The sequence below is a fragment of the Methyloceanibacter superfactus genome (assembly GCF_001723305.1).
GTDB lineage: Bacteria > Pseudomonadota > Alphaproteobacteria > Rhizobiales > Methyloligellaceae > Methyloceanibacter > Methyloceanibacter superfactus.
The window spans coordinates 1-42543 of sequence record NZ_LPWF01000007.1; the positions used below are offsets into that span (position 1 = coordinate 1).

At 65.3% G+C, this 42543-nt stretch carries 42 protein-coding genes and 2 pseudogenes; 24 read left to right on the forward strand and 20 right to left on the reverse strand.

Features of this window, described 5'->3' with window-relative positions:
- The first annotated feature begins 402 nt into the window (after positions 1–402).
- Positions 403–834, forward strand: coding sequence for a nuclear transport factor 2 family protein (locus tag AUC69_RS02760; RefSeq protein WP_204377247.1), 432 nt, complete (start codon positions 403–405; stop codon positions 832–834).
- Between the two features lie 104 nt (positions 835–938).
- On the forward strand, positions 939–1382 hold the full coding sequence (locus tag AUC69_RS15920) for an NUDIX domain-containing protein (protein WP_244500055.1): 444 nt from the start codon (positions 939–941) through the stop codon (positions 1380–1382).
- Here AUC69_RS15920 and wrbA read toward each other — a convergent pair.
- Entirely contained in the window at positions 1351–1968 is a 618-nt protein-coding gene (gene wrbA, locus AUC69_RS02770; protein ID WP_069440810.1) for an NAD(P)H:quinone oxidoreductase, read from the reverse strand. The genes AUC69_RS15920 and wrbA overlap by 32 nt on opposite strands.
- A gap of 387 nt (positions 1969–2355) precedes the next feature.
- On the opposite strand from wrbA, the gene AUC69_RS02775 reads away from it, so the two are divergent.
- Positions 2356–2853 carry a GNAT family N-acetyltransferase gene (locus tag AUC69_RS02775; protein WP_069440844.1) on the forward strand — a complete coding sequence of 166 codons (498 nt, stop codon included), beginning with the start codon at positions 2356–2358 and terminating at the stop codon, positions 2851–2853.
- Between the two features lie 18 nt (positions 2854–2871).
- Here AUC69_RS02775 and AUC69_RS02780 read toward each other — a convergent pair whose 3' ends face one another.
- The 4 genes from AUC69_RS02780 to AUC69_RS02795 are packed head-to-tail and all read right to left on the reverse strand — an operon-like array spanning position 2872 to position 9779.
- Positions 2872–4965, reverse strand: a complete 2094-nt coding sequence (locus AUC69_RS02780) for a hypothetical protein (protein ID WP_069440811.1) — start codon at positions 4963–4965, stop codon at positions 2872–2874.
- Between the two features lie 3 nt (positions 4966–4968).
- Positions 4969–7824, reverse strand: a complete 2856-nt coding sequence (locus AUC69_RS02785) for a DUF4159 domain-containing protein (protein ID WP_244500056.1) — start codon at positions 7822–7824, stop codon at positions 4969–4971.
- The gene (locus tag AUC69_RS02790; RefSeq protein WP_069440812.1) at positions 7821–8774 is read right to left on the reverse strand and encodes a DUF58 domain-containing protein; all 954 of its coding nucleotides are present in this window, start codon (positions 8772–8774) and stop codon (positions 7821–7823) included. Before AUC69_RS02790 ends, AUC69_RS02785 begins: the two co-directional genes overlap by 4 nt.
- 6 nt (positions 8775–8780) lie before the next feature.
- The gene (locus tag AUC69_RS02795) at positions 8781–9779 is read right to left on the reverse strand and encodes an AAA family ATPase (RefSeq protein ID WP_069440813.1); all 999 of its coding nucleotides are present in this window, start codon (positions 9777–9779) and stop codon (positions 8781–8783) included.
- A gap of 236 nt (positions 9780–10015) precedes the next feature.
- On the opposite strand from AUC69_RS02795, the gene AUC69_RS02800 reads away from it, so the two are divergent.
- The 3 genes from AUC69_RS02800 (at position 10016) to AUC69_RS02810 (ending at position 12103) form a co-directional block, all read left to right on the forward strand.
- Positions 10016–10501 (forward strand): DUF1285 domain-containing protein, encoded by a 486-nt coding sequence (locus AUC69_RS02800; protein ID WP_244500057.1) that lies wholly within the window; start codon positions 10016–10018, stop codon positions 10499–10501.
- Between the two features lie 73 nt (positions 10502–10574).
- On the forward strand, positions 10575–10835 hold the full coding sequence (locus AUC69_RS02805) for a DUF6111 family protein (RefSeq protein WP_069440814.1): 261 nt from the start codon (positions 10575–10577) through the stop codon (positions 10833–10835).
- Positions 10836–10849: 14 nt separating this feature from the next.
- The gene (locus AUC69_RS02810) at positions 10850–12103 is read left to right on the forward strand and encodes a CCA tRNA nucleotidyltransferase (RefSeq protein ID WP_069440815.1); all 1254 of its coding nucleotides are present in this window, start codon (positions 10850–10852) and stop codon (positions 12101–12103) included.
- Here AUC69_RS02810 and AUC69_RS02815 read toward each other — a convergent pair.
- From AUC69_RS02815 to AUC69_RS02825, 3 genes are all read right to left on the reverse strand, one after another.
- Positions 12100–12933 carry a DUF72 domain-containing protein gene (locus AUC69_RS02815; RefSeq protein ID WP_069440816.1) on the reverse strand — a complete coding sequence of 278 codons (834 nt, stop codon included), beginning with the start codon at positions 12931–12933 and terminating at the stop codon, positions 12100–12102. The two genes, AUC69_RS02810 and AUC69_RS02815, sit on opposite strands and share 4 nt — an antisense overlap.
- Positions 12934–13051: 118 nt before the next feature.
- A complete protein-coding gene (groL, locus tag AUC69_RS02820) occupies positions 13052–14695 on the reverse strand; it encodes a chaperonin GroEL (RefSeq protein ID WP_069440817.1) in 1644 nt (547 codons plus the stop codon).
- 120 nt (positions 14696–14815) lie between these two features.
- The gene (locus tag AUC69_RS02825) at positions 14816–15139 is read right to left on the reverse strand and encodes a co-chaperone GroES (protein ID WP_069440818.1); all 324 of its coding nucleotides are present in this window, start codon (positions 15137–15139) and stop codon (positions 14816–14818) included.
- 240 nt (positions 15140–15379) lie between these two features.
- On the opposite strand from AUC69_RS02825, the gene AUC69_RS02830 reads away from it, so the two are divergent.
- Positions 15380–15661 (forward strand): usg protein, encoded by a 282-nt coding sequence (locus AUC69_RS02830; protein ID WP_069440819.1) that lies wholly within the window; start codon positions 15380–15382, stop codon positions 15659–15661.
- 76 nt (positions 15662–15737) lie between these two features.
- The gene (locus AUC69_RS02835) at positions 15738–16226 is read left to right on the forward strand and encodes a DM13 domain-containing protein (RefSeq protein ID WP_069440820.1); all 489 of its coding nucleotides are present in this window, start codon (positions 15738–15740) and stop codon (positions 16224–16226) included.
- A gap of 34 nt (positions 16227–16260) precedes the next feature.
- Here the strand turns inward: AUC69_RS02835 and AUC69_RS02840 are convergent, their stop codons facing one another.
- The 3 genes from AUC69_RS02840 to AUC69_RS02850 all read right to left on the reverse strand — a co-directional run bounded on the left by AUC69_RS02840 (position 16261) and on the right by AUC69_RS02850 (position 18388).
- Entirely contained in the window at positions 16261–17202 is a 942-nt protein-coding gene (locus AUC69_RS02840; RefSeq protein WP_069440821.1) for a fatty acid desaturase family protein, read from the reverse strand.
- 319 nt (positions 17203–17521) lie between these two features.
- Positions 17522–17932, reverse strand: a complete 411-nt coding sequence (locus tag AUC69_RS02845; protein ID WP_069440822.1) for a BA14K family protein — start codon at positions 17930–17932, stop codon at positions 17522–17524.
- Positions 17933–18172: 240 nt separating this feature from the next.
- Complete coding sequence (locus tag AUC69_RS02850) at positions 18173–18388, reverse strand: cold-shock protein (protein WP_069440823.1); 216 nt, start codon at positions 18386–18388, stop codon at positions 18173–18175.
- 343 nt (positions 18389–18731) lie between these two features.
- On the opposite strand from AUC69_RS02850, the gene AUC69_RS17260 reads away from it, so the two are divergent.
- Entirely contained in the window at positions 18732–18893 is a 162-nt protein-coding gene (locus AUC69_RS17260; protein WP_158007989.1) for a hypothetical protein, read from the forward strand.
- A gap of 6 nt (positions 18894–18899) precedes the next feature.
- On the opposite strand, the gene hemF is transcribed toward AUC69_RS17260, so the two are convergent.
- Positions 18900–19808: an oxygen-dependent coproporphyrinogen oxidase gene (gene hemF, locus AUC69_RS02860; RefSeq protein ID WP_069440846.1), complete on the reverse strand. Its 909-nt coding sequence runs from the start codon at positions 19806–19808 to the stop codon at positions 18900–18902.
- Positions 19809–20185: 377 nt separating this feature from the next.
- Between hemF and petA the strand changes: the two are divergent.
- From petA to AUC69_RS02880, 4 genes and pseudogenes are all read left to right on the forward strand, one after another.
- Positions 20186–20772: pseudogene (gene petA, locus AUC69_RS02865) on the forward strand (ubiquinol-cytochrome c reductase iron-sulfur subunit).
- Between the two features lie 8 nt (positions 20773–20780).
- A complete protein-coding gene (locus tag AUC69_RS02870; RefSeq protein WP_069440825.1) occupies positions 20781–22877 on the forward strand; it encodes a cytochrome c1 in 2097 nt (698 codons plus the stop codon).
- 8 nt (positions 22878–22885) lie between these two features.
- Positions 22886–23440 carry a hypothetical protein gene (locus AUC69_RS02875; protein ID WP_069440826.1) on the forward strand — a complete coding sequence of 185 codons (555 nt, stop codon included), beginning with the start codon at positions 22886–22888 and terminating at the stop codon, positions 23438–23440.
- 20 nt (positions 23441–23460) lie between these two features.
- Positions 23461–24336, forward strand: coding sequence for an S-methyl-5'-thioadenosine phosphorylase (locus tag AUC69_RS02880; protein WP_069440827.1), 876 nt, complete (start codon positions 23461–23463; stop codon positions 24334–24336).
- A gap of 95 nt (positions 24337–24431) precedes the next feature.
- Here AUC69_RS02880 and AUC69_RS18910 read toward each other — a convergent pair whose 3' ends face one another.
- A complete protein-coding gene (locus AUC69_RS18910; protein WP_280136609.1) occupies positions 24432–24563 on the reverse strand; it encodes a hypothetical protein in 132 nt (43 codons plus the stop codon).
- A gap of 124 nt (positions 24564–24687) precedes the next feature.
- On the opposite strand from AUC69_RS18910, the gene AUC69_RS02885 reads away from it, so the two are divergent.
- The 5 genes and pseudogenes from AUC69_RS02885 to AUC69_RS02900 all read left to right on the forward strand — a co-directional run bounded on the left by AUC69_RS02885 (position 24688) and on the right by AUC69_RS02900 (position 28788).
- Positions 24688–25233: an adenine phosphoribosyltransferase gene (locus tag AUC69_RS02885; protein ID WP_069440828.1), complete on the forward strand. Its 546-nt coding sequence runs from the start codon at positions 24688–24690 to the stop codon at positions 25231–25233.
- A gap of 60 nt (positions 25234–25293) precedes the next feature.
- Positions 25294–26381: pseudogene (gene mtnA / locus AUC69_RS02890) on the forward strand (S-methyl-5-thioribose-1-phosphate isomerase); the annotation flags it as partial.
- A 62-nt stretch (positions 26382–26443) separates the two neighbouring features.
- Positions 26444–27721, forward strand: a complete 1278-nt coding sequence (locus AUC69_RS02895; protein ID WP_069440830.1) for an MgtC/SapB family protein — start codon at positions 26444–26446, stop codon at positions 27719–27721.
- Positions 27722–27794: 73 nt separating this feature from the next.
- Positions 27795–28016, forward strand: coding sequence for a hypothetical protein (locus tag AUC69_RS17830; protein WP_204377248.1), 222 nt, complete (start codon positions 27795–27797; stop codon positions 28014–28016).
- A 64-nt stretch (positions 28017–28080) separates the two neighbouring features.
- Entirely contained in the window at positions 28081–28788 is a 708-nt protein-coding gene (locus AUC69_RS02900; protein WP_204377249.1) for a Vgb family protein, read from the forward strand.
- Positions 28789–28812: 24 nt separating this feature from the next.
- Here the strand turns inward: AUC69_RS02900 and AUC69_RS02905 are convergent, their stop codons facing one another.
- The gene (locus AUC69_RS02905; RefSeq protein WP_069440831.1) at positions 28813–29136 is read right to left on the reverse strand and encodes a hypothetical protein; all 324 of its coding nucleotides are present in this window, start codon (positions 29134–29136) and stop codon (positions 28813–28815) included.
- A gap of 586 nt (positions 29137–29722) precedes the next feature.
- On the opposite strand from AUC69_RS02905, the gene AUC69_RS02915 reads away from it, so the two are divergent.
- From AUC69_RS02915 to AUC69_RS02930, 4 genes are all read left to right on the forward strand, one after another.
- Positions 29723–31768, forward strand: a complete 2046-nt coding sequence (locus tag AUC69_RS02915; RefSeq protein ID WP_069440833.1) for a bifunctional aldolase/short-chain dehydrogenase — start codon at positions 29723–29725, stop codon at positions 31766–31768.
- Between the two features lie 175 nt (positions 31769–31943).
- Complete coding sequence (locus AUC69_RS16840; RefSeq protein WP_069440834.1) at positions 31944–32783, forward strand: methyl-accepting chemotaxis domain-containing protein; 840 nt, start codon at positions 31944–31946, stop codon at positions 32781–32783.
- Positions 32765–33184 (forward strand): methyl-accepting chemotaxis protein, encoded by a 420-nt coding sequence (locus AUC69_RS16845; RefSeq protein ID WP_069440835.1) that lies wholly within the window; start codon positions 32765–32767, stop codon positions 33182–33184. The genes AUC69_RS16840 and AUC69_RS16845 overlap by 19 nt, the downstream gene beginning before the upstream one ends.
- A gap of 118 nt (positions 33185–33302) precedes the next feature.
- Entirely contained in the window at positions 33303–34058 is a 756-nt protein-coding gene (locus AUC69_RS02930; RefSeq protein WP_069440836.1) for a DUF502 domain-containing protein, read from the forward strand.
- A 2-nt stretch (positions 34059–34060) separates the two neighbouring features.
- Here the strand turns inward: AUC69_RS02930 and ychF are convergent, their stop codons facing one another.
- The 4 genes from ychF to AUC69_RS02950 form a co-directional block, all read right to left on the reverse strand.
- On the reverse strand, positions 34061–35158 hold the full coding sequence (gene ychF / locus AUC69_RS02935; RefSeq protein WP_069440837.1) for a redox-regulated ATPase YchF: 1098 nt from the start codon (positions 35156–35158) through the stop codon (positions 34061–34063).
- 14 nt (positions 35159–35172) lie between these two features.
- The gene (pth, locus tag AUC69_RS02940; protein WP_069440838.1) at positions 35173–35883 is read right to left on the reverse strand and encodes an aminoacyl-tRNA hydrolase; all 711 of its coding nucleotides are present in this window, start codon (positions 35881–35883) and stop codon (positions 35173–35175) included.
- A 60-nt stretch (positions 35884–35943) separates the two neighbouring features.
- Entirely contained in the window at positions 35944–36636 is a 693-nt protein-coding gene (locus tag AUC69_RS02945; RefSeq protein WP_069440839.1) for a 50S ribosomal protein L25/general stress protein Ctc, read from the reverse strand.
- 131 nt (positions 36637–36767) lie between these two features.
- Complete coding sequence (locus tag AUC69_RS02950; protein ID WP_069440840.1) at positions 36768–37835, reverse strand: 2-dehydropantoate 2-reductase; 1068 nt, start codon at positions 37833–37835, stop codon at positions 36768–36770.
- A 147-nt stretch (positions 37836–37982) separates the two neighbouring features.
- On the opposite strand from AUC69_RS02950, the gene AUC69_RS02955 reads away from it, so the two are divergent.
- Positions 37983–39221, forward strand: coding sequence for an alpha-hydroxy acid oxidase (locus tag AUC69_RS02955; RefSeq protein ID WP_244500058.1), 1239 nt, complete (start codon positions 37983–37985; stop codon positions 39219–39221).
- Here AUC69_RS02955 and AUC69_RS02960 read toward each other — a convergent pair.
- The gene (locus AUC69_RS02960; protein ID WP_069440841.1) at positions 39218–39652 is read right to left on the reverse strand and encodes a GlcG/HbpS family heme-binding protein; all 435 of its coding nucleotides are present in this window, start codon (positions 39650–39652) and stop codon (positions 39218–39220) included. The genes AUC69_RS02955 and AUC69_RS02960 overlap by 4 nt on opposite strands.
- A gap of 193 nt (positions 39653–39845) precedes the next feature.
- On the opposite strand from AUC69_RS02960, the gene AUC69_RS02965 reads away from it, so the two are divergent.
- The gene (locus tag AUC69_RS02965; protein ID WP_069440842.1) at positions 39846–41027 is read left to right on the forward strand and encodes a thioredoxin domain-containing protein; all 1182 of its coding nucleotides are present in this window, start codon (positions 39846–39848) and stop codon (positions 41025–41027) included.
- A 7-nt stretch (positions 41028–41034) separates the two neighbouring features.
- Here AUC69_RS02965 and AUC69_RS02970 read toward each other — a convergent pair whose 3' ends face one another.
- Positions 41035–41967 carry a ribose-phosphate pyrophosphokinase gene (locus AUC69_RS02970; RefSeq protein WP_069440843.1) on the reverse strand — a complete coding sequence of 311 codons (933 nt, stop codon included), beginning with the start codon at positions 41965–41967 and terminating at the stop codon, positions 41035–41037.
- Positions 41968–42543 lie beyond the last annotated feature (576 nt).

Consider the following 42543-nt stretch of genomic DNA (forward strand, 5'->3'; position numbering starts at 1 on the left):
AAGCCGTGCGGAAGGGGGCTGTAAAACCATCGCCGGATGCGGGGCGCCGAGAGGCTGCCCTATCACTGCAGTAGGATCGCAGGCTCTCCGGTGCCCCGCAGTCCTTTAGGCGCTCAAGCAGCGCGACGCGCGGTAGCGCAAAGAACTCAAGGCGCTCAAGCAGCGCGACGCGCGGTAGCGCAGACAAAAGCTCTTGGACAGACCAGGCGCGAAAGCGTCGGGCAACGACCCCGTGCGCGCGGGCCAGAGATTTGCCGCTGTTTGGACGAGCGAGGTCGTGGGAAGATGCCGGTGATGACTCGAAAATGGATTTTTGTTTTGGGGCTTGCGCTCTGTCTGTCCGTCCCCGGGCCGGCTTTGTCGCAAAGCGGCGTCGAGATCCCAGCCGGGCAGACGGGCGGTGTGGCCATGCCCGGCGCCGAGAAGATCGTGCTGCTCGTGCGCAACAGCCTCGTCACCCTCAACGATGCGCTGCAGACGGGGAATTTCACCGTGCTGCGCGACATGGCGGCGCCGGGGTTCCGGGAGGCGAACAGTGCGGCGAAGCTCTCGCAGATCTTCGCAAGCCTCGCCGCGCAAGATATCGATCTCTCCGCCGTCGCCGTGATCGTGCCCCAGCTTTCGCAGGCACCGGGGCTCGATCTGGAGAAGAACATGCTGCATCTGAAAGGCTATTTCCCCGGGAAGCCGGTGCAGATCAATTTCGAGCTGCTCTATCAGGCGGTCAATGGACGCTGGCGCCTGTTCGGCATCTCCGTGCAGCCGGGGATGCCGCAAGCCGCCGCGCCGCGCGCGGAAGCATCGGGCTCGACTGCAGCAAAGAAGAAAAACTAGACCGGCGTAAGGAGGCACCGCTGAACCCTAAGCCATCACGCAGCCCGCGCGTCTCCCGCCTCGTCACGGCGATGCTACGGCCCTTCTGGCGTCTGCGCCGGGGCATGACGCTCGGTTCGCAAGGGGTCGTCATCGACGCGGAGGATCGCGTGCTCCTGGTGCGGCACAGCTACCGGCCGGGCTGGTTCTTCCCCGGCGGCGGGGTCGAATGGGGCGAGACGCTGGAGGAGGCGCTGGCGCGCGAGCTTGAGGAGGAGGTGGGCGTGACCCTGACCGGGCCGCCCGTGCTGCACGGCATGTATTCCAACGGCACGAATTTTCCCGGCGACCACATCGCGCTCTATCTCATCCGGGAGTGGACGCGGCGTGAGGCTACCGCCAAAGGGGCGAGATCGCCGAGGCCGAGATGTTCGCGCCGGACGACGTGCCGGCGACGACAGATCCCGGCACGCGCAAACGTCTCACCGAGATTTTCGGGCGGGCGCCGCTCAGTCCCAAATGGTGATGCGGGGCTGTCTACTCGCCGCCGCCGGCGAGCTTCTTGGTGATCTTGGCGACGTGGTGGCCCTGGAAGCTGGCGAGGTTCAGCTCCTTCTGGGACGGCGAACGGGAGCCGTCGGGCGCGGCGATGGTGCCGGCGCCGTAGGGCGAGCCGCCCTTGACCTCGCTGATGTCGGGCAGGTCCGGCGCGGAATAGGGCAGGCCGACGATGACCATGCCGTGATGGATCATGGTCCAGTGCACCGAGACGATGGTGGTCTCGTTGCCGCCGCCGGTCGAGGTCGAGGTGAACACGCTGCCGACCTTGCCGATCAGGGCGCCGCCGACCCACAAGGGTCCGGTCTGGTCGAAGAAGTGGCGCATCTGCGCCGACATGTTGCCGAAGCGGGTAGGGGTGCCGACGATGATGCCGTCATACTCGCCGAGCTCTTGCGGGTCGGCGATGTCGGCGGGCTGCTCCACCTTCATGCCGGCGGCGCGCATGATGTCCTCGGGCATCAGCTCGGGCACGCGCTTGACGGTGACCTGCACGCCGTCGACGGCGCGGACGCCGTGGGCCATGGCATAAGCCAAGGTCTCGGTGTGCCCGTAGGACGAATGATAAAGAACGAGCAGTTGCGCCGTGTCCGCCATGAAATGCCCCGCTTGCCTCATCCGGGGCGTGGTTTCACGGCCCCTCCGCGCTCGTCTTTAGTTTAGCAGATTCAATACTGTGACGAGAGGCGATAACACATACTGAACTTGAGCGGGTTCGTAAACGTGTCGAAATGGACGAGGTCCGGGAGGTGAAGAGCGCCGGACCCTGAGATTGCTTTACCGGGGCCGTGCTCCGTGATAAGGCACCGCCCGTTATGTGCACGAGGATCGAAATTTCGACGCTTCCCCGACGACGAGCGGGCGCCCGCCTTGCGCGGACTGCCTAAGCCTCGTCGCCGTCACCTCGTCTTTCTCCATTGAAGATCGCGTTTGGTGCCCGCGGACGAGGGGTCTCCCTCGATCAGCCATCTCGGTGCTAACGCCATGACGACCTTTGATATCCGTCTCGAAACCGCCGACGCCGCGCCGGCGCTGTCACAATTGTCGGCGCAAGCCTTCGGGCCGGGCCGCTTCGCCCGCACCGCCTACCGGGTGCGCGAGGGCGTCCCGCCGGTGCCCGCGCTCAGCCTGACCGGTTGGCTCGACCTGTCCGTCGGCGGCATCGCTTCACCGCCATCAGCATCGGGGCCGCGGAGGGCGGCGGCCTTGTTGGGCCCGCTCGTGGTCGATCCTGAGGTCAAGGGCAAGGGCTACGGCAAGGCGCTGGTCAGCGAGGGGCTGGCGCGGGCCCGCGACGAAGGTTTCGGTCTCGTGCTGCTGGTGGGCGACATGCCCTATTATGGTCGGTTCGGCTTTACGCCGGTGCCGCCCGGCAAGTTCACCCTACCGGGGCCGGTCGATCCGGCGCGATTGCTGGCGGTCGAGCTTCGGCCTGGTGCGATCGAGGGCGCGGGCGGTCCGGTCAAGGCGCATGCCCGCTAGTGGCAGGACGGGGGCCGGTCAGTGGCCTTCGCGGTACCAGGTGGCGGCCAGTAGGCCGAGCAGCAGGGCCAGTGCCAGGAAGCCGGTGAACAGCGGAAACAGGCGTACGCCCTTGACGTGATAGGCCTCGCGCTTGTGCAGGCCGAGCCAATCGCCGCCATGCATCACATGGCCGCTGCGCATCATCACTAGGCGCGGGAGGGACGCTGCCTCGCCGTCCTTGCGGCCGAGCCAGAAGGCGCCGCCGCCGGTCTCCTCGAGAATCGGCGCGAGGGTCTCATCGGTCGCGGTCACCGCGGCGAGCTCGCGGGTGTTGGCGTTGCCCACGGTGACGATGCTCGCCAGCTGACCCGAGGCCACGCGGTAGACGCCTTGCTCCTCGACGGCCATGACCTTGCGCCATAGCCCGCCGCTCGCCCCTTGTCCGAGCGTGACCATTTCCTTTTTGCCGGACGGCGTGGTCACGGCGACCGGCTCGACCTCGTCCTCGATCGAGCGGCGCTCGATGATGAGGGTCTGGCCTTTGCTCGTGGCCTTCAGGGTCTCTTCTTCGAGCTCCGGCTCCTTCATCAGCCAATGGGCGAGCCGGCGCAGAAGATCGGTGTAAGGGCCGCCGCCATCGAAGCCGCGCGCCCACAGCCAGGCGTGGTCGGACAACAGCAGCGCCACGCGGCCCTTGCCGCGCTCGCCGATGACGAGGAGCGGCTTGTCGTCCGCGCCCTTCATCAGCACCTCGCCCTGTTGCGGGCTGACGTCGACGATCCGGAACCAGCGGCCCCAAGAGGGCTCGCCATTGGCGCCGTTATGGGCGCCCGGAAGGTCGCTGGTGACGGGATGCTTGCCGCCGAGATCGGTCAGCGCCGGTTTGAAGGGCTCCTCGAGGACACGGCCCGACGGCACGGCGGGCAGGATCTGGCCAAGCGGCGTGCGGTAGAGGCTGAGGGCGGAGGCGTAGTCGTCGCCGGCGGAGACGAGCACCGCGCCGCCGCGCTCCACGTAGCGGGCGACATTCTCGAGATAGAGCAACGGCAGCACGCCCCGGCGCTGATAGCGGTCGAAGATGATCAGGTCGAACTGATCGAGCTTCTCCTGGAACAGCTCGCGGGTGGGGAAAGCGATCAGCGAGAGCTGATTGATGGGCGTGCCGTCCTGCTTCTCGGGCGGACGCAGGATGGTAAAATGCACGAGGTCGACCGAGGCGTCCGACTTCAGCATGTTGCGCCAAGTGCGCTCGCCGGTATGGGGCTCGCCCGAGACAAGCAGCACGCGCAGGTTCTCGCGCACGCCCTCGACGGTGAGCACGGCGCGATTGTTGATGGTGGTGAGCTCGCCGGGTGCGGACTCCGCTTCGATCTCGACAATGTTGGGACCGGCGTGAACCATCGCCACGGGAATCTCGACCGTCTCGCCAATCCGTACGGTCTTCTGCGTCGGTGCCTGGCCTTGATGGGTGACGGTGAGCGTCACGGTGCCGGCCGTGTCGGGGCGCGTCTCGGTGACCTTGGCCTCGACCGGCTGGGTGCTGCCGACAATGCCGAAGCGCGGCGCGCTCAACACTTCGAGCCGGCGGTCGAATTCATCCTTCTTGCCGGTGATGAGCGCATGCACGGGCGCGTCGAAGCCGAGTGCCGCGGCGGTGGCCGGCACGTCATGCACCTCGCCTTCGGTGATCATCACCACGCCGGCGAGGCGGTCGGGCGGCACATCCGCCAAGGCTTGGCCGAGATCGGTGAACAGCATGGTGCCGTCACGCTCGTTGTCGGCGGAGGTCGAGGTCGAGCGCACGAAACGCACGTCGAGATCGGGGATCGCCTTGAGGCGCTCCTCCAGACCTTTGCGCACCGCCTCGGTACGTTCGGTGCGGCCGGCGATCGCCTGGCTTTGGCTGTCGTCGACCACGACGGTGACGATGTCGTTGAGCGGCTCGCGGTCTTCCTGCTTCAGATGCGGGTTGGCCATGGCCAGCATGAGCATGACGAAGGCGAGCAGGCGCAGGGCCGCGCCGCGGCGCGCGCGCCAGAACAGCAGCGCGAGCAGGCCCGCGCCAATGGCGGCGATGATCCACAGGACCGGCCAGGGCACGAAGGGGATGAACTCGACGGACCAGCTCATGGCTTACTGCCCCAATCGCTCGAGCAAGGCGGGAACGTGCACCTGATCGGCCTTATAGTTGCCGGTGAGCGCATACATCACGAGGTTGACGCCAGCACGGAAGGCCATCTCCCGCTGCACTTCGCCGCCGGGCACGACGGGAAAGATCGGCCGGTTCGCCGCATCGAGCGCCCAGGCCGAGGCGAGGTCGTTCGAGGTGATGACGAGAGAGCTCACGCCGTCGGTGCGGCGGGAGCGCTCGCTGCGCTCGGCCTCGTCGGCGGGCTCGGCCTCGACCCACAGCGAGCCGCCGTCCCAGCGGCCGGGAAAGCTCCGCATCAGATAGAAGGACTTGGTGAGGACGTGGTTCTCGGGCACCGGCTCGAGCGGCGGCAGGTCGAGCTGGCCGATCAGGCGGGTGAGCGCCTTGCCCTGGCTGCCGCCATAGGCCACGCTCTCCTGGTCGCGCGTATCGAAGATGATCATGCCGCCTTGCTTCATATAGGCGTCGACCTTGGCGAGAGTCTTGTCGGACAGCGGCTCGGCATCCTCGCGCACGGGCCAATACAGCACCGGGAAGAAGGATAGCTCGTCGCTGTCGATGTCGACGCCCATCGGATCGCCGGGCTCGAGCGCGGTGCGGGCGCGCAAGACCTTGCTCAAACCCGACAGTCCTTCCTCGCTGGTGCGATCGATCTCGGTGTCTCCGGTCTTCACGTAGGCCAAGCGCGTGCTGAGCGCGGCCTTCAAGGCGAAGTCGTCCGCCGCGTTGTCCGTGGCTTGCTGCTGGCCATCCGCTTCCGCGGCAAAACTCGGCGAGGGCAGGGCGAGCGGCAAAAGCGCGAGCGCAACAACGATGGCCGCGGCGGTGGTGGCGGCGGCGCGGCGGCGGAAGCGCAAGCCCGTGCTCAGCGCCAGCACCGCGAGGATGTCGAGGGCGAACAAGGCAAGCGCGGCGATATAGAGCCAAGGCTCGAGCGCCAGCGGCTTCTTCAAGGTGTAGCCGCTCACTTCGCTAGCGCCTTCGATGGCCGCAAGACTCTTAAGCGTCGTCTTGGCGGTGACGAGGTTCAGGGCATGGGCCGCGCCGGACGGGCCGTAATAGCCCGGCGGATGGTCGGACCCGGCATGGTGGTGTCGAGCTTGTCGGGCGCGATCGGAGCCGCGCGCAAGGGCGGCGGCACCAGCTGACCGAATCCGTCCAAGGTTTGGATCGGCGCGAGCGCCGTGGTCGATGCGGGTGCGGCGGCCGCCTCGATGCTCGCGCCTCTCGCCAGATTCGGCGCCGATCTGGCTCGGCCCGAGGGTGATGGCGCGGCGAAGCATCTCCACGAAAAGTCCCGACAGGGGCAGGTTCGACCAGTCGGAGTTAGCGGTGACGTGGAACAACACAATCCAGCCCTCGCCATGTTTGGCGGCGGTGACGAGCGGGGTGCCGTCGGCCAAGGTCGCCCACACTTCGGCATCCATGGCCACGGTCGGATCGGCAAGCACCTGGCGGTTCACGCGCACGTCGTCGGGGATGGTGAGCCCCTTGAACGGGCTCTTGTCCTCGAAGGCGGCGAGCGGTTGCGGCGTGCTCCAGGAGAGCGATCCGCCGAGTGACCGGCCGCCTCGGCGCAGCGCGACGGGCAGCAGCTCATCGCCACCTTGCTCGAGCCGCGGCCCGGCGAAACGGATCAGCACGCCGCCTTTGTCGAGCCAGCCTTCCAGCTCTTCTTGGGTGCCGGCGACCAGCTTGCCGATATCGGCGAGTACGATGGTCGAGACCTTCTGCTTGTCGATGAGGTCATGTACGGCGGTGGCGACGTTGCGCTCGGTCGGCGTGATGACATCGGCATAAGGCGACAGCGCGCGGTCCACGTAATAGAGGGGCGACAGCAGCGGCTGCGCTTCCTCGCGCGACTCGCCGGAGACGATGCCGACGCGATGCCATTGCGACCGGGCATCGAGGAGATGGCACGCGCCGGCGGAGCGCTCGCCCTTGACTTGGATGCGCGCCACTTGATTGCGGATCTCGAGCGGCAGATCAAAGCTCGCCTTGGCTTCGCGCTCGCCCTTCTTGATGGTGAAGGGCGCCTCGCCGAGGGGCTCGCCGCGGCCGGTCAGCGCACTCACGACGCCGCTGCGGGGACCGTCGGCGCTGCTCAGCACGCGGCCGGCAAGCACGCCGCCTTCGCCGGTGGACTGTCCGAGGCCGAGCGCCGCCTCGCCTGTGCCGGGCTTGAGCACAGTGAGGCTGCCGCCGTTGCCGGCGAGCTTGGCGAGGACGGCGGCGAAGCTGTCGCCGTCGCCATAGTCGAGGCCGTCGGAAAGCCAGACAACGCTATGGCCGGTCTGGCCCGCGAGGTCCTTCTCCAGGGTCGCGGCGAGGGCCGCGCGGTCGGGCGCGTAAGGTTCAGGGGTGAGGCCGCCAATGCGCTCGCGCGCTTCGTCGGCGGGAAGGGGTTTGCTGAGCGGCTGGCCCGGGGCGGTCGGCGCCAGCATGACGGTCCGGCCGTCGCGGCTTGCACGGTCGATGGCCGCGCTGATGGTCTCGCGGCGCGCGCCCCAATGGGCGGCCGAGGCCCAGCCATTGTCGATGACGAGAAGGAGCGGACCTTCGCCGGCGAAGGTCTCGCGGTCGGGGTTCAGCACGGGCCGCGCCAGCGCCAGGATCAGGAGGGCGGCGAGCAGCATGCGCAGGAGCGTGAGCCACCACGGGCTATGAGCCGGTGTCTCCTCGGTGGACTTGAGGTCCTTGAGCAGCCGCGTCGGCGGAAACACCACCACTTGCGGACTCGGCGGGGTGAAGCGCAGCAGCCACCAGATGGCTGGCAGTGCCGCGAGCGCCGCCAGAATCCAGGGCTGCATGAAGCCTATGGCGCCGATCGTCATCATGCCGGGTCAGCCGATGTTGCCGCGGGCGCTGCTTCGACACGCGGGGCGCGATAGCGGTAGTCGCGGTCAAGCCCGGCGAGGTGGCTGTGGACGGCGAGGACCACTTCCTCGGGCGGACGGTCGGTATGGTGGACGACAAACGACCAGCCGAGCCGGCGCGCCGCCTCCTGTAGATCGATGCGGTGCCGCTTCATCCGCTCTTGGTAGCTGTCGCGCAGGGTCTCGGCGCGGCCGGCGATCACGCTGGCGCCGCCTTCGCTCGAGGCGAACTCGGTGCGCCCGGTGTAGGGCAGCGTCTCTTCCGCCGGATCGAGGACCTGGATGAGGTGGCCGCGCACGCCTTGGCCGGCAATGCTCTGGAACCGCGCGACCGTTTCATCGACAGGCTCTAGAAAATCCGAGATCAGGAGGCATTCGGAAAAAGCGGCTGAGCGCGCGGGGGGCGGCAGGCTGGCATCGGCGGTCTCGCGCAAGAGCACCTCGGCGACCTTGCGCCCGGCGTTGCGCCCGGCGAAGGGCCGGCCGCCGAGCAGGCCGACGCGCTCGCCGGCGCGGGACAGAAGCTCGGTCAGCGCCAGCGCCAGCACGACGGCCCGGCTCATCTTGGTCACCTTGGACAGCGACGAGCGGAATAACATGGAGGGCGAGAGATCGACCCAAAGCCAAACCGTGTGGGCGGCTTCCCATTCCCGCTCGCGCACGAACAAATGGTCGGAGGCGGCCGAGCGGCGCCAATCGATGCCGGCGGTGGAGTCGTTCTGATCGAAATGGCGGAACTGCCAGAAGGTCTCGCCAGGACCTGCCCGGCGGCGCCCGTGGGTGCCGTGGGTGACGGTGTGGGCGACGCGTTGGGCTTCGATGAGAAGCGCAGGCATGCGCGCCGCAAGCCCGTGGGCTTGGGCTTCCTCGGCCAGAAACGCCTGATTCTGTTTCGCCTGCGCGTTCGCCACGCCGGCCTACCTGAGCGGCTCGATGAGCCTTGCCATCATGTCGCTCATCTCAACCCCTTCCGCGCGGGCGGCGAAGGTGAGCGCCATGCGGTGCTTGAGCACAGGCTCGGCAAGGTCGATGACGTCATCCACGGACGGCGCCAGCCGCCCATCCATCATCGCCTTGGCGCGGACCGCAAGCATGAGCGCTTGGCTCGCGCGCGGGCCGGGGCCCCAGGCGATCATGTCATCCAGCTCTTGGTCGTTGCCCGCGCCCGGCCGCGCGGAGCGGACCAGTTGCAGGATCGCGTCGACCACTTGATCGCCGACCGGCAGCTGGCGGACGAGGCGCTGCGCCATCATCAGCTCGTCGGCGGAGAGAATCGTCTTGAGCTCGCGCTCCTCGACGCCGGTGGTGGCGAAGAGCATGCGCCGCTCCGCGTCGGCGTCGGGATAGGAGACGTCGATCTGCAACAGGAAGCGGTCGAGCTGGGCTTCGGGCAACGGATAAGTGCCTTCCTGCTCGAGCGGGTTCTGGGTGGCGAGCACATGGAAGGGGTGGGGTACGTCGTGGCGGACACCGGCCACGGTGACATGATGCTCCTGCATGGCCTGGAGCAGCGCCGACTGGGTCTTGGGGCTGGCGCGGTTGATCTCGTCGGCCATCAGCAGCTGCGTGAAGATCGGGCCCTTGATGAAGCGGAAGTTGCGGCGGCCGCCGGTTTCCTCTTCCAGCACCTCGGAGCCGACGATGTCCGACGGCATGAGGTCGGGCGTGAACTGGATGCGCTTATTGTCGAGACCGAGCACGCCGCCGAGCGTCTCTACGAGGCTCGTCTTGGCGAGACCGGGCACGCCGATCAGAAGCGCATGGCCGCCGGACAGCAGCGTGATCAACGCAAGGTCGATGACGCGGTCCTGGCCGAAAATGACATTCGCGGTGGCTTCCCGCACGTCCTGGATCTTGGCGCCGATCTCGTCCAGGCGATCCACGAGTTGGGTCTCGGATTGGGCAAGTGTGGTCATGGCTTCAGTTTCGCTCGATCTTGATGACGGAGAAATATAGGGCCAAAGGCCTGGGAAAGCGGAACACTTTGAAGGGCAATTGGGTCACAATAGCGTTGGCGCCGGTGCCGGCTGGCGCGTTCCGCAACGAAGCAGCAACAAGGGTCAGAAGCGGCTCATATATGATGTCTGACCAAGACAAAAGAGACGGACTCGTAGCATCTGGCAAGGGCGGCGGCAAACCGCCGGAGCCATTATTGCCAAACCTTAATAATTGCGGGGACATCGGCCTGAAGATCGCCCGCGACGGCACTTGGTTCTACCAGGGGGGCCCGATCAACCGGAAACCGCTGGTCAAGTTGTTCGCATCCGTGTTGCGGCGCGAAGACGGCGGTTTCTACCTGGTGACGCCGGTGGAAAAGGTGCCCATCGCGGTGGAAGCCGAGCCCTTCGTCGCCGTGGCGCTGACGCAAGAGGGTAGCGGGGCCGACCAGCGTCTCACCTTCCGCACCAATGTGGACGATGCGGTCACGGCGGACGCCGCGCACCCGATCGGCTTCCGCGCTGAGGCGGGTGGATATGCGCCCTATGTGGTGGTGCGCGACGGCTTGCGGGCCCGGCTCGCGCGCCCGGTCTATTACGAGCTCGCCGCATTGGCTGTCGAGACGGATGTCGAGGGGCAGATCGGCATCGGCGTGTGGAGCGGCGGCGTCTTCTTCCCCTTCCCCATGGAAGAAGACTGAGCGCCTCGCTTTGTCGGACAGGCGAAGCTAAGCTTTTCGGCAAACTCATCGCAAAAGGGAGGCCGTCCAACCGATGTTGCGCATCGCCCTCGTCGACATTCTGCTGTTCGCGCTGCCGTTCCTGATCTACGCGGCCTATATGGTCTGGGTGAAGGGCGCGGCACCGGCGAGCCTGTGGCAGAGCGCACCGATTTTCTGGCTGCTGGCGATCGGCTTCGGGCTTCTGTTCGTCACCATGGCGACGCTGGTGCAGTTCTCGGGCGGCGAACGCGACGGGACCTATCACCCGCCGGTTATCGAGGACGGCGTGATCAAGCCCGGCGGCATCGACTGACGGCGGAGGCGCTCATGGCCGAACAGGACCCTCCGCGCATTCACGCACCGAAATCGCTTCACGGCGCCGGTTGGCTGAACCGGCCGGAGACGCGCGCCGTGTTCGGGGCGCTCTCCGGTGACGGTGCCGAGACTCGCGCGGTTGGCGGCGCGGTGCGCGATGCGCTGCTCGGTCTCGAGGTCACCGACGTCGACTTCGCCACCACGCGGTGCCGGAGAAAGTTATGGCGCGGGCGCGCGGCGCCGGTCTCAAGGCGATCCCCACCGGCCTTGCGCCACGGCACGGTGACGGTGGTCGCCGACGGCACGGCATTCGAGGTGACGACATTGCGGCGCGACGTGGAGACGTTCGGCCGCCACGCGACGGTGGCGTTCACGCAAGACTGGGCGGAGGACGCGCAGCGGCGGGACTTCACCCTGAATGCGCTCTATGCCGAGGCGGACGGCACGCTCTACGACCCGCTGCACGGCTATGAGGATCTCGCGGCGGGGCGGGTGCGGTTCATCGGCGACGCGCGCGCACGGATCGAGGAGGATTACTTGCGCATCCTCCGCTTCTTCCGCTTCAACGCTTATTACGGCCGCGGGCCGCTCGACGAAGGTGGGCTTGCCGCATGCGTGCGGGCGCGCGCCGGTCTGGCGCAGCTTTCGGCCGAGCGGATTTGGGCCGAGCTCAAGCGCATCCTCATTGCGCCCCGGGCCGAAGCCGGGATCGCGGCTCTATTCGACTATGGTCTGCTGAGCGATGTTCTCGGCGGTGCGCCGCGGCTCGGCCGGCTGGCGCGGATGATTGCGATCGAGGCGGCGCAAGGCCGCGAGGCCAGCGCGCCGCTCCGGCTCGCCGCGCTCTGCGTCTTCGTGGCGGAGGATGCGCCCCGGCTCGCCGCGCGCTTCAAACTGTCCAACGCCGATCAGGCCCTGCTGGCGCTGGGTGCGAGCGAGACGTTCGACCGGGCGCTGCCGGAGGAGGGCGCCACCAAGCGGCTTCTATACCGCCTCGGGGCGGTGGCATATGCCGCGAAGCTCGTGCTGGCCTGGAGCGCGAGCGGCGCGGCGGCGGACGATGCGGACTGGGCCCGCGCGCTGACGCTGCCCGAGCGGTGGCAGGCGCCATCCTTCCCGCTGCGCGGGTCGGACATCATGGCGCTTGGGATCGAAGGCCCGGCCATCGGCGAGACCTTGCGCGGGTTGGAAACGGACTGGATCGATGGCGGCTTTGCCGAGGAGCGTGAAGCGTTGCTGGCCAAGGCCAAGATTCTTGCCGGCTAATCCAAGCGCTCGATGAGGGCAACCGCCGCGGCAGGTGCCCGCAATTTCCCTTCGTGGATGAAATAGACAAACACGTCGCGCGGGTTGGCGTCCGGCTTGTGGGTCGTGTCCACGACCGGCAGATCGTCCGGCATGGCCCCCTTCGCCCAGGTCTTCGCGCGGGCGGCCCATTGGTCGAGCACCTCGGGCTCATAACCGGTGTCGATGGCGTCGTCGCCTGTCTGCAAACGCGCATAGACCACGTCGCCGGTCACGTCGGCGATGGACGGGTAGTCCTGGCTGTCGACGAAGACCGGCGAAACGTTGTGATCGCGTAGCAGGCGGATGAAGGTGGGATCCTGGAAGCTGGCATGTCGGACCTCGACAACGTGGTTGAGCGGCCGCGCGTCGAGACTTTCCGGCAAATGTCCCAGGAACTTGGCGAAGTCGGCTTCGTCGAACGATGTGAACGGAGGAAACTGCCAGAGGATGGGGCCGAGCTTGTCGCCAAGCTCGGACAGTCCCGAGGCAAAGAATCGCCTGATGAAATCGCCGGTCTCGGCGAGCACCTTGCGCTGGGTGACGAGGCGCGGACCCTTCAACGAGAAGACGAAACCGTCCGGCGCGGTGTCGGCCCACTTCTTGAAGCTCTTGGGCGTTTGCAGCCGGTAATGGGTGGCGTTGATCTCGATGGAGGTGAGGTGGCTCGTGGCATAGGCCAGCTCATCCGCTTGGCGAAGACCCTTGGGATAGAACACGCCGCGCCATGGCGCATAGATCCAGCCGCCGACGCCGGCGCGGACGCGGCCTTGCTCGGAGGTGTCGGGCTTGGATGTGTCTGGTTTGGCCATGCCCTAGGCGTAGCGCAACTGCCGCATGGGCACATACAAAAAGAGCCGCTCAAAAAGAGCCGCGCCCGAAGGCGCGGCTCGAATTGGCGAATCGTTTGAGTTGCTTAAGCGGCGGACCTTAGAAGCCCATGCCGCCCATACCGCCCATGTCGCCGCCGGGCATGGCGGGAGCGGCTGCCTTCTTCGGCAGTTCGGCCACCATGGCCTCGGTGGTGATGAGCAGACCGGCCACCGACGCGGCATCCTGGAGCGCGGTGCGAACGACCTTGGCGGGATCGATCACGCCCTGCTTGACTAGGTTGCCGTACTCACCGTTCGCGGCGTTGTAGCCGAAGGAGTAATCGTCCTTGTCGAGGATCTTGCCGACGACAACGGCGCCGTCCTCGCCCGCATTGTCGGCGATCTGCCGCAAGGGGGACTGGAGGGCGCGGCGGACGATGTTGACGCCGATCTTCTGGTCGTCGTTGGCGCCCTTGATACTATCGAGCGCCTTGATCGCGCGGAGCAGAGCGACACCGCCACCCGGCACGATGCCTTCCTCGACGGCCGCGCGGGTCGCGTTCAACGCATCGTCGACGCGATCCTTGCGCTCCCTAACCTCCATCTCGGTTGCGCCTCCAACCTTGATTATGGCAACGCCGCCGGCGAGCTTGGCCAGCCGCTCTTGCAGCTTCTCGCGGTCGTAGTCGGACGTGGTGTCCTCGATCTGCTGACGGATCTGGGCGACGCGGGCCTGGATGTCCGCCTTCTTGCCGGCACCGTCGACGATGGTGGTGTCATCCTTGGTGATCACCACCTTCTTCGCCTGACCGAGCATGTCGAGCGTCACGCTCTCGAGCTTGATGCCGAGATCCTCGGAGATCACCTGACCGCCGGTCAGGACGGCGATGTCCTGAAGCATGGCCTTGCGGCGATCGCCGAAGCCCGGCGCCTTGACGGCGGCGACCTTCAGGCCGCCACGCAGCTTGTTGACCACCAGCGTGGCCAGGGCCTCGCCCTCGACATCCTCGGCGATGATGAGGAGCGGACGGCCCGACTGCACCACCGCTTCGAGCAGCGGCAGCATGGACTGGAGGTTGGAGAGCTTCTTCTCGTCGACGAGAATGTAGGGGTTCTCGAGCTCGACGCGCATCTTGTCCGCGTCGGTGATGAAGTAGGGCGAGATGTAGCCGCGGTCGAACTGCATGCCTTCGACCACTTCGAGCTCGGTCTGAAGGCTCTTGGCCTCCTCGACGGTAATCACGCCGTCATTGCCGACCTTCTGCATGGCCTCGGAGATGAAACGGCCGATCTCTTGGTCGCCATTGGCCGAGATGGTGCCGACCTGGGCGATCTCCTCGTTGGAGGTGACCTTCTTCGCCTTGGCCTTCAGCTCATTGATGACGGCGGCGACCGCAAGGTCGACGCCGCGCTTCAGGTCCATGGGGTTCGAACCGGCGGCGACGGACTTGGCGCCTTCCCGGACGATGGATTGAGCCAGCACGGTGGCGGTGGTGGTGCCGTCGCCCGCTTCGTCGGCGGTCTTGGAGGCAACCTCGCGCACCATCTGAGCGCCCATGTTCTCGAACTTATCCTCGAGCTCGATCTCCTTGGCGACCGTCACACCGTCCTTGGTGATGCGCGGGGCGCCGAAGGACTTCTCGAGCACGACGTTGCGGCCCTTGGGCCCCAGCGTCACCTTGACCGCGTTGGCCAAGATGTCGACGCCCCTGAGCATGCGCTCGCGGGCGTCTTGGGAGAATTTCACTTCCTTAGCAGACATCGATAACTCCGTTCTTGTCGTTACCTACCCTGAGGCGGCGCCTCCAAGGGCAGGAGGGAATGCGGGGTCACCCTTAGGAGGCTGCCGTTCAGGCAACCGGCTTGAGGATGACGAAATTTGCTACGCAGCTTTCTTCTTCGTGCTCTTCGCTGCAGCGCCTTCAAGCACGCCGAGAATGTCGCTCTCTTTCATGATGAGGACGTCCTCGCCGTCGATCTTGACCTCGGTGCCGGACCACTTGCCGAACAGCACGCGATCGCCGGGCTTCACATCCAGGGGCTGGACGTGACCTTTCTCGTCGGGGGCGCCGGGGCCCACGGAGACGATCTCACCCTCTTGGGGTTTCTCTTTCGCGGTATCGGGGATGATGATGCCGCCACGGGTGCGTTCGTCCTCCTCGATCCGGCGTACGACGACGCGATCATGCAATGGACGAAACTTCATCTTGCGCTCTCCTTCAGGCAAATTGTCATGAGTTGGGCCAGCCCCCGGATCGGGAGCGCCCGAAACGCTATGTAGATTCAGGGTTTGGCACTTTCAAGGCGAGAGTGCCAGGAATCCGTTAGCAGCATGACGGGGTTGCTGCCAAGGCTCTGATTCTCTTGAGGAAAATCTATAGACGCGGGGGGATCCCGTGATTAGCATCGATAAACCAAAAAGGCTGATCACGAGGGGATTTGAGCCATGTCTGCAGGGGATTTGGACCCGGGCTTCGTTCGCCAGATCGAGGGGTTTTCGCTGACTACCGCCGAGATTCTCTACCGCCTGCCCGACCACAAAAAGCTCCTGCAAAGCTATGTTTGGCAGGACTACGACTTGGCGCCGCGCTTCCCCAAGCTCACCGACTTCTTGGATTTCTGGAACGCCAATCTCGACGGCCCGCTGTACCGGGTGCGGGTGGCGCATCGCCAGCTCATCGCGCCCCGGGAGTTCAGCTTCGTGGATGGTGAGCTCCGCCTGCACTAAGGCCGCGAACGCTCGCCATCACAGCGCTGCCATGGCAAGCTCGTAAGCTCTTCGCGGGCATCATGGGAGGCGTGGCATGCGGTGGATCAGGGGGTTCTTGGTTGGCGGCTTGCTCGGGACGCTGTTCGGTCTCGCGCTCGGCCTCTTCTTGTTCCCCTATATCTTCCCGCCGCCGGAAGCGAGGGAGACGCTGAGCCGGTCGGAGAGCGGCAAGCTCGTCGCCAAGGGCAGCTTCATCCAGCCCAATCCGAACGATCCGGTCCATTACGGCAAGGGTACGGTCAGCGTCTATCCGAGCACCGTGTTCCTCGGCGAGGATTTCGAGGTCGGTCCCGGTCCCGACTTTCATGTCTATCTAGTGCCGAAGGCGGAGATCCGCTCCTCGAGCGACGTCACCGATACGATGTATGTGGATCTCGGCCGCTTGCGCGCCTTCAAGGGGAGTCAGAACTATGCAATCCCCGCCGGCGTCGACCTCGCCAAGTTTCCGTCCCTGGTGATCTGGTGCCAGCAATTCTCGGTGCTGATCTCGCCGGCGGACCTAACCTTCGAGCAGGGCAGCTAGGCCGCCATCGCCTTCCAAGAGACGACAGAGCAACCTAGCTCTGCGGGTGCGGCCCGAAGTCGTACTCGTAGATATGCGCGTGCTCTTTATCGAGCACCGGCTTCAGCTTCCGGAACGCGTCGCCGTACAGGTAGAACGGGATGCGCGGAAACAGATGATGGATCAGGTGGAAGTTCTGGAACAGATAGAGCCAGTTGACGAGCGGCTCCATGATCTTGCCGCGCACCCAGAAGATGTTCGTGTCGCGATAGCGCTCATGCACCTCGTGCGGCTTGTGGGTGAGGTAGGCGAAGAAATAGATGATGAGCGCCGAGGCGAGGATGTGGGGGAAGATCCACAGCATCAGCACCTCGCGCCAATAGCCCATCACCGATAGGCCGATCGCGATCCCGTAATAGATCATGTGCGCGATCATGATGTGGATGGTGAGCGGCCGCATGCCCGGAATGTGGGCGTGGAAGGCGATGTGTTTCCAGAAATAGTCGTGATACCAGAACACGATCGTGAGGCAGCGCCAGGCCACCAGGAACGGGTTCTTCACCGCCACCCAATGATCGGGATCGAGATCCGGATTGTTGGTGTCCCGGTGATGGGCGAGATGCATGTAGCGGAAGGCTTTGTACTCGTGCAGCAGGATGGTGCCGCAGGCATAGCCGACGAGATGGTTCAGCCACAGCCACTTTGAATCGCGGCCGGCGATATTGCCGTGACACGCCTCATGCAAGGGCGTCTGGTCGGCATAAAGGATCAGCGTGTTGAGGATCAGCCCGAGCCAGAGCGGGATGAGCCCGATCGTCCCGAGGGTGCAGACCGTGGCGAAGGATGCAACGATGCCGACGGCAAGGATTACAGTCGGCCACGCCACCATGCCCTGATAGGGCCGTATCAGCGTAAGCGCCTGCCGGTCGGCGGCAGCATTGGGCTGATCGCGGGACGTTTCGGTGATGGGAGGTTCGGCGGTCGTCGCGCTCGTCATGTCCTCAAGAGTCCTTGGTTCGTCTTGACAAAAAGCTATGGCAGCCAGCCTGCTTAAGGCCGCCCGTTGGACTCATCCCGGAACGCCGCAATCTAGCGCCGTCGCGCGCCCACGTTCAAGGCACAATGGGGCCGTGGCGGCGACATCTTTGCCGCAGGGGTAAATGTCTCGTCAAAACCGTAGCTTAGGGAGATTCGACCGGAGAGTTTTTCGGTCTCCGCGCATGCATCGTGGCGCGGGAGGTGTGCTTTGCATGCAACGGCCCGCCAGGCGGCTGATGAGCCGATCTGACGGGCCGGAAGCGACGTTCGACGTCAGGCTAGCGGCAGAAGCGCTCGTAGCCATCGTAGCCGATAAACGTGCCGGTGTTCGGATTGAAACTCCGGTAGCGCGAATAGCAGTAGCTGTACCAGTCGGGCGACCAGGGAGTCGGCCCGTAAGCGGCCGGGGCGTAGTAGGTGCGCGCCGGCGGAGGAGGCGGAGCCACGTAGACCTCGCGCGGCGTCAGCGCGCTGCCGACGATGGCGCCGACGCCGAAGCCGATCAGGCCGGCGCCCAAGGCATTCCCACCGCCACCGCGGTAGTAGTTGTTCTGGACGTAGCGGCCGCCGCCGCCACCGTGATAGCGGCCATAGCCGCCGCGGCCGGCTTCGGCCGGAGCCGCCATGGTCAGGACGGTCAGTCCGACCAGCGCAGCAGCAACCAGTGCTGTTAAGGTTGTCTTGCCCATTTCTCGCGTTCCTTAAGCCGATAATCCCCGCAAAAATCGTGCTCGCGGGTGGAGGGTGCCCCAGGGATAGGGTGAATGCGTTGTCCCCCCGCTTTGAGGCAATTTAGAGCCGTCAAGATGAACCGGGTCTGAACGGATTCTGGCGGTTTGTGCTTTGCTGTGTCGGGAATCGGCACATGAAAAAGCCGCCGGACGTGATCGCCCGGCGGCTTCGAAAGTCGGTGTCTTGAGGCGCAGGATTTACCCGAGTTGCACGTTGGCGGCCTGCTTGCCACGGCCGCGGCGGTCGTCCTCGATCTCGAAGGAGACCTTGTCGCCCTCGTTCAAGGCGGGAACGCCGGAGCGCTCGAGCGCGGAGGCATGGACAAACACGTCCTTGCCGCCGTCATCCGGCTGGATGAAGCCGAACCCACGAGAATGATTGAAGAATTTCACAGTGCCGTTCACACGTGACATTTGAGGGAATCCTTTCCCGTTTCAAGTTTCACATAACGGGCCGCAGGCCACACCCCGCGCGCGGAGGGACCCTCGTCGTCTTGAGATGTCAGGGAAAGGTCGTCGTGCTGTAGAGCCGCGATAGTCACTTTGCCGTCGTCCAAGTCCGCGCCCAAAGCCTTGGGCGCCCGGTGCCGAGAGGATGCGGGAAGCCCAGAGCCTTGGCAAGCGGGAACTAAGGCTCGCCGCCACAATCTAAACGGCAGATGAACGGCCCCCTCAGGCTCGGTTCAGCCGCCACTCCCTAAACCAAGCATCAGGACGCGCGGAAAGCGCGCCTGTGCTGAGCGAAGGGAGACGAAAAATGTGGAAGATCGTGGTGGTTTTGCTGCTGACGGCCCTGGCCATTCTCATGGCCCGCATCGCCGCGGACGCGCCCATTCTGGACCCCCGTATCGGTACCGTCATGTCGAGCCAGGCCGCCACGGCGACCCCGCCTCTCATGTATGCCGGGATCCGGGGGTAACCGGCCTCAAGGCCACATGACCAGCGGCGGCATGGACGACAGGATCGCCTCGACATTGCCGCCGGTTTTCAGCCCGAAGATCGTGCCCCGGTCGTAGAGCAGGTTGTACTCCACATAGCGGCCGCGGCGGATGAGCTGCTCCTGGCGGTCTTCCTCGGTCCAGGGGCTCGCGATATTGCGGCGGACGAGCTCCGAATAGGCGGCGACGAAAGCCTTGCCCACCTCTTGGGTGAAGGCGAAATCCGCCTCCCAGTCGCCCGTGTCGAGATAGTCGTAGAAGATGCCGCCAATGCCGCGCGGCTCGTTCCGGTGGGGCAGGAAGAAATACTCGTCGCACCACGCCTTGAAGCGGTCGTAGTCGGCCGACGGTTGATCCTCGCAGCAGGCCTTCATCGCCGCGTGGAAATCTTTGGCGTCAAGGTCGTCTTGGGTGCGCCGGCGGTTCAGCACCGGGGTGAGATCGCCGCCGCCGCCGAACCAGCCTTTCGACGTCACCACCATGCGGGTGTTCATGTGGCCGGTGGGTGCGTTGGGATTGGTGGGATGGGCGATGAAGGACATGCCTGACGCCCAGAAGCGCGGGTCCTCGGAAGCGCCGGGGATCTGCTTGGCGAACTCCTTCGGAAATTCGCCATGCACCGTGGAGGTGTGGCAGCCGACCTTCTCGAACACGCGGCCAGACATCAGAGACATGACGCCGCCGCCGCCTTCCTCGCGGCTCCAGGGCTTCCGGGTGAAGCGGCCGGCCTCCTTACCCTCGCATCCGGGCAAGCCTTCGGCCCCGTCCTCCACTGCCTCGAGTGCCGCGAGCATTTGATCACGCAAGGTCTCGAACCAGCTTTGCGCCCGGTCCTTGTTGGCCTCGAAGGTGCCGATCGGCGTTCTGCCCGCGCTTTGGTGCTCGTCTGTCTTCATATCCATTGGCTTTTTTGGCGGAGGCGCGATCCCGTGCCTCATCGACCATCCCTATACCTGCTTCGCTGGTCCAATGGCATCGCGCGAATAGGCGAACGGCCTTGATAAAGATCAAGTCACCTTGCCCGTACTACCCATAATGGTGTGGCCGGTTTACTACTAATGGTGTGCGCCAATTTGCCCAGGCAACGAAACCTGGACAACCTAGAGGACTGATGCCAGAAAACGGCACCAAAGCGTGCCGGATCATGGCAGCGGAGAGGCAATAACAGAAGCTCGGCGTGTCTGTTGCCGGCTTTCAAGAGCCGAGGGGCTGGGCACTGCTCTCTCCGGCTCCTTGGATAATCAGGAGCTCTTGGCCCGTGGCCAATCCCGACATTTCTACCGACCCATCCCTTCTTCCCGAGGACGACCCGTCGCGCCGCGACGTCATTCTGATCGCGCCGGCGCGTTTGCCGCGATCGGCGGCGCGGCCGTGTTGTGGCCGCTGCTCGATCAGATGAACCCCGACGCATCGACCCTGTCGCTCGCCAGCACCGAGGTGGACATCGCTCCCATCGAGGAGGGGCAGGCCATCACGGTGATGTGGCGCGGCAAGCCCATCTTCATTCGCCACCGCACGGCGAAGGAGATCGAGGAGGCGAAGGACGTCAAGCTCGACAAGTTGATCGATCCGCTCGCGCGCAACGCCAATCTCCCCGACGACGCGCCCGCCACCGACGCCAATCGCGCCGCGTCCGAACGCGAGCCGTGGCTGGTGATGATCGGCATCTGCACCCATCTCGGCTGCATCCCGAAGGGCCAGGCCGTGGGCGACTACAAGGGTGAGTTTGGGGGCTGGTTCTGCCCGTGCCATGGTTCGCAGTACGATACCGCGGGCCGTATTCGCATCGGACCGGCACCGCAAAACATGTACATCCCGCCCTACGCGTTCTCGTCTGACACCAAAATCAAAATCGGATAAGCGGGACCATGTCGCATCCCTCTACCTATCAGCCGGCAAGCGGCATCGAGAAATGGCTCGATACGCGGTTGCCCTTCCCGCGGGTTATGCATGACCAGTTCCTGGTCTTCCCGACCCCGCGCAATCTGAACTATTGGTGGACCTTCGGCGGCATCCTCACCTTCATGCTGGCGGTGCAGATGGCGACGGGCATTGTGCTCGCCATGCATTACGTACCGACGCCCGAGGGTGCGTTCGATTCCGTCGAGAAGATCATGCGCGACGTGAATTGGGGCTGGCTGTTGCGCTACGGCCATGCGGTCGGCGCCTCGATGTTCTTCCTCGCCGTCTATATCCATTCGTTCCGCGGCCTCTATTACGGTTCCTACAAGGCGCCGCGCGAAGTGCTGTGGATCTTGGGCGTGGTGATCCTGCTGCTGATGATCGCCACCGCCTTCATGGGTTACTCGCTGGTGTGGGGGCAGATGAGCTTCTGGGCGGTGACCGTCATCACCAATCTGTTCTCATCGCTCGATTCGCTGATCCCCGGGCTCGGCACGACGCTCGTAGAGTGGATTTGGGGCGGGTTCTCGGTGGGGGGGCCGACGCTGAACCGGCTCTATGCCCTGCATTACCTGTTCCCGTTCGTGATCGCGGGCGTGGTGATCCTGCATATCTGGGCGCTGCATGTGCCGGGGAACAACAACCCCACCGGCGTCGACGTGAAGACGGCAAAGGACACGATCCCATTCCATCCCTATTACACGATCAAGGATGGCTTCGCGCTCGTGCTGTTCCTGCTGCTGTTCGCGGTGCTTCTGTTCTACGCGCCGAACCTGCTCGGCCACGCCGACAACTACATCCCGGCCAACCCGCTACAGACGCCGCCGCATATCGTGCCGGAGTGGTACTTCCTGCCGTTCTACGCGATCCTGCGCGCTATCCCGAACAAGCTGTTCGGCGTCATCGGCTTGCTCGGCTCAATCGGGGTGCTGGTGTTCATCCCGTGGCTCGATACGTCGCGCATCCGCTCGACGAGCTACCGGCCGATCTACAAATGGTTCTTCTGGCTGTTCGTGATCACCTGCCTCGGGCTCGGCTATCTCGGCTCGCAAGCGCCGGAGGGCTGGTATCTGTTCTTCGGGCGGTTGGCCACGTTCTACTATTTCGCCTTCTTCCTGCTGATCATGCCCATCGTCGGCTTGATCGAGCGGCCGAAGAAGCTGCCCGGCAGCATTACGCAGTCGGTGCTCGGGTCCGAGCCGCCTCCTGTATCCAGTGAACCCGTCCGCGAGGGAGTAGCGCCATGGCACGCATTCCCGGTCGCCGCCCTGCTGGCCCTTGCCAGCGTCTCGCTGCTGTTGCCCGCCGCGGCGCTTGCCGAGGAGGCCGCCAACGGTCACGGGCCGGTCATCAAGGCGCAGGAGTGGTCCTTCGCGCCGCCCTTCGGGTCATTCGACCAGGCGCAGCTGCAGCGCGGCTACCGGGTCTACAAAGAGATTTGCGCGAACTGCCACTCGATGCGCTTGCTGTCGTACCGGAACCTCGCCGAGCCCGGCGGCCCTCATTTCTCGCCCAAGGCCGTCGAGACGCTTGCCGCGCAGGCGCAGGTCACCGATGGGCCCGACGACAAGGGACAGATGTTCCACCGGCCGGGGCGTGCGTCCGATGCGTTCCGCTCGCCCTTCGCCAACGATCAGGCGGCGCGGGCGGCGAATAGCGGCGCCTTGCCGCCGGATCTTTCGGTCATCGCCAAGGCGCGGCCGGGCGGCCCCGACTTCCTCTATGCGCTACTCACCGGCTATCAGCAGCCGCCGGCCGGCTTCGATCTCACCCAGGGCATGCATTACAACGCGGCGTTCCCGGGCCACCAGATCGCCATGCCGAATCCGCTGGTGGATGGGGCAGTCCCCTATACGGACGGCACCAAGCCCACGGTCGACAATTACGCCAAGGACGTGACGGCCTTCCTCATGTGGTCGGCGGAGCCCAAGCTGGAAGAGCGGCACAAGATCGGCGCGCGGGTGATGATCTTCCTGCTCGTGTTTGCCGTGATCATGTATTTCGCCAAGCGCGCGGTATGGGCGCGCCTGCACCGCCACGATCACGAGGCTCACACGGCGTAAGGCTTTTCATGAAGCGCGTGCTGGCTGCACTTCTCGTCGCGCTCCTCAGCTTGCCTGCGCTCGCCGCGGACGAGGGGGCGGCGCCGGAGGGCATGGCGCTGCTCACGGTGGGTGGCTTTGTCGGCAAGCCCAATCGCGGGCCGCTCGATCCCAAACATGACAGCCTGCTGGCCGCCGTGAAGGCCGACTTCAAACACGCCTTTGTCTTCGATCGCGCCATGCTGCTGGCTCTGCCGCAGGGCGAAGTCACCGCACAGCCCATGGAGTTCGACAAGCCGGCCACTTTCTCGGGCCCGCTGCTGCGCGAGGTGCTGGGCTTCATCGAGGCGGCGCGGGTGAAGACCACATTCGTGGCGGCGGATGGCTATACCGGCTATCTCTTGCCCGAAGACATCGATGGCTCAGATTGGATCCTCGCGCTGTCGGCCGACGGCAAGCCCCTCGGCATCGGCCAGCAAGGGCCACTCTGGCTGCTCAATACGCGCGCCGAAGGCTACAAGGTGGGCGACGACCATCGTGGCAGTCATGTTTGGGCCGTGGTCTATATGCATATCGGCGAGTGAGCGCCGCTTAAGGGGGAGACATGACGAAGGCGGTGCTCGGCATTATCGGCGGGTCGGGGCTCTACGATCTGCCGGGGCTTCAGAACGTGCGCGAAGAGCGCATCGAGAGCCCGTGGGGACTGCCGTCGGCCGCGCTCAGGATCGGCGATATCGACGGTCTGCCCATCGTGTTCATGTCGCGCCACGACAAGGGCCACCGTCTGTCGCCGTCCGATATCAACTACCGCGCCAATATCGACGTCATGAAGCGGGCCGGCGTCACCGACCTCATCTCGCTGTCGGCTTGCGGCTCGTTCAAGGAAGAGCTGCCGCCGGGCACCTTCGTGCTGGTCGATCAATTCGTCGATCGCACCTTCGGCCGCGCCAGCTCCTTCTTCGGCACGGGCTGTGTCGCCCATGTGTCCATGGCCCATCCCGTGAGCCCGCGGTTGCGCATGCGGATCGCGGAGGCCGCGGACGCGGAGGGCATCTCGGCGGTGCGTGACGGCACCTATGTGTGCATGGAGGGGCCGCAATTCTCTACCTTGGCCGAGAGTCTCACCTATAAGAATCTCGGATATTCGGTCATCGGCATGACCAATCTGCCCGAGGCTAAGCTCGCCCGCGAGGCGGAGCTCTGCTACGCGACGGTCGCCATGGTCACCGATTACGACTGCTGGCATCCCGATCATGACGCGGTGACCGTGCAGGACATCATCCGGGTGCTGATGGCGAATGCCGACAAGGCGGCCAAGCTCGTGGCGCGGCTGGCGAAAGATTTCCCGCGCGAGCACGAGCCGTGCCCGATCGGCTCCGATCGGGCGCTGGACACGGCGATCATCACCGCGCCGGAGGCGCGAGATCCGGAACTCCTGAAGAAGCTCGATGCTGTCGCCGGGCGGGTGCTGAACGGCTGAGGCCCGTTACGGCGTGGGTGGTGTCGGCACTTCCGGGATGGCGATCCCCAGGACCTCCATCAGGCCGACGGCGAGCCCGCCGAGCAGGGCGAAGATCAAGCATAGAGAATGCCGACGATGATGGCCGCCGGAATGGCCGCGATGGACCATTTGATGAGGATCATGACGATCCGCCAGAACGGAACGTCGATGTCGCGAATGGTGATGGGTTCCGCGCCGTTGGTCATGGCATTACCCCCTTGCTATGCGCGCCGGCCTCTCGACTAGCCAGCCGCGTCCGGTTCGATTATAGGCACCGAGGCGCGGGTGCTTACCCTGCGCCCTCACCCCAGCTCTAACGGAGAGACCCTGATGACTTCGACCAAGGACATTGATCTCAAGGGTCTCGTGCGGACCATACCGGACTATCCGAAACCCGGCATCATGTTCCGCGACATCACCACGCTGCTCGGCCATGCGTCGGGTTTCAAGGCTTGCGTCGAGGAACTGGTCAAGCCGTTCCACGATCAGCGGGTCGAGTCGGTCGCCGGTATCGAGGCGCGCGGGTTCATCCTCGGCGGCGCTGCGGCGGATCGTCTGCATTGCGGCTTCGTGCCCATCCGCAAGAAGGGCAAGCTGCCCGCCAAGGCCATCGGTCAGGACTACGAGCTCGAATATGGCGTCGATGTCATCGAGGTCCACGAGGACGCGCTCAGCATCGGCGAACCTGTCCTGCTGGTGGACGATCTCATCGCGACCGGGGGCACGGCGGTAGCCGCGGTCAAGCTCCTGCGCCAGCTGAAAGCCGAGGTGATCGGCGCCGCCTTCGTCATCGATCTGCCCGATCTCGGAGGCCGCGCGCGTCTTGCCGAGCTTGGCGTGGAGTGCCACACGCTGATCTCCTTCGAGGGCGACTAGGCGGACGAACGCATGGTCGCCTCTCTCCTCTTGCCGGCCAGGGTGTGCTAAGTCAGGCCCATGAACATCGACGGCAAGCCTTATCGCACCATTTGGCTCGGAGCCGACGGCGCCTCGGCCGAGATCATCGACCAGACCAAGTTGCCCTTCGCGCTTGAGATCGTTCCGCTCAAGACGCTCGAGGACGCGGCCCACGCCATCTCGTCCATGCAAGTGCGCGGCGCGCCGTTGATCGGCGCCACGGCGGCTTACGGGGTGGCGCTGGGGCTCCGCGACGATCCGAGTGATGCGGCTGTCGACCGGGCCTGCGAGGTTCTCGCCGCCACGCGGCCGACCGCCATCAATCTGCGCTGGGCGCTCGACGAGATGCAGAAGGCCATCCGCAACCAGCCGCATGAGGCCCGTGCCGCGGCGGCTTTCGCCCGCGCCGCGGAGATCTGCGACGAGGACGTGGAGACCTGCCGGAAGATCGGCGAGCACGGCGTGGGGCTGATCCGCGCGCACGCGGAAAAGAAGAAGGGCGAGCGGGTCAACATCCTCACCCACTGCAATGCCGGCTGGCTCGCCACCGTCGATTGGGGAACGGCGCTGGCGCCGATCTACCGGGCGCATGACGAGGGCATCCCCGTCCATGTGTGGGTGGACGAGACACGCCCGCGCAATCAAGGAGCCTCGCTCACGGCCTTCGAGCTCAAGGCGCACGGCGTGCCCCACACCATCATCGCTGACAACACCGGCGGTCACCTCATGCAACGCAAGCTCGTGGATCTGTGCATTGTCGGGACCGACCGCACCACCGCCAACGGCGATGTCGCCAATAAGATCGGCACCTATTTGAAGGCGCTGGCCGCCAAGGACAACGGCGTCCAATTCTTCGTGGCGTTGCCGCATTCGACCATCGATTGGAGCCTCGACGACGGCAGCATTATCCCAATCGAGGAACGCGACGCCATCGAGGTGACCGAGATGACAGGGCGGCTGCCCGACGCTCGATCGCGACCGTGGCGATCACGCCAGAAGGGAGCCCGGCGGCGAATTATGCCTTCGACGTCACGCCGGCGCGCCTGATCACCGGCTTCATTACCGAGCGCGGTATCACGCCCGGCACGCGCGAGGGGCTGGCCGTACTTTACCCCGAGCGCGCAAAGCGGCGGCCGCATAGGTCTGTCTCCGCGACGGATGTGGCGGGTGGCGGTTGGGGAGGGTGGCGATGGACTATCAGGAGCTACTCGCCGTTGCGCTCGACTTCGCTATGGCGATCCTGCTTGGCGCGCTTGTCGGCGTCGAGCGTGAGAAGCGCAAGAGCGAGGACCAAGAGTCCGACCAGATCGCGGGCTTGCGCACCTTCATCCTGCTGGCGCTGTTGGGCGCCTGCGCCGGCTATTTGTCACGCGGCGCGGCGGTGCCGTGGATCTTGGCGGCGGCGCTCCTGATCGTCGGGGCCTTTGTCGTCGTCGGCTACTTCGTGACGTCGCGCGCCAGCGAGGATGGGAAGGGGCTCACCACCGAGGTCGCGGCGGTCGTCGTCTTCCTGCTCGGCGCCATGGTGATGCTCGGCAATCACGAGATTGCCATTGGGCTCGGCGTCATCACGGCGGCGGTGCTCGCCTATAAGCGGCCCCTGCACAGATTCGTGAAACGTCTCGGTTGGGACGACGTGTTCGCGGGCTTGCGCCTCCTGATAGCGACCTTCATCGCGTTGCCGCTCCTGCCCAACCGGCCCATCGATCCGTGGGGCGCCCTCAACCCGTACGCGCTCTGGCTGCTCGTGATCCTGATCTCCAGCCTTTCGCTTGTCGGCTACGCACTGACGCGGTGGCTTGGTCCGGGAAAAGGCGCGCTCATCACCGGGCTTGCGGGCGGGCTTGTGTCCTCGACGGCGGTGACGTTGTCCTTTTCACGCGAGGCCCGCGCCAATCCGCAGAACACGTCGGCCTTCGCCTGCGGAATTCTCGTCGCCTGGGCCGTGATGTTCGCGCGTATGCTAGTTCTCGTGGCGCTGCTGAACCGGGCCTTGCTGCCCTCCATGCTGATCCCATTCGGCGTGATGGCCGCCGTCATCGGCGGCTTTGCGGCGCTTCTCTACTACCGGGATGGCGTGGCCAGCCGGCCCGCCGCCGCCAAGGGGGACCTCAAGGTCGCCAACCCGTTCAGCCTGACCGCGGCGGCGAAGTTCGCGGCGTTTTTTGCCGTGGTGCTGGTCGCGGTCAAGATCGCTCAGGAAAGCTTCCCCGCGAACGGGATCTATGCGGTGGCTTCCATCGCCGGGCTGACGGACGTCGACGCCATCACGCTGACCATGGCCGAGTTTGCCAAGAGCGGGTCTGTCCAAGTCGCCGTCACGGCGATCGTGATCGCCGCACTCACCAACACATTGGTCAAATGCGCCATCGCCTTCGTGGTGGGCGGAGCGCCGTTGGGCAAGCCGCTGCTCGTGACCACGGCAGTCATGCTCGTTGCCGGCCTGGCTGCGGCGATCATCCTGTGAGCATGACGGTCTTGTGAGCCGGCTGATCCTTGGAAGCCTTTGTCTATTCACGGAGCGCCGCTAGGGTGGCCGGATGAAGCAGATTCGCGTCGCGCTCGCCGGATTGTGCCTGCCTGTCTTCCTTCTGACCGCGGGCAGCGCGGCGGCGGCCGATAGCGGTTACTCCGTGCAGTATTACGACGTCGCCCCGGGCGATCACCCGCACGACGTCGCGCCGGCGCGGACGGCACCGTCTGGTACACGGGCCAGCACAAAGGCGTGCTTGGACGGCTCGATCCCAAGACGGGCAAGGTGAGCCGCATTCCGCTGGGCGATGGCTCACGACCGCATGGCGTCATCGTCGGGCCGTACGGCAATGCTTGGGTTACCGACGGTGGCTTGAACGCCATTGTCCGGGTCAATTCGTCCACCGAGCAGGTCAAGGCCTTCCCACTGCCGAAGGCCGGGACCAACGCCAATCTCAATACGGCGGCGTCGATACGGAGGGACGCCTTTGGTTCACCGGGCAGACAGGCATCTATGGCCGGCTCGATCCCAACACCGGCGACATGGACGTGTGGAACGCGCCGAAAGGCATGGGCCCCTACGGGATCGCCGCGACCCCGGCGGGCGAGATCTACTATGTGTCACTTGCCGGCTCGTTTCTCGGCAAGCCCGATCTGGAGACCGGCGAGACCACGGTGATCGAACCCGCGACGAAGGATGCGGGCACGCGGCGGGTGTGGTCGGATTCGATGGGCCGCCTATGGGTGAGCGAGTGGAATGCCGGCAATCTCAGCCTGTACGACCCGATCGCCAAGATATGGAAGGTCTTCAGGCTGCCGGGGACCGAGCCGCATGCCTATGCCGTCTATGTTGATGATCGCGACATGGTGTGGGTCAGCGATTTCGGCGCCAACGCCATTTTGCGGTTCGACCCGCAGAGCGAGACGTTCGAGAGCTTTCCAAGCGACCGGGCAGGGGCTGCCGTGCGCCAGATGCTGGGCCGGCCTGGGGAGATGTGGGGTGCCGAATCCGGCACGGACCGGCTTGTGGTCATCCGCGCTGCGAAAGAGGCGCAGGACTAATCCCGCGCCTCTCGCAAATTCAGCCTACCACCAGATGGAGACGCCGCCACGGCGCCAGTAGGGCCGATAGCCATAGCCGTAGCCATAATACGGCCGGTAGCCGTAGTAGCCATAGCGGGGGCCGCGATAGTAGCGGTAGGGCCGGTAGCCATACCGGGGCCCCCGGTAATAGCGGCCGTATCTGTATTTCTTGTTGTACTTGTACTTCTTCTTGACCTCGACCAGGTCGGCATTGGTGTGGCTGTAGTTGACCGCAGCCTGAGCGGGCAGGGCGGAAGCCGGCTTGGGGGCCGAAAAGACGAAGACGGCGAGACAGGCCGTAAGGGCCGTGATGAGTAATCCGCGCATGGGCGTTACCTCGCTACGTTGGGGTGAGTTCTTCCTCGGGCTAACCGTAGAAATGGGGTTCGGTTCCCTGAAAGGGAAGCCCTAAGTGGCTGAGATTGGGCCCAATGCCTTCAGGATTGCCTAACGCCCGGGAGATTCCGGCGGGTCCTTCGAGGCCGCTGAACTAAGCCAGAGTTCCAGAACAGACCGCTAGGCTAGGACCATAACGGCGACGAAGCCCAGCAAAGCCGCCGCTGCGGTCGGTGCGATCCAGGTCGCAACGGGCAACGACACGCCGGGCGCTCGCATGTCCGCGGTGATCGGGCGCTGGGAGCCCGCCGCGGCAACTAGCGACGCGGTGTGCTTCGCATGCCATTTGGGTCCGGGACCGCGCATATAATGCTGCTCCGGGCGATACGCATTTCGGAAACTACCCACTTCACTCCCTCATCCAAGTGAGCCCCTAACTCTCTAAAATTCATACAAATATGTTGCGAATCCGTATCCGACCGTGGCGAAAGTGAGGATTTTTTGCCGCGGGCGGCGAAGCCTTGAAAGGCACGCTCCGTCCTTGCCGCGACAGGCGAAACTTGCAACAAACCGCGCCATGCAAAGCCAATGGAACGACGAGACCGCTCGAAGCAAGGTCGAGGCCTATGGCGCCGAAGGCGTCAACGAGGACATCGCGCTTCGCGTCTACACCACGCGCCTCATCGGAGGTGATCCGCTGCTCGTGCTGCATGGGGGTGGCAACACCTCGGTGAAGACGACCGCCACAGACGATCTCGGCCAGGAGCACGAGGTCATCGCGGTGAAGGGCTCCGGCGCCGACATGGCCGACATGGAGCCTTGGGGGCTGCCGGCGGTGAAGCTCGGCCCCTTGCGGGAGCTTCGCGCGCTCGAGGCCTTGAGTGACGAGGCCATGGTCAATGTGCAGCGCCTCAACCTGCTCGACGCCTCGGCGCCGAACCCGTCGGTGGAGACGCTGCTGCACGCCTTCCTGCCGCATAAATTCGTCGACCATACCCATGCCGCGGCGGTGCTGAGCTTGGTGGATCAGCCCGACGGCGAGGCGCTGGCGCGCGAGGTCTATGACGGCCGCATGGGGATCGTGCCCTATATCGCGCCGGGCTTCGGCCTGGCCAAGGCGGCGGCCGAGGTGTTCGAGCAGAAGCCCGATGTCGAGGGGTTGATCCTGCACAAGCACGGCATCTTCACCTTCGGGGAGACGGCGCGCGAAGCTTACGAGCGCATGATCGAGATGGTGTCGCTCGCCGAGGCCCGCTTGCGCCAGGGCCGCCCCGTCGTGTTCACGAAGGGTGAGGTCGCCGCGCGCCTCGAGACGGCAGCGGAGATCGCGCCGATCCTGCGCGGGGCCTGCGCGGTCAAGACAGCGGGCGCGGAACCCGTCCGCTTCATCGCCGAGCTGCGTACGGGACCTGAGATCCTCGACTATGTGAACGGCGCCGAGCTCGCCTCCTACAGCCAGCGCGGCGTGGTGACGCCGGACCACATCATTCGCACCAAGAACAAGCCCTTGGTGGTGCCGGCGCCGGAAGCAGGCAGGCTCGAAGACTTCGTCAGCGATGTGAAGACGGCGGTCGAGGCATTCGCCGCGGACTATGACGCCTATTTCGCCCGCGAGAACGAGGCGGTCGGCAACACCAAGACGAAGCTCGACGCCATGCCGCGCGTGATTCTCGTTCCGGGCGTGGGCCTGTTCGGCCTCGGGCGCACGGCGAAGGATGCGGCCATTGCCGGCGATCTGGCCGAGAACACGGTCAAGGTGATCACCGAAGCCGAGGCCATCGGCCGCTACGACCCGCTTCCCGAGAGCGATCTGTTCGCGCTCGAATATTGGAGCCTGGAACAGGCCAAGCTGAAGGGGGCGGTGGTGAAGCCGCTCACCGGGCAGGTAGCCGTGGTGACCGGGGCCGGCGCCATCGGGGCGGCGACGGCGCGGGCGCTCGCGGGCGACGGTGCGGCTGTCGCGCTGCTCGATATCGATGGCGAGGCGGCGAAGGTTGCAGCCGCCACCGTGAAAGGCCTCGGCCTGCAATGCGACGTCACCAAGCCGGACGACGTGGCCCGGGCCTTCGCGGCGGTGTGCGAGCGCTTCGGCGGCGTCGACATTCTCGTGTCGAACGCGGGCGCGGCGTGGCAGGGGCGGATTGGCGAGGTCTCCGACGAGACCTTGCGCAAGAGCTTCGAGCTCAATTTCTTCGCCCATCAGACGGTGGCGCAAGCCGCCGTCCGCATCATGCTCAAGCAGGGCACGGGCGGCGTGCTCCTGTTCAACATCTCCAAGCAGGCCGTGAACCCGGGCCAGAATTTCGGCCCCTACGGACTGCCCAAGGCGGCGACCATGCTGCTGATGCGCCAATACGCCCTCGATTATGGCGCCGACGGCATCCGTTCCAACGGGGTGAATGCCGACCGCATCCGCAGCGGGCTTCTCACCGACGAGATGATCGCGGCGCGGTCCAAGGCGCGGGGCGTGTCGGAGGCCGATTACATGAGTGGTAACCTGCTCCAGGCCGAGGTCACGGCGGACGACGTGGGCCAGGCGTTCCTGGCGCTCGCCAAGGCCCGCAAGACCACTGGTCATGTGGAGACCGTGGACGGCGGCAACATCGCCGCCGCGCTCCGCTAGCGCCGTTTCGCGCAAAAGTCCGCGCGGGTGCCCAAAACAGGCGCGATCCTAAGGGAGTTTTAACCACAAACGGAGAGGCTATGCGCGCATACGCTTGTGTGCGGGAATCACTTGCCTGCGGCTCACACCGCGCCATCGGGGACGGTCCTGCGCTCTAGATACCGAGAGATTTCAAATGCTTCTCCGCCTGAAAATCACGCTCGCCTTCGCCGCCACGGCGCTCATGGCCGTCGTTATCTCCATCCTGCTCCAGATTCTGATCCCGAGCCCCGGGGCTGCGGCCTTGCTGGCGTTGATCGTCGGCGGGCGGGCTCGCGCCGGCATCGGATATTTCTCGGGCGGCGCGCTCGGCAAGTCACTCAGCGACCTCAACAACGTCATCCTCCGCTTCATCAAATGGGACATGGACGGGGTCGTCCCCCACGCTAACCGCGCCGACGAGATCGGGCGGCATCGCCAAGGCGCTGAAGCCTTCCAGTCCGATGCCATCCGCTGGAGCGAGAGCCATAAGAGCGAGCAGGACAGCCAGATTCAGGGACGGCTTGCCTCCCAACAGCGGACCGAGGAGCTGATCCATCAGTTCCGCGGATCCATCGCCGGTATTCTCGGCGCCTTCGCCGACAGCGCGCGGACCATGGACGAGACGGCGCGGGCCCTGTCGAATGTGGCGACCGACACCAACGAGCGGGTCACCGCCGTGGCATCGGCCTCGGACGAAGCCTCGGCAAACGTGCAGACCGTGGCCGCCACGGCCGAGGAGTTGGCCGTCTCCGTGGGCGATATCGGCACGCGTGTGTCGACCGCCAGCCGCATCGTCAATCACGTCACCGAGAACGCCCGCACCGCGAACTTGAAAGTCGAAGGGCTGGCGACGGCGACGCAACGCATCGGCGACGTGGTAAGCCTGATCCAGGACGTCGCCGCGCAGACCAATCTGTTGGCGCTGAACGCCACCATCGAGCGGCGCGCGCGGGCGAGGCCGGCCGCGGCTTTGCCGTGGTGGCGAGCGAGGTGAAGACGCTTGCCGACCAGACTGCCAAGGCCACCGACGACATCAAGCAGCAGATTGCCGCCATCCAGGCCTCGACCAACGGGGCGGTGGAGGCCATGCAATCCATCGTCACCACCATGGGAGAAGTGAACACCAACACCCAGGAGATCGCCGGCGCAGTGCAACAGCAATCGGCGGCGACATCGGAGATTTCGCATAGCGTGCGCCAGGCCGCGCGCGGCACCGAGGACGTGGTGGCGCACATGCCGGGCGTGACCAAGGCGGTGGAGGAGACGAGCCAGTCGGCCACGCAGATGCTCGGGGTCTCCCGCGATCTGTCGCGCCAGGCTGAGCAGCTCCGCCACACGGTGGAGAACTTCCTGCGCCAGGTGGCGGCGGCCGATGCGCTGAAGCGCGCGAGCTAACCCTCACCGAGCTTTAGCGCGACGGTTTGATGGCCGGGGTTTCCCGGCCATTTTCGTGTTTGATGCAAACACGGTGACGATGGGCTAGCCTTCGCGCGCACGAGGCAAGGAGGGCAGCTTGGGCCGCATTATCCGCATTTTCTTGTCGGGGGTTCTGGCGCTCCTGCCCATCATGGTCACGGTGATCGTGACCGCCTGGGTCGGTTCGCTGGTGGCAGGCTATGCCGGCCCCGGCAGCATTATCGGCGACCTCATCACCTCGCTCGGCCTCAATATCTCGGGCTCGTCGACGATCGCCTATTTTCTCGGCCTGGCCATCATCCTCGGCTGCATCTTCGTGCTCGGTCTGGCCGTGGAGTCGGGCTTGCGCACGTGGATCTCCAACAGCTTCGATTGGCTGATGTCGCGCATCCCGCTTATCTCCAATGTCTACGATCTGTCAAAACGCTTCGTCGCCATCGTCGACCGCGGCGGCGACGAGGACAGCTTCAAGTCCATGCAGCCGGTGTGGTGTTTCTTCGGTGGGGAGGGAAGTGCCGCGGTCCTCGGACTCATGCCGTCGCACGAACCGGTGGAGATCGGCGAGCACAGCTATCTCGCCGTGCTCGTGCCATCGGCGCCGGTGCCGTTCGGTGGCGCGCTGATCTACGTGCCGTCCGATTGGATCAAGCCGGCGGAAGGCGGCGTGGAGCATCTGATGAATGTCTATGTGTCGATGGGCGTGACGCCGCCGGCAGGGATGCCGGCCGGCTGGAAGACGTCTGGAGCAAAGCCAGCGATCGCGGCCCCGGCGGCGGCAAAGACTCCGTCAACGCCGCGCAAACCACGCGCCAAGAAGCGCCGCCCGCCGCCCATCGGCGAGGACGCGTCCTAGCGCTAGGTCGCGAAGCGGAAATGGAGGACGTCGCCGTCCTTCACCAGATAGTCCTTGCCCTCGAGGCGGAGCTTGCCTGCGTCGCGCGCGCCCGACTCGCCGCCGAGCCCCACATAGTCGTCGTAGGCGATGGTCTCGGCGCGGATGAAGCCCTTCTCGAAATCGGTGTGGATGACGCCGGCGGCCTGGGGTGCGCGGGTGCCTTGCGACACCGTCCAGGCCCGAGCCTCTTTCGGGCCGACAGTGAAATAGGTGATCAGCTCCAACAGCTTATAGCCCTCGTAGATCAGCCGGTTCAGTCCCGGCTCTGAGAGGCCGAGCTCGGCGAGGTAGGACTTGCGCTCCTCGGCATCGAGTTCGGCGAGTTCGGACTCGATCTTGGCCGAGATCACCACGCAGCCGGCGCCTTGCTTCGCGGCGTATTCCTCCACGGCGCGTGAATAGTCGTTGCCGGTGGCGGCGGATGCTTCGTCGACGTTGCACACATACAGGACCGGCTTCGAGGTGAGCAGCCCGAGCGTGCGGAACAGGGGCCGCTCCTCGTCGGAAATCTCGGCGAGACGGGCGGGCTTGCCGTCGCGCAGCAGCGGCAGCATGCGTTCCAGCAGCGCCAGCGTCTGCTTCGCTTCCTTGTCCTGGCCGCGGATCTTCTTCTCAAGCGTCGGCACGCGGCGTTCGAGGCTTTCGAGATCGGCCAGCATAAGCTCGGTCTCGATGGTATCGGCGTCGGCTAGCGGATCGACTTTACCTTCGACGTGGATCACGTCTGGATCCTCGAAACAGCGGAGCACATAGGCGATCGCATCGACCTCGCGGATATGGGCGAGGAACTGATTGCCGAGGCCCTCGCCCTTGGAGGCGCCGCGCACCAAACCGGCGATGTCGACGAAGGTGAGGCGCGTGGGAATTGTCTGCGCCGACTTGGCGATGCCGGCCAGCTTAACGAGGCGCGGGTCCGGCACCGGGACGTCGCCGACATTGGGCTCGATGGTGCAGAACGGATAGTTGGCGGCCTGCGCCGCGGCGCTTTCCGTCAGGGCATTGAACAGGGTGGACTTGCCGACATTCGGCAGCCCGACGATGCCGCATTTGAATCCCATGCTTGTTGTTCTTCCTATGAGTTGAGCCAGCGGCGGAGCTTGGCGGCGAGCGCGCCGCCCTCTGCCGGCTTCTCGTCTTTCTCTGTGGGAGCCTCTTTCGGCGGCGCAGGCTTTTTGCTCCTGGGCGGAGCTTTGGTCGTTTTCGCCTCGGGCTCGCCGCCGAGCGTGCGGTGGGCGATCTGAGATTGAAATTTGTCGTTGGCCCCATCGGCGAGATAGGGGGCCGCGTCGGCGAGGGCCTCGAGCAAGGGATCGAGCCACTCCTGATCCGCCTTGGTGAAATCGTGCATCACATAGCCGACGACCCGCTCGCGTTGGCCGGGATGGCCGATGCCGATGCGCACACGGGCATAGTCGTTGCCGAGATGGGCGGTGAGGGACTTCAACCCGTTATGGCCGGCGACCCCGCCCCCGATCTTCACCCTCAGCTTGCCGGGCGCCAGGTCGAGCTCGTCGTGGAACACGGCCACGTCGCCCTCATCAAGCTTGTAGAAGCGCACCGCTTCACCCGCGGCGCGGCCTGACTCGTTCATATAGGTCTGAGGTTTCAGGAGCAGCACCTGCTCGCGCCCCAGCCGGCCTTCGGCGACGAGGCCCGAGAAGCGCTTGCGCCAGGGGGAGAAGTTGTGAGCGGCGGCGATGGCATCCACCGCCATGAAGCCGACATTGTGACGGTTGAACGCGTATTCCGCCCCCGGATTGCCGAGGCCGACAAAGAGCTTCATCGCGTCATCCCGATCGGCGGCCTAAAGAAGTAACGGGCTGGTAGGCCCAGAAGAAGCAGATTACTTCTTCTTCTCCTCTTTGGGCTTCTCCTTGTCTGCGGAGGCGCCCTCGGCCTTGGCTGCAGGCTTCGCTGCGCCGGCCTCGGCTGCTTCCGCCTCGCCCTCTTCCTCGCCGGTGGCCTCTTCGGCCGTGCGGCCGACGATGGTGGCGATGGTGAAGTCGCGGTCCGGTAATGGCGGGCGTACGCCGTCAGGCATTGGGATCGACGAGATATGGATGCTGTCGCCGATCTCAAGGCCTTTCAGGTCGATCTCGAAGGCATTGGGGATCTTGTCGGCGGGGCAGCGCACGGGAATATCGTGGCGCACCACGTTGAGGACGCCGCCGCGCTTCAGGCCGGGCGAGATGAGTTCGTTGAGGAAATGCACCGGCACGTCCACGCTCACCAGCGCCATCCTGCTGAGGCGCATGAAATCCACATGGATGGGGAAGTCGCGTACCGGGTCGAGCTGGACATCGCGCGGGATCACGCGGGTCTTGGTGCCGTCCAAGTCAAGCATGAACACGGTGCTCTGGAAGTGGCCGGTCTGGATCTGCTTGGAGATCGCCTTAGACTCCAGCGCAATGGTCTGGGGCGCCTCGTCGGCGCCATACACGATGCCGGGCAGACGCCCGTCGCGGCGGACCTGGCGCGCGCCGCCCTTGCCGGTGCTCTGCCTGGCCCATGCCTTGAGTTCGATGGCCTCGGCCATGTAAACCTCCAACGTCTGAAATAATGAGGGGGCCGGAAACCGGCCCCACAAGGTCGGGCGCGGCGTCTGAGACCACGCCGCGACACAATTCGAGAGGCTTATAGCCTAAAGGCCGGCGGAATGACAATCGCCTATGGGGCCCACGTTGCGGCCTTATAGCGGCCCGGCGACCTTTCCGGGGGCAGGGCGGGGGAGCCTTGGCCGGCAATTTCCGCCTTTTTGATGAGCTGCATGACCTGGCGGTTGAGGGGCGCGGCGATCCCGTGCTTCTCCGCCAGCCTGACGATCTCCCCTTGAATATAGTCGATTTCGGTGGGCCGGCCGGCCCGCAAATCCTCCCACATGGACGAGCGGGCGGTCTTGTCGATGGCCATCATGCCGCGGGCGGCCAGCCGGAACAGGATATCGGGGAGGCTGAGGGCAAAGGCGATCAGCCGCGGCGGCAGTCCCTCCACGGGGGCGGGGCGGATGCCGGCGGCGGCGAGGACGGCCAGGCCTTCGAGCATCTGCCGCGAGATCAGGAGGCGCCAGCGCCGGTCGCCAAGCTGCTCGATCAGCGGCAGGTCTGACAAGGCATTGAGCGCGTTGTTGAGATTGACCAGGAGCTTGCCCCATAGGGCTGCGTCAATATCATCGTGCTCGGCAACGGGCGCGCCGAGGACATTGAGCAGGTCGCGCAAACCCGCCACGCCTCCTTCGATTTGTATGGTGCCGCTGGTCGCCCGATGAACGTGAGGCGCATCCCCGTCCTTCTTGGTCTGCACCACGTTGAACGGCACCATGGCATCGACAACCCTGTAGTCGCGGCCGAGACCTTGACGCAGGATTTCCGCGTTCTCGACGCCATTTTGTAGGCTGACCACGATCGCACCGGCCGGCGCGTGCGCGGCGATCGATTGCGCCATGGCTGCGGTGTCGCGCGACTTCACGGTGACCAGCACGACATCGGCGGATCGGAAAGCGGTGGCCGGGTCCAATGCGAGCTTGAGCGCGTCGGGCGGCAAGACCTCGTCGCGGCCGTCGAGGTCGGACATGCGCAAGCCGTGCCGGGCGATCGCCTTTGCGAGCGGTTCGCGCAAGAGAAGCGTGACACCGCGTCCGGCCGCCGCGAGGTGCGCCCCGACATGGCAGCCGACGCTGCCGGCCCCGGCGATAACGATGGACGATGAGGCGGCGGGACGACGGGAGTCGAATGTCATGGAAGCGACTTAATCATGATGCGGGCTTAATTGCCGGGCAGGCTTGGTTTTAGCCGCGCCGGAGGCGATAGTAACGGCTTCGGTCGGGGGCGCGTCAAATTCACCGGTGGATTTGTGCACTGCGCCAGTACGGAGTAGAGCGCGGGCATGAACCAACGCTTCGACAGTCATCTTGCTGATATCGCGGCGGAACCTATTGCGCCGATCGAAACGCCGGCGCTGCGCGGCGGCGCCATGGTCAGGCCGCCAGCGATGGCGGTGCATCCCGGTCATCTCAAAGCTGCCGCCAAACGGCGGCTGCCGAGCGCGGTCTTCGATTTTCTGGAAGGCGGCTCGAACGACGAGGTGACGCTCAAGCGCAATCTCGCCGATTTCGAAGCGTTGCGTCTTAATCAGCGGGTGTTCGATCATGTGGCCTCGCGCAACTTGCGCACGACCTTGTTCGGACAGCGTGCGTCGATGCCCGTGGCGCTGGCGCCGATCGGCATGGGCGGCGTGTTCCATCCGCGCGCCGAAATCCATGCCGCGCGAGCCGCCGCCTCGTTCGGCGTGCCTTACTGTCTCAGCACCTTGTCGAGTTGCTCGATCGAGGAGGTCGCGGCCGAGGTCGGCGCGCCCTTCATGTTCCAGCTCTATATGTTCAAGGACCGCGCGATCAACGCGGCGCTTCTGCAGAGAGCCGATCAAGCTCATTGCCCGGCGCTCGTCCTCAACGTGGACACGGCCGTGCAGGGCCGGCGCAATCGCGATCTCGACAACGGCCTGACCATACCGCTCCGATTGCGTCCGCAACATATCGTTCGCATCCTGCAAAAGCCGCGCTGGCTGCTCAACTGGCTGCTCAAGAAGCCAACGCTCGGCAATCTGGCGCCCTATTCGCCGGACGGCTCGGATCTCGCCACAGTGTCGGCTTGGGCGGAGCCGCGGTTCAAGGGTGCGGTGACCGCGGCCGATCTCGAATGGATCCGGCACACCTGGCCGCGCAAGCTCGTGGTCAAAGGCATTCTCGATGCCGAGGACGCGAAGCTCGCGGCCAAGCTCGGAGCGGACGCCATTGTCATCTCCAATCACGGTGGACGGCAGCTTGACGGCGCCAGCAGTACCGCGAGCATGCTGCCCGGCATTCGCGAGGCGGTCGGCGATGATGTCGAGTTGATCCTCGACAGCGGCGTGCGGTCTGGCTTTGACGTGCTGAAGGCGCTCGGCCTCGGCGCCCATGGCTGCCTGATCGGACGCGCGTTCGTCTATGGGCTGGCAGCGGGCGGGCAAAGGGGTGTGGCCGCCGCGCTCGAGCTGATTGCGCAAGAACTCGACGAGGCGATGACGCTGACGGGAACCGCCGACGCAACGCCCTGCCGAGTGGTCTCGTGCTGCGTTGAGCTTTAAGTCCGCCAGGGATGCTCCGGCAACTCGCTGACGCCCAACACCGCAACGCCCGCAGCTGCGACGGCATGATCGTTCTCAACCGAGCTGCCGCTGACGCCGATGGCGCCGACGAGCACGCCATCCTCATCGACGATGGGGAGGCCGCCTGGAAACGTGATCAGGCCGTCATTGGAATGCTCGATGCCGTAAAGCGGTTTGGCCGGCTGCGACAGCTGGCCGAGGTCGCCGGTGGCCATGCCGAAGAAACAGGCGGTCCGCGCCTTCTTGATGGCGATGTCGATGGAGCCAACCCAGGCGTCGTCCATGCGGATGAACGCTTTGAGATTGGCGCCGGAATCGACCACGGCGATGCACATCTGGGTCTTCATCTGGACCGCCTTCTTGCGCGCGGCTTCGATGGCTTTCTCGGCATTCGCTAAATTGACGTGCATTGGGGTCTCCTCCTCGGGGCTCTATGAAAGCGTCATAGCCGGAATTCGGGGAATAAGGTGTAAACGCGTCATTCGCGAATTGGTGGCGGCGATTGTAGAAAACAAGGCCGGCCCGCCCTTGAGCGAGGTCATAGGCAGATCGGCGGGCGCCAAGGTAGGGTTGGCCTCCGGACAGCTTGCGGCGAAAGGTTGAATGACGAACGACAACGTGCAGGCAAAGCGCGGCGGTCTCGCCGCGGCGACCCCAGGCCGCGTGCGGGCCGTGCTTGCGGTGGTGCTGATCGCCGTCTTTGCGCTTCTCCAAATCACGCCCCATGTGGCGCCGGAGCCCGAAGATCCGTTGGCCTGGCAGGACGACGGACGCCTTCACGTGTTCGTTCACCCGGACTGCCCCCATTGCCACGCGGCGCTGCGGTTTCTGCGAGCCTCGCCGGATATCGCCTTTGAGTTGCACAACGTCGCCACGCCGGCGAACGAGCATTTGTTTCGCATGGTCGCGGATCAGCTGGGCATTCCGGAGAGCGCATTGGGGGTGCCGCTCTTCGTCGCCGGGAATCGCCACATGATCGGTTTCGATACGCCGGCGGCGACGGGGCCCGCGCTCCGGGCGCTTGTCGGGGGTGCCACGGATGCGGTGCCCGGTGAGCCGCGACCCATCGACCTGCCGGTTTTCGGCGAGATCGACCCCGCGCATTATTCATTGTTCGCGCTCACGGCGGTGATGGGCCTCGCCGACGGCTTCAATCCGTGCGCCATGTGGGTCCTGATCTACCTGATCTCGCTCATTGCCGGACTCAAGGACCGCGCCAAGATCTGGTGGCTGGTCGGCACCTTCGTGATCACGTCCGGCATCCTCTATTTCCTGTTGATGACGGCGTGGCTCAACATGTTCCTGGTCGTCGGCTATGTGCGGCCGCTGACCCAACTCGTCGCCTTGGCGGCCATCGGCTTCGGCATCAGCCATCTCTATGAGATCGTGTGGAGCCGCGGCGTGATCGAATGCGAGGTCGGCGATGTGGAGCAGCGCCAGCGCACCATGGCCCGCATCCGCGACGTGGTCGCGGCGCCGGTCGGTCTCGCCAGTCTCGCTCTCGTGACGGGGCTGGCCTTTGCCGTCAACGCGGTGGAGTTCATCTGCTCGGCGGCGCTGCCCGCCATCTATACCCATGTGCTGGCGTTGAGCGATCTCTCGGTGGCGGGCTACTACGGCTACATCGCGCTCTATGTCGTCTTCTTCATGCTCGACGACTTGATCATTTTCGGACTGGCGGCGTTCGCCGTGCAAAAGATCATCAACACGCGCTACGCGGTCCTGAGTCGGCTCGCGGGCGGCGTGGTCTTGATCGGCTTGGGCGCGTGGATGCTGGCGCGGTGAGGGCGGCCTAGTAGAACAGGCTCGACACCGACTTCTCCTCGGCGGTGCGGGCAATGGCCTCGCCGAGCAGCGGGGCGATGGGCAGCACCCGGATATTGTGCGCCTTGACCACCGAGTCGCTCGGCTGGATCGAGTCGGTGATAACCAGCTCCTTCAGCCGCGATGCCATGATGCGCGCGACAGCGCCGCCCGACAGCACACCATGGGTGATGTAGCCGGTGACCACATTGGCGCCTTGCTCGAGCAGGGCCTCAGCCGCATTCACCAGCGTGCCGCCTGAATCGATGATGTCGTCGACGAGGATGCAGGTGTGCCCGGCGACGTCGCCGATCACGTTCATCACCTCCGACTCGCCGGGACGCTCGCGCCGCTTGTCGACTATGGCGAGCGGCGCGTCGATGCGCTTGGCCAGGCCGCGCGCGCGGACCACGCCGCCGACGTCCGGCGAGACCACCATGAGGTTGTCGTTGGGGAAGACGTCCTTGATGTCCTGCACCATGACCGGCGCGGCGAACAGATTGTCGGTGGGAATATCGAAGAAGCCCTGAATCTGGCCGGCATGCAGGTCTAGCGTCAGTACGCGGGTCGCGCCGGCGCGGACGATCATGTTGGCGACCAGCTTAGCCGAGATCGGCGTGCGCGGACCGGGTTTGCGGTCCTGGCGGGCATAGCCGAAATACGGCACGACCGCGGTGATGCGCCGTGCCGACGCCCGCTTCAGGGCGTCGACCAGAATGAGCAACTCCATCAAGTGGTCGTTGGCCGGCGCCGAGGTCGATTGAAGGATGAACACGTCCTCGCCGCGGACGTTCTCCTGCACCTCGACGAAAATCTCCATGTCGGCAAAGCGCCGGACGATGCAGCGGGCCAAAGGAATGTCGAGATAAGCGGCGATCGCCTCGGCGAGAGGGCGGTTGCTGTTGCCTGCAACCAATTTCATAGCGAGCGCTCCTCGAGCACGTCAGTCCCCGCGAGGCGGGCTGCTCGGCCTCCGCGCCACGGCGGCTTTTAACAAGCGTGTGGCACTTCTGTAAACTCGCCACGCGCGCCCTGTGGATGAGGTCAACTCGATTTCGGTAGGAGCTTGACGATGCCGTCGGCCGCGGCGCCGGCCGCGGCGTCGGCAATGGCGCCCCACGGGCCGTTCAGAGAGCCTTTCGGAATGGTGTTCTGCTGCGACACTGTGCCCAGGCGTTTGCCGCTGATCGAGCACCTGCCAGTCGATGCGGATGGACTCCTTGCCCCCGCTGGCGCTGCTCAATTTCACGATGCCCTTCACCGTATAGACGTTGGTGGATGTCCCGTTGGCGAGCTTGATGCCGTCCTTGTAGAGCCGCTTCTTGAGGGCCGTCGTCAGGGACCTGCGGCCATCGCCCGGGGCGCCGGTCACGGGGGCGACGAGCACGCCGGACGGCTTCGGGGCAGGTGCCGGCCTGGCGGCAGCGGCGGTGGATGCGGTGGCGGCGCTGCTGCGGCGCCGGGGGGCCGGCGGCGGACGGGCGCGAGGCCCGGCTCC

What these genes read in the sequence shown, in the direction of transcription:
- AUC69_RS02945 (WP_069440839.1), bottom strand. Translation starts at nt 36,636, where the DNA reads ATGGCCGAGGCCATCGAACTCAAGGCATGGGCCAGGCAGAGCACCGGC.
- groL (WP_069440817.1), bottom strand. Translation starts at nt 14,695, where the DNA reads ATGTCTGCTAAGGAAGTGAAATTCTCCCAAGACGCCCGCGAGCGCATG.
- hemF (WP_069440846.1), bottom strand. Translation starts at nt 19,808, where the DNA reads ATGAAGACAGACGAGCACCAAAGCGCGGGCAGAACGCCGATCGGCACC.
- AUC69_RS02825 (WP_069440818.1), bottom strand. Translation starts at nt 15,139, where the DNA reads ATGAAGTTTCGTCCATTGCATGATCGCGTCGTCGTACGCCGGATCGAG.
- AUC69_RS15920 (WP_244500055.1), top strand. Translation starts at nt 939, where the DNA reads ATGACGCTCGGTTCGCAAGGGGTCGTCATCGACGCGGAGGATCGCGTG.
- AUC69_RS02830 (WP_069440819.1), top strand. Translation starts at nt 15,380, where the DNA reads ATGTCTGCAGGGGATTTGGACCCGGGCTTCGTTCGCCAGATCGAGGGG.
- AUC69_RS02895 (WP_069440830.1), top strand. Translation starts at nt 26,444, where the DNA reads ATGGACTATCAGGAGCTACTCGCCGTTGCGCTCGACTTCGCTATGGCG.
- AUC69_RS17830 (WP_204377248.1), top strand. Translation starts at nt 27,795, where the DNA reads ATGAAGCAGATTCGCGTCGCGCTCGCCGGATTGTGCCTGCCTGTCTTC.
- AUC69_RS18910 (WP_280136609.1), bottom strand. Translation starts at nt 24,563, where the DNA reads ATGACCAACGGCGCGGAACCCATCACCATTCGCGACATCGACGTTCCG.
- AUC69_RS02845 (WP_069440822.1), bottom strand. Translation starts at nt 17,932, where the DNA reads ATGGGCAAGACAACCTTAACAGCACTGGTTGCTGCTGCGCTGGTCGGA.
- AUC69_RS02870 (WP_069440825.1), top strand. Translation starts at nt 20,781, where the DNA reads ATGTCGCATCCCTCTACCTATCAGCCGGCAAGCGGCATCGAGAAATGG.
- AUC69_RS02805 (WP_069440814.1), top strand. Translation starts at nt 10,575, where the DNA reads ATGTTGCGCATCGCCCTCGTCGACATTCTGCTGTTCGCGCTGCCGTTC.
- AUC69_RS02950 (WP_069440840.1), bottom strand. Translation starts at nt 37,835, where the DNA reads ATGACATTCGACTCCCGTCGTCCCGCCGCCTCATCGTCCATCGTTATC.
- AUC69_RS02885 (WP_069440828.1), top strand. Translation starts at nt 24,688, where the DNA reads ATGACTTCGACCAAGGACATTGATCTCAAGGGTCTCGTGCGGACCATA.
- AUC69_RS02835 (WP_069440820.1), top strand. Translation starts at nt 15,738, where the DNA reads ATGCGGTGGATCAGGGGGTTCTTGGTTGGCGGCTTGCTCGGGACGCTG.
- AUC69_RS02810 (WP_069440815.1), top strand. Translation starts at nt 10,850, where the DNA reads ATGGCCGAACAGGACCCTCCGCGCATTCACGCACCGAAATCGCTTCAC.
- AUC69_RS16840 (WP_069440834.1), top strand. Translation starts at nt 31,944, where the DNA reads ATGCTTCTCCGCCTGAAAATCACGCTCGCCTTCGCCGCCACGGCGCTC.
- AUC69_RS02880 (WP_069440827.1), top strand. Translation starts at nt 23,461, where the DNA reads ATGACGAAGGCGGTGCTCGGCATTATCGGCGGGTCGGGGCTCTACGAT.
- AUC69_RS02875 (WP_069440826.1), top strand. Translation starts at nt 22,886, where the DNA reads ATGAAGCGCGTGCTGGCTGCACTTCTCGTCGCGCTCCTCAGCTTGCCT.
- AUC69_RS02960 (WP_069440841.1), bottom strand. Translation starts at nt 39,652, where the DNA reads ATGCACGTCAATTTAGCGAATGCCGAGAAAGCCATCGAAGCCGCGCGC.
- wrbA (WP_069440810.1), bottom strand. Translation starts at nt 1,968, where the DNA reads ATGGCGGACACGGCGCAACTGCTCGTTCTTTATCATTCGTCCTACGGG.
- AUC69_RS02850 (WP_069440823.1), bottom strand. Translation starts at nt 18,388, where the DNA reads ATGTCACGTGTGAACGGCACTGTGAAATTCTTCAATCATTCTCGTGGG.
- AUC69_RS02915 (WP_069440833.1), top strand. Translation starts at nt 29,723, where the DNA reads ATGCAAAGCCAATGGAACGACGAGACCGCTCGAAGCAAGGTCGAGGCC.
- AUC69_RS02965 (WP_069440842.1), top strand. Translation starts at nt 39,846, where the DNA reads ATGACGAACGACAACGTGCAGGCAAAGCGCGGCGGTCTCGCCGCGGCG.
- AUC69_RS02970 (WP_069440843.1), bottom strand. Translation starts at nt 41,967, where the DNA reads ATGAAATTGGTTGCAGGCAACAGCAACCGCCCTCTCGCCGAGGCGATC.
- ychF (WP_069440837.1), bottom strand. Translation starts at nt 35,158, where the DNA reads ATGGGATTCAAATGCGGCATCGTCGGGCTGCCGAATGTCGGCAAGTCC.
- AUC69_RS02780 (WP_069440811.1), bottom strand. Translation starts at nt 4,965, where the DNA reads ATGAGCTGGTCCGTCGAGTTCATCCCCTTCGTGCCCTGGCCGGTCCTG.
- AUC69_RS02815 (WP_069440816.1), bottom strand. Translation starts at nt 12,933, where the DNA reads ATGGCCAAACCAGACACATCCAAGCCCGACACCTCCGAGCAAGGCCGC.
- AUC69_RS02795 (WP_069440813.1), bottom strand. Translation starts at nt 9,779, where the DNA reads ATGACCACACTTGCCCAATCCGAGACCCAACTCGTGGATCGCCTGGAC.
- AUC69_RS02905 (WP_069440831.1), bottom strand. Translation starts at nt 29,136, where the DNA reads ATGCGCGGATTACTCATCACGGCCCTTACGGCCTGTCTCGCCGTCTTC.
- AUC69_RS02840 (WP_069440821.1), bottom strand. Translation starts at nt 17,202, where the DNA reads ATGACGAGCGCGACGACCGCCGAACCTCCCATCACCGAAACGTCCCGC.
- AUC69_RS02955 (WP_244500058.1), top strand. Translation starts at nt 37,983, where the DNA reads ATGAACCAACGCTTCGACAGTCATCTTGCTGATATCGCGGCGGAACCT.
- pth (WP_069440838.1), bottom strand. Translation starts at nt 35,883, where the DNA reads ATGAAGCTCTTTGTCGGCCTCGGCAATCCGGGGGCGGAATACGCGTTC.
- AUC69_RS02775 (WP_069440844.1), top strand. Translation starts at nt 2,356, where the DNA reads ATGACGACCTTTGATATCCGTCTCGAAACCGCCGACGCCGCGCCGGCG.
- AUC69_RS17260 (WP_158007989.1), top strand. Translation starts at nt 18,732, where the DNA reads ATGTGGAAGATCGTGGTGGTTTTGCTGCTGACGGCCCTGGCCATTCTC.
- AUC69_RS02785 (WP_244500056.1), bottom strand. Translation starts at nt 7,824, where the DNA reads ATGATGACGATCGGCGCCATAGGCTTCATGCAGCCCTGGATTCTGGCG.